The sequence below is a fragment of the Chryseobacterium sp. CG10_8 genome (assembly GCF_058117085.1).
On the sequence record NZ_JBYVEB010000012.1, the window covers coordinates 1 to 46,652 of the forward strand.

Sequence of the window (46,652 nt, forward strand, 5' to 3'; positions counted from 1 at the left end):
CGCCATGTTCGGTTTGACATCGAATATAGCTGGTAATTACCAATAATGTCCTCGCTTTAATTTGGATACCACCCTCGTTTTAGATCATCCACACTTTAGCTAAATCGAGTAGGAGTGTCAAAAAAATTTTCAATTAAACAAAATACACAACTATAAATAAATCAAAAAAATGAGCAATTTAAAAGAAACCACCGTTTTGGGAATTTTTAAAAAGCAGGCGCTTCCAGAAGGAACGATGCCGATTTCAGAATTTCAATTAGATAAATACCTCGGAAGATGGTACGAAATAGGAAGGATGGATTTTTTTTGGGAAAAACTACATCTTACAAATGTTTATGCAGAATACCGCTTGAACAAAGAATGAACCGTTAATGTAAAAAACACTGGCTATAACGAAAAAAAGGAAAAATGGTCGAGTTATGAAGGAGAAGCAAGATTTCGCGATGACCATCATGTTGCGGCTCTTGAAGTCTCCTTTTTTGCTGGAGCTTGGGCTGGCTATAATGTAATGAGTATTGATGAAGATTATCAGTATGCTCTTGTTTTCGGTAGAAATCTGGATTACTTATGGCTCTTGTCCAGAAATAGAGACATGCCAGAGGAAATTAGGGAAAAGTATCTCAAAATGGCAAAAGAGGTTGGCTACGAGGTAGAAAATATCCACTGGCCAGACCAAAACTTAGACATCGAACCCCTTAATAACAAATAATAAATCTACCCCATCAGTCAGTCAAAAAAATGAGCTCTCGAAAGATGACAAATCATTTTTTTCTGAAAAGTCTTAGTGGACGTAGAAAGAAGAGGTAGCCTTTTGGACTACCTCTTTATAATTTATTTAAGCATCTTCAATTCGTCAAAGTGCTTCTTGAATTTTTGAATTTTAGGACCAACCACTGCACTACAATAAGGCTGGTTAGGGTTAGCGTTGTAATATCCTTGATGATATTGTTCAGCAGGCCAAAACTTTTCGAAGGGAGACAGCTCTGTTACTACTTTGTTAGGATATTTTCCAGATAAATTAATCTTTTCAATGGCTTTTTCTGCAAGTTTTTTCTCTTCCTCGTTGTTATAATAGATTACCGAACGATATTGAGTACCCACATCATTTCCTTGTCTATTCAATTGTGTTGGGTCATGAAGAAAAAAAAACACCTCCAAAAGCTGACTGTATGAAATCACTTTCGGGTCATAACTAATCTGCACTACTTCTGCGTGTCCGGTTTCTCCTGTGCAAACTTCTTCATAAGTTGGATTATCTTTAGTTCCTCCAGAATACCCAGAAATAGCAGAATCAATACCTTTTAGCATGTTAAAACAAGACTCAACACACCAAAAACATCCTCCTCCAAAGGTTATTTTGTTTAAATTGTTATTTTCCATTTTTTTTGTTTCAGCTTTAGTTCCCTTCTTTTCCTTGCTCTGTCCGTTGCAGGAGAAAAGAAAAAGAGAACACAAAATTATTAAAATTCCTCTACTACGACTCAAAATAAAACCTTCCATTCTTATTAAATTGAAAATCTTTGCGGGTCAATATTCTCTGGGCGAAAAGGAAGCGTCTTGATATATTCTTTGGTAAGTACCATTGCGTTTTCATTCTTATAGCGATTCAATACTTCCAAGATGTCATCAGGTGGAGTCGTTGATTTCCTAAGCATCATATCAATCCAAACTCCCGTAGCCTCAGCGGTTGCACAATGAGTCCCATCTGGCAGGTAAAATTTGTGAGTGAATTGATAAATTCCTCCATCATCAGAACTTCCTGTGATTTCCAGACTCACCATCACATTTTGGTCTGCATAAATTTCTTTAAAAAACGAATAGCGCTCATGCAAAATGACTGGCCCAATTCCCCATCGATTAAGTTCTTTAACCCCCATCTTGTGTTGGGTCATAAAAGCCATTCGGGTTTGTGCGCAATATTCCACATAAGTAGAATTCGCAAGATGTCGATTGGCGTCAATATCGCTCCAACGAACTTCGAACTGATGATAATATACAGACATACTTTTCTAATTATTTCAAGTTTGATTAATAAGATTTCAAAATTAAGCAATAATGATGGTTCGGAAAAATCGTATTTTTGGAAAATTGATTCTTTTAATAATCCATGGATAGAAAAAAAGTTATCATTATTGGCGGTGGCGCGGCAGGTTTTTTCTGCGCCGCTAATATTGATGAAAAAAAATACGATATCACCATTCTCGAGCAAAACAAAGATGTTCTTCAGAAAGTGAAAATTTCTGGCGGCGGACGTTGCAATGTAACACACGCTTGTTTTGACCCAAAAGAACTGGTGCAATTCTATCCTCGTGGAAACCGCGAGCTATTAAGTGTTTTTACAAGATTTCAACCAGGAGACACCATCGACTGGTTTCTTCAACGAAACATTTCGTTGAAGACTGAAAACGACCTCAGAATGTTCCCAGAAAGCAATTCATCACAAACCATTATTGATTGTTTTATTTCTGAAATCAAAAATAAAAACATAGAAGTAGCAACACAATGCTCAGTGAAAAACATCGAAAAAAAGAGTGAAAATTACATTGTTGAAACCAATATAGGCACTTATGAAGCTGATTACATTGTATATACAACGGGAAGCTCTCCAAAATCATTGAAAATCATTGAAAATCTTGGCCATCGCATCGTTGAACCCGTTCCTTCTCTTTTTACTTTTAACATTAAAGATGATTTACTAGAAGGACTTGCTGGGACATCTTTCGAAAATGCCGAAATCAACATTCCAAAACTTAAGACTGACGAAAGTGGGCCTCTATTAATCACTCATTGGGGGCTTTCGGGACCAGCTGTTCTAAAACTGTCCGCTTGGGAAGCCAGAAATCTCGCCAACCTGCAATATCAATTCGAAATCGAAGTCAATTTTATTTCCCAAAATATTTCTGACGCTGAAGAAATTTTGGCAGATGCAAAAAGCAATCATCCCAAAAAGCAAATAGGTCAACTCAGAGCATTCAACATAACTCAAAGATTTTGGTATCGAATTTTAGAGGTATCGAAAATCAATCCCGAAAAGCAGGTTGCTAATCTTTCAAAAAACGAAATGCTTCTTCTACTTGAAAACCTTTGCAGAAAGAAACTCGCCGTAACGGGGAAATCGACCTTCAAAGAAGAATTTGTTACCGCAGGAGGTGTCGAACTCAAAGAAATTAATTTTAAAAACATGAGTTCCAAAATATTAGAAAACGTCTATTTTGCGGGAGAAGTTCTTAATATTGATGCAGTTACAGGCGGATTCAACTTTCAGGCTTGTTGGAGCGAGGCTTGGTTAATTGGGCAAGACCTCAACGAAAAATAATTCACTGTGTCCTTTTATTTTGCATAAAAAGTTTAACTTTATTCATCTTTTATGCATGGTCAACATCAAAAAAATATCAAATAGTACCCTGAAAGCCATTTTAGTTTTGGCTTTCGCTTACTTTTTTTGGTTGATGCTGAGATTGACTTTGGAATACATTCCTGCAAAGTCTGATGTAAGTTTTCTCATGATAAAGCAATCCGAAGTCGAATCCAGACCAGAATATTTGTGCTTCTTTTACATCCATGTCTACACCAGCATTTTTGTGCTGCTTTCTGGATTTTTTGCAATTCTCAGAAAGAACTTTGGAACAAAAAATTTGCATCAAATTTCTGGTAAAATTTATGTTTTTCTACTGTTAGTTTTTGCTGCTCCATCAGGAATTTATATGGGCGTTTTTGCAAATGGAGGACTGATTTCGATTGCGTCATTTCTCATTTTGGGATCCTTGTGGTGGTACTCGACTTACAAAGCATATCGATTGGTGAGACAAAAAAAATTTAAACTTCATCAGCAATGGATGTGGAGAAGTTTTGCATTAACTCTATCCGCCATTACGCTTAGACTTTGGAAATTAATTATCGTTTATTTCTTTCAACCTGCACCGATGGATGTTTACCAAATTGTTGCTTGGTTAGGTTGGGTTCCAAATATTTTACTCATCGAATTTTTAATATCAAAAAAACACATATGAAACTTTTAAAACCTTTAGCTTTAGCTCTCATTACTCTTCTTTTAATGCAATGCAAAAAAGACGAAAAGACTTCAACAACCAACGAAGACAATGACACTATTTCACTGAAAAAAGACACCATTATACAGCAAGAAATCCATGAAGACCTCTATGGAATCTATACTGGTGAATTTTTGGGTAAAGAAAAACACGTTTCTGATTATGATGGCTCAGAATATACAACAGGTGACTATAGAAGAATTTCCCTTAAAATTAATCGGATTACCGAAGACAGCGTCTATGGACAAAGTATCGTTGACGGAAACCAACGTCCTTTCCAAGGTGTTTTTAATAAAAATAAAAATTCATTCGTCCTGGATGAACCTGGTAGCGACAAATCTGATGGTCGCTTCGAAGTCAAAGTACAAGGAGATAGTATGACGGGAAGTTGGACTGTCTTTAATAAATCGGCGGTTAAAATTCCGCAAAAAACACTCAAACTTATCAAAAAAGAATTTGTCTATAGCCCTAATTTCATGTTGGACAAAAACAATGAGTTGGTCGATTGGAACAATCCAAAAGAGTTTGTAGAAAAATACATTGATGAGGAAACTGGAGAAAAAGCCTCCTATTCCGAAGAACGTTTTAGAAAAGCATCTGAAGCTGTTTTTACACTCAACGCCTCAAAACAAAAACTTTCTGAAAAAGATTTGAAGAACTTAAGAAAATTGGATTTACAGATTATTAAGAACTCTGTTTTTGCAAGACACGGATATTCCTTCAAAAAGCCAACCTATCGTAATTTCTTTGAAGCTACAGATTGGTATATTCCAGTTTATGATAATGTAGATAATCAGCTTTCGTCTTTGGAAAAAGAAAACGTTGCCTTGCTCAATCGTTTTATCAAATATGCAGAGGATAAGTACGACTACTTTGGTAGATAATGCGAGTGTATAACTTTTTCTTAAATGAAGTTTAAATATTATCTTTGCCAAAAAACACGTATGAAACAACTATTTTTTACAGCCGCTATTGTATTAGGCTTTTCTTTTTCTCATGCTCAAATCACATTAGATAAAGCTATTGGAAGTGCTTCTAAAGGCGCTAAAGCTTTTACTTTTTCTAATGAAGATGCCAAAAAACTGTCCAAAGAATCGGTAGATTACATGGATAAGAATAATAAAATTGCAGGAGCTAATGACCCTTATACAAAAAGATTGAATCGTCTTTTTGGAAAACACAAAAGCCAAGATGGACTTACGCTTAATTACAAAGTATATTTGGTAACTGACATTAATGCTTTTGCTTGTGCGGACGGAAGTGTAAGAGTTTTTGCTGGCTTAATGGATATTTTAACGGACGAAGAACTTCTTGCTGTAATTGGTCACGAAATTGGCCATGTTAAAAATCAGGACACCAAAGACGCTATCAAAGCTGCATATATGAAAGCTGCTGCTCTTGACGCAGCTTCTTCGGCTTCAGGAACTGTAAAGACTCTTAATGAAAGTCAGTTGGGAACGATGGCCAACTCATTTTTAGACGCAACTCATTCTAGAAAGCAAGAGACAGACGCAGATTTGTATTCCTACAACTTTATGAAAACTAATGGATACAATGTTGTAGGCGCATATACCGCTTTCAAAAAATTGGTCTTGCTTTCTCAACAAAAAGCATCCTCCTTTGACAAAATGATGAGCTCGCATCCAGATAGTCAAAAGCGTGCTGCTGCAGTAAAGAAGCAAGCTGAAAAAGATGGTCTTTGGAAAGATCCCGGAACTGTTGCCTTGCCCACAACTAAAATAAAACAACAATAAAATAAAAAAGAGCGAAATGATTTCGCTCTTTTTTTGGATTTTTCTGGACTTCTATCGTTCATTTGGTTTATGAATTTTTACAAATATCCAGGTTAGCAAACACCCTGCTGCATAACACCAAATATCAATCCAAGAGAAGGAATTACCTAACATAATGTAAGGAATGCTGCCTTCAGGAAAACCAAGAAATTCTGCTGCTTTGAAATATTGTAAGACTTCAATAAAAATTGAAAATACAAAAACACCAAGGATAAGAAGTGTTTTGTTTTCGACCTTTACAAAAGAAAGAATCATAGTGTACAAGACAATCACAGCAATGACGTCTCCTAAATAAGCACGAACAAAAAACCAATCTTTAAATACCGTTGCAATAAGTATTTCGATAATCAGTAGAGCTATTGTAACTAAGAAGTAAGTACGGTTAAATTTCATTTTTATCATAAAGTGTTTAATTGATATCCATAGCGTTGATTTGAACTTTGTATTCCGAGGGAAGCAAAATGGCTTTAACTAAGTCATCCATTTTCAAAATTTTGAGCAATTTATAAACAGGAGCTGTTGGTGTCAAAAAAGAATAGTCACTAAACTGCGTCAATTCTTTCACTCTTTTCGGGACAACCAATTTTTGAGCTTCAATTAGTAGTTTAAACCTTGTCAAACCTAAATGTTTTTTATATTGCTCAAACAGATCATCGGTGTAATGACTTTTTTCCATATCATGCTGTAGATGAGACGCTCTGGCAATTAACCAAGACGCATAATCATCCGGAATTTCTTTAACTCCCATCCTTCTCCCAACTTCAGAAAAGACTTTGTAAACCTCTGCTTTTTCTTCATTATTTAGTTTCCTTTCTAATAATTCATAAGCGGAAATTGAATAATACATCAACATAAAAAGCACATCTCGGTAGCCCCAATCCGGAATAGAATAGCCCCTCTTTTGCTCCACAGAAGAATGAATTTTATGAATGGTTTCAATGGTCTTATGAGCTTCTTCTTGTGAAGCAAAAACAATTTTTCGCGCGTATTCTACCGTTGAAAACATCCTTCCCAAAGGATCATTAGGTAATTTACCGGTAAAATAAAGCCAATCAACAGTTTTGTTAAGCGCAAATTCTGCCGCAGCTCCCGCAAAAATAAATAGAATCACATCACTTTTGCCCCAAATTTTCCGAACAATTGAGTCTTCAGAAACAAAAGGTATTTCAAATTGTCCGCTAAAGTCGTTGGTGAGACTTATTTTCCCTGAGGAAAATGGACACTTCATAGACTGATTATCATGTGTTTTCATGATTTTGAAATTAAATACACTGCAAATATAAAAATTTACTTTGAATTACAAAGTGCTTTGTAAGCAATTTTTAAATAGCCATGAAACACTCTATATTTGTAAGAAAAACATGAAGCAGATCATATTTATCCTCTGTTCTGTAATAAGTACTCTTTCGTTTGCTCAAACTCAAGAGGGCGTGAGACATCAAGCCCCACCACCTCCTCCAAGTGAAACTATTTACGATCAGGTTGAAAAAAAAGCTGAATTTCCCTTGGGTCTTAATACTTTCAGACAAATGATATCCGATAATGTGGATCTGGATAATCTCTACGAAATAGAATCTGATGTACAATGCAACCTCTTTTTCACAATCGAAAAAGATGGTACAATGACCGACATAAAAGCTGTCGGAAACAACGACGCATTCAACAAAGAAGCAGTAATTGCAATTAGTAAAATAAAAGAAAGATGGAATCCAGCTTATTTATATGGTTCTCCTGTTCGCTCAAGATGGAAAGTTCCAATTAGCTTGAATTTTGAAGAAGACGATCCTACTGCAACATTTCCATATGGTATAGATGATTTCAGAAATAGAATTAGAAAAAATCTCAATTTTTCAAAAATAAAAGGAGAAGATCAAAAGTGTGAAATATTCTTTGATGTTGAGTCCAATGGTACGATCTCAAAAATACAAATTCTTGGTGATAATAAATCACTGAATAAAGAGGTCAAAAAAGCAATTTCAAAAATTAAAATACGATGGAATCCGCCAATAAAAAATGGGATCGCGTCAAAATCAAGCCTCATGATTCCATTTGAAATCGAAAACTCAAAATGACATTGAGACAATGAGAAAACTCAGTCGATAAAATTATTTTTAGAAAAAAACTCGGACTAACTTTAAGAAAAAATATGAAAAACCTTATCATAAGTTCTGCGCTTTCGGTTTTGATGCTTAGTTCGTGTACAACTCGAGTTGTCTCTTCAGAAAAATCTTATTCTGACGACCTTATTAAAGTTGGAAAACAGTATTCATTTGTATCTGAAGATGGACAAAAACAAAGGTTCACGGTTTCTCAAATTGATGAAGATTACATCTATGGCAAAGATGTTAATAGCCAAGAAAAAAAAAGTCGAAAAATCCAAAATCAAAGAAGTTAAAAGCAAACACCTTAGGAACCATCGGAATTATTGCGGGTGTAGTAGTTCTCGCTGTTGTTGTGCCGGCCTACGTTTCCAACAAACCAGTGGGACAATAGCAATTATTTTCCAATCATTTTCTTTATCGCATTGAGCTTCATCAAGCCTTCAATTGGAGTTAGTGTGTCGATGTCGATTTTGGTTAGTTCTTCACGAATGTTTTCTAAAACAGGATCATCTAACTGAAAGAAAGACAATTGCATACTTTCTTCAGTCACTCTTTTTATTTTTTCCGAACTTCCGCTTTGTGAGCGAGAGTCTTCCAATGTTTTCAAGATTTCATTAGCTCGATTTACCACTTTGCTTGGCATCCCTGCCAATTTCGCCACATGAATTCCGAAACTATGTTCACTTCCACCAGAAACTAATTTTCTTAAGAAGATAATGTTGCCTTTGTTTTCTTGGATGGAAACATTATAGTTTTTAATTCGCTCGAAATTAATGGTCATTTCGTTGAGCTCGTGGTAATGCGTTGCAAACAATGTTTTAGGCTGAGTCGGGTGTTGATGGAGGTATTCCGCAATTGCCCAAGCAATGGAAACGCCGTCATAAGTTGAAGTTCCACGTCCGATTTCATCCAAAAGAATCAAACTTCTGTCCGAAATATTATTCAAAATATTCGCTGCTTCATTCATTTCCACCATAAAAGTCGATTCGCCGGCCGAAATATTATCAGTAGCTCCTACCCTTGTGAAAATTTTATCTAAAATTCCTATTTCAGCATGTTTCGCAGGAACAAAACTGCCAATCTGCGCTAACAAACATACCAAAGCCGTCTGTCTCAAAATCGCAGATTTACCCGCCATGTTTGGTCCTGTTACCATAATAATTTGCTGAGTATCTCTATCCAGAAAAATATCATTCGGAATGTATTTTTCTCCCAAAGGAAGGGCTTTTTCAATAATGGGATGTCGAGCTTCTTTCAAATCAATTCCGAAACTGTCATTAAGAACCGGTTTGGTGTAACTTTCGGAAATAGCTAATTCCGAAAGACCAACAGCAACGTCTATTTGCGCAATGATGTTTGAATTTTCCTGAATTTGGTCGATATACGTCATCACTTCTTCACAAACTTTGCGATACAGCTGATATTCCAAAACGGAAATTTTTTCTTCTGCGCCAAGAATTTGGTCTTCGTATTCCTTTAATTCATCTGTGATGTAGCGTTCTGCATTCACCAACGTTTGTTTCCTAATCCAATCTTCAGGAACTTTATCTTTATGGGTATTTCTAACTTCAATATAATACCCGAAAACATTATTAAAGCTAATCTTCAAACTCGAAATTCCAGTACGTTCGATTTCTCGTTCGCACATTTCATCCAGAAAATCTTTACCTTTTGTTTGAAGACCTCGCAATCTATCCAATTCGGCTTCAACTCCTTCTTTAATCACATTTCCTTTAGAAATATTCACAGGAAGTTCGTCATTCAAATGGTTCTCTAGGAATGAAATTAATTCTTCGAAGCTATTCAAAGGCTGTAACCAGGCCAAAACTTCGTGATGAGGATGGAGTTGTTCTTTAATTTTTTTAATTGAAATTAAACTTTGACGGAGATAACCTAATTCTTTTGGTGAAATTTTCTCAGAAGCCAATTTCCCCATCAAACGGTCGAGGTCGGAAATGGATTTTAAAAGTGATTGAACATCAAATTTCAGATCTTCTTGCTTATTAAAGAAATCCACCAAAGACAATCGGCGATTGATTTCGTTAACCGACTTAAGAGGCAAAATAATTCTACGCCTCAACAATCTTCCACCCATCGGTGTAGAAGTGCGGTCCACAATATCTAAAAGTGATTTCCCTTCTCTGCTTGAAGGATAAATAATTTCTAAATTCCTAAGTGTGAATTGGTCCATCATCAGGAAATCATCCGGTGGAATTCTTTGAATCTTAGTAATGTGACTGAGTAAATCGTGGTGGGTGTCTTCCACCAAATAAGCAAAAATAGCACCTGCCGCTGTTATTCCTAACTTCAAATCACTTACACCAAAACCTTTCAATGAGTTGGTTGAAAAGTGAGATTTCAGTTTTTCTTCAGCGTAAGAGTATTGGTAAGCCCAATCTTCAAGCTTAAAAGCGTTCTTATTTTTGAGTTGAGTTGGTAATTCTTTAGTCCTTTGAAAAAGAATTTCACTCGGGTCAAACGTATTGACAATATGTAACAAATGCTCCTGATTGCCTTCGGAAACTAAAAATTCACCCGTAGAAATATCGACCAAAGCTAACCCGTATTTCTCCTTTTCTTTATGAATAGAAAGTAGAAAATTATTTTGTTTTGAAGTGAGAACTTGGTCATTGAAGGTAACTCCGGGCGTAACTAATTCGGTAACACCCCTTTTTACAATTCCTTTCACCATTTTCGGATCTTCTAATTGGTCGCAAATAGCAACCCGAAGTCCAGCTCTTACTAATTTCGGTAAATAAGAATCAATGGAATGATGAGGAAATCCAGCCAATTCTATGTGCGAATCGCCATTGTTCCTTTTGGTCAGAACAATTCCTAAGATTTGGGAAGTTCTAATGGCATCTTGTCCGAAAGTTTCATAAAAATCCCCCACCCGAAACAACAAAACGGCATCTGGATATTTCGCCTTAATGCTGTTATATTGCGTCATCAACGGAGTTTCTTTCTTCTCTTTTGCCATAATTTTCCTTCAAAAATAAGGGGGTAAAAATACAAATAATTTTATCAATTTCTGAAAAAGAAAAAGCTTTCAAAAACCCTTGTCATGATAACTAACAACAATTAAGAAACCCTATTCTTAATAGCTTTGGAGCTTTTTTCGAAAGCCCATTTCTTTTTATAATCAATCCAAGATTTCTTGAAAATTTTACGCATCAACTTGTCCGTATATCTCATCGGAAATACCTGATAAAGCATGTTGAAAAATCTTCCCGGTTTATTAGGTAATGCTCTCAATGATAGAGAGAAACCAGGCCCAACATACCTGTTAAAATGCCACCACGCACCAGGAATGTAGAGCGCATCTCCATGCTCCATAAAGACCTCGTAACCTTTGGCATACTTCAACCCTGGATACTTCTCATAATCAGGATTTTCATAATCAATATCTTCAATGGTATGCACTGAAAGAGGAACTCTATATAAAAAATCGGATTGCGCTTGGTCAAACAGCAAAATTCTTTTCTTTCCTTCAAAATGAAAGTGCATAAAATCACCCAAATCCACATCATAATGCATCAACACATGCGCCTCACTCCCACCAAAAAACAAAGTCGGAATTTTTTTAAAAAAACGAATTCCCAAATCCGGATAAGTGAAATTATTAAGAAGTTCTGGGAGTCTTTCGGTAATGATATAGAAGAAAATCCTTAAGTCAGATGGACCTTTTCTAATGGCATCAATATAATCCTTCATCTTCATTTTAGTCACAGGTGCATCCGAACTTTTGTTAGCATCCGCTGGCTTATTATCGTAGATGGGGACAATTTGGTCGCCTGCTTTCTCAATGATGTAGTCAAAATTCCATTTGTCAAACTCCGCCCACTGTTTTGCAAAACCTTTAAGCAACAATGGTTTTTGAGGTTTGAAATACTTTTTTTGAAATTCATCTTTGCTGATAGAACCTTCTATCACATCCACTTGACCCAGTATCATCTTGTTGATTTTTAAAGAAAAACGAAATTATTTTTTGTAAAATTAATCAATTTTGAAGAAAAACCTTCTGAAATTTATGCTTTATCTTTGCCAAAATTTCTGAAAATTGACAAAGAAACTCAAACTCGAAGAACTCGGAAGAATCGACGTAGAAACTTTTAAAGAAACCACCAAAAAACCTTTGGTCATCGTATTAGACAACGTGCGAAGCATGCATAATGTGGGTGCTGTATTTCGTACAGCTGATGCTTTTCTGATAGAAAAAATAATCCTTTGTGGCATTACACCAACGCCGCCACATCGTGAAATTCACAAGGCTGCACTTGGCGCTACCGAAAGCGTCGAATGGCATTACGAAAAAGAAATTACCACTGCTTTGGAAAACCTGAAAAAGGAAAATTACAGCATTCTGGGAATCGAACAGACCTCAACGAGCCAGAAATTGCAGAATTTCCCTATTAATAAAGAAGAAAAATATGCTTTGGTTCTTGGAAACGAAGTAGAAGGTATTTCAGAAGAAGCACTTCCTCTTTTTGACCAATTTATTGAAATTCCTCAAGAAGGAACCAAACATTCTCTCAATGTCTCTGTCTGTGGAGGAATTGTAATGTGGGAGTTCTACAAAAACTTGTAATTAAGCCTCTATAAAGGCATAAACTGAATCATACAAAAACGATTTCGACCGAAGTCGTTTTTTCTTTGCCTACAAAATCGTGTCCGTTCTCCAAAATTGCTTAATTTAGCATCATGTTTATCAAAGATTACATTTCAAAAGATTTTCCTGCATTTAAGGAAAGTGATTCTATTGAAGAAGCTTCAGAAGTTGCAAAAGAATTTGGATACTCCCATATTTTCATCACCAAAAAAGGATTGTTTGTAGGTGCTTTGAGTCAAGCTTTTCTGGAAGAAAGTCCAGAAGGAAAGCTTTCTTCTCTACAGATGCATTATGAGCGTTTTGCTATTTTGGAGGACGGAAGTGTTATTGATACAGTAAAATTTTTTTATGTTTTCAATTCCAATGTCGTCCCTGTGATTAGCAAAGACGAAAAATATTTGGGATACATTTCTTGCGATGACATCTTTAATGAATTTTCAAAATATCCTTTGTTCAGCGAAACGGGAGCTGTTTTAACAGTCCAAACAAATAGCCAACATTACTCTTTTTCGCAAATTGCGCAGATTGTTGAGAGCAACAACGCCAAAATATACGGATGTTATGTCAGCGGTTTTGCTCCTGATGGGATCCAGATTACATTGAAAATGAGCAATGAAAACCTGAGTTCGATTCAGGAAACGTTTGAAAGATACAACTACGTCATCATCCAAAAGTTCTATATTGATGACAAAGATGAGTTATTGAAAGATAGATTTGGTTTTTTTCAAAAATATTTGGAATTTTAAACCCTAATGAAAGTCGCCATCTATACACAAAAATCGGATTTGGATACCTTTATGTATCTGGGACGATTTATTTCCGAACTCGACAAGAGAAATATTCAATCTGTCATCTTCTCCGAAATGGTCAGAAGTATGCAATTTCCAGATACTTTCGAAACTTTTTCGTCAAAACTGGATTTAATTGAAAAGAAGATTGACTATTTTTTCACTTTCGGTGGAGACGGAACGATAGTGACTTCCCTACTTTTTGTCGAAGACACGAGGATTCCCATTGTGGGAGTCAACGCTGGGAGACTTGGTTTCTTGTCCAGTTTTACTAAAGAAGAAGTCTTCAACGAGTTGGATGATATTTTATCCGGACGACTTCAGATTTCCGAACGTTCGGTCATCCAAATTACTTCTCCGAAAACCGGAATCTTTTTCCCTTACGCACTGAATGATGTTACCATTTCCCGAAAAGAAACGACATCCATGATTACCGTGGATTCCTATATTGACGGGGAATTTCTTAATGTCTTCTGGGGAGACGGCGTTATTATTGCTACCCCAACAGGAAGTACTGCTTATTCTTTAAGCTGTGGTGGACCGATTATTTCTCCTGAAAATAATAGTTTTGCCATCACTCCTATCGCACCTCACAACCTCAACGTGCGTCCTCTCATTGTGAATGACAATGTCGAAATTAGATTAAAAATCGAAAGTCGTGTCCCACAATACACCCTTTCTTTGGACTCAAGGCTGATTCATATCAGTACAGACATGGAGATTGTTCTTAAAAAAGCTAACTTCAAAATCCTTCTGATACAACCTGATAACATCAGTTTTTACGAAACAATTCGCCAAAAACTTCTTTGGGGAAAAGACAAACGAAATTAATATTTTTAGCATAAAAATACTTACCTTTACAAGATAAATTTTACATTTTTCAAAAAAACAAAATATCAAAATTATGAGCAGAATATTTCCGGCAGGAGTTGCCACAGGATCAATGGTTTCAGAGATTTTCCAATATGCCAAAGAGAATAGATTTGCAATTCCGGCAGTTAATGTAATTGGTTCAAGCAACATCAATGCAGCAATGGAAACTGCGGCGAAACTTAATGCTCCGATTATTATTCAGTTTTCCAATGGTGGAGCTATCTATAACGCGGGGAAAGGATTGAGCAATGACGGACAAAGAGCGGCTGTTTTAGGAGCTGTAGCAGGAGCAAAACATATTCATACTTTAGCAGAAGCTTACGGAGCAACTGTAATTATGCATACTGACCACTGTGCAAAAAAATTATTGCCGTGGATTGATGGATTATTGGACGCGAGCGAACATCACTACAAAATGCATGGAAAACCTTTGTATTCTTCCCACATGATTGACCTTTCTGAAGAGCCTTTGGAAGAAAACATGGATATTTCTACTGAGTATTTCGCAAGAATGGCAAAAATGGGAATGACTTTAGAAATCGAATTAGGAGTAACTGGTGGAGAAGAAGACGGAGTTGATAACAGCGATGTAGATTCTTCAAAACTATATACTCAGCCTTCTGAAGTTGCTTACGCATACGAAAGATTAAAGGCTATCTCTCCTAACTTTACGATTGCTGCTGCTTTCGGTAACGTTCATGGAGTTTACAAGCCAGGTAACGTGAAATTAACTCCGAAAATTTTGGATAATTCTCAAAAATATGTTCAAGAAAAATTCGGAACTGGGGACAAGCCTGTTAATTTCGTTTTCCACGGTGGTTCTGGATCAACTTTAGAAGAAATTAGAGAAGCTATTGATTACGGTGTAATCAAGATGAATATCGATACTGACTTGCAGTTTGCATATCTTGAAGGAATCAGAGACTATATGCTTCACAATATCGAGTACTTGAAGTGTCAAATTGGTAATCCAGAAGGAGACGACAAGCCAAATAAGAAATTCTACGATCCAAGAGTTTGGGTAAGAAAAGGAGAAGAAACTTTTGTTACCAGATTGGTTCAAGCTTTCGAAGATCTTAACAACGTGAACACCTTGAAATAATGTTCATTTTTAAACGAAATAGTTTCATCTGAGATTATTTCGTTTAAATTTGCAATCTTTTAATTTAAAATCTTAAATTTCCAAATTAAATTTTCAGAACATGGCATTCGACTGGTTTAAAAGAAAAGGTAAAAATATCACCACTTCCACAGATGAGAAGAAAGATGTTCCCAAAGGACTTTGGCATCAGACTCCATCTGGAAAAATCGTGGAACACGAAGAACTGAAACGTAACAATTATGTTTCTCCAGAAGATGGATTCCATGTAAGAATCGGAAGTGCAGAATATTACGAAATGCTTTTCGATGGTGGAAAATTCACCGAATTGGACGCAGATGTGGAAAGTGTGGACATGCTAAAATTTAAAGACACCAAAGCATATGTCGATAGACTAAAAGAAGTTAAAGCCAAAACCAAACTTAACGATTCGATCCGTAACGCTGTTGGAAAAGTTAATGGGACAGAAATGGTTATTTCTTGTATGGACTTTGCTTTCATTGGAGGTTCTTTAGGTTCTGTAATGGGCGAAAAAATCAGACGTGCAACTGATTATTGTATGAAGCACAAACTTCCTTACATGATTATTTGTCAATCTGGTGGAGCAAGAATGCAAGAAGCAACTTACTCTTTGATGCAGTTAGCAAAGGTACAGTCTAAGTTAGCACAGCTTTCAGAAGCTGGTCTTCCTTATGTTGCTTATCTTTGTGACCCAACATTCGGAGGAATCACCGCTTCTTTTGCAATGACCGCTGATATTATCATGGCTGAACCAGGAGCACTAATTGGATTTGCAGGACCAAGAGTTATTCGCGAAACAATTGGGCGTGACTTGCCAGAAGGCTTCCAAACTTCTGAATTTTTACAAGAAAAAGGATTCGTAGATTTTATCGTAAAAAGAACCGAAATCAAGGATAAAGTATCTAAAACAGTCAATCTATTGTACCAACATTAGAATTACTACAATATAATTATTAAGAATCTTGTCCTATTGTGGCAAGATTTCTTTTTATGAGCAGAGCAATAAAAGTTTTATTCAATTCCATAAGGCGATTGTCTTTCAAGAAAATCGTTAGACTACTGCGTCTTAACTTGAGTCACCCATTATTCTCGGTCTTAAGTCTATACGCAACGCTCAAAGCCTTTTCCATTGCGCATCAACAATTTCCAAAATCTCATGCTGGTGATGGTGTTGGCAACGCTTTTAGGCACTCGTTGTGGTGTTGTCTCATTATGATGTATTGTTGCAAAATTTCATCCCCTCAAAAAGCACTTCGTTGGTGCAAAAAATTCACTGACTTACACGAAGATTTGTTCCCTAACGAACCTTTGGAAACACAAATGGACCTCCACAACAATAGGGTTGGAATGGACACTTTTATAGAAATGTTGGAGGGAATCCATCGCCAATTTTTCGAAACTCAGTTCTTCATCGACAAACTTTTAATCAAAACAAAAACCGCAAAGAAATTAGAACATAAAGATGACTTATTCGAGAACGAATTAGTATATTTAAGTTGATTAAAATTTAACCTCAAAAAAACAGAAAAAAATGATTAAACAAGGCCTTCTTAACGAGTTCGAATACGAAGCAGAAAACACCAGAAAACTCCTCAAATCCATTCCCGATTCAGCTTTAGATTACAAACCTCAACCACATCTCTGGAGCATTGGGCAATTAGCATCACACATTGCAGAAGTGTACAACTGGTTCGAAGATACCTTCAATGTTGACAATTTTGATTTGTCGACATACAAATACGACAAAGGAGATATTACAAAAGCAGAAAATATTGTTGCTAAATTTGAAGAAAATGTTGCTAGAGCCAAAGTGATATTGGAAAATTCTAATGAGGAAACCTATTTCAACAATTGGTCTATGGGAATGAATGGGCAGCCTTTCATTGATCCTGCGCCAAGAATTGCAATGGTGAGAGGGTTTTTATTCAATCACTTATATCATCACAGAGGAGAATTGGTGGCCTATCTTAGAGCTTCAGGAAATAAAGTTCCAGGACTTTATGGTCCAAGCTATGAGGAAATGCATGGATAGGATAGTAAAAATCCCGCACGAAAATTTTGTGCGGGATTTTTGAATTTATAATCAAACTTGAAGAAATGGTCAAAAAAAGCTCTCTTCTTATGTTTATCATATTTCTATGACTCATGTCAGCAATTAAATGTTTATTGATAAAATAACTCAATGTCTGATTGCAAAATGTACTAATGAGATAATTGCTTTGCCTTTTGTCCTAACTCATATAATTACAAATTCTCAAAACTTGTTCATCCAAAACAATTGTTTTTTGTTAATGATTTTTGTCTTCAATATGCTCTTTTTTTCGAAGCATTACAAAAACAAATTACACCGCAAACTTTTAAAAGAATTTTCGTCGTATTAGGACTTTAATAACCATTCAACACACTAATTGACCAGATTTCAAAAGAGCTGAACAAATACATAAGAACATACAATGTTTCGATAGTAAAAAGATCAGCCTGCACTTGTTTTTGTGCAGACTGATAGGAGGCTAATTTAATTCTAGAATTTTCTGTCCTTCCGCTAAAAGAGATTTCGTTAATTTTTAATCACCTTTTGCATAAAACTTCCGCCTGCTGTATTGATTTTAAAGTAGAACACTCCCTGCGAATTGCTTCTTATAGTAACTTTTGTGTTTTTTGCATTAACTCCAATCTGTTTTTGTAGAAGTCTACCTTGCATGTCATATATTTCAACTGAAGAAATATTAGAGTCTGCTTCAACCGTTACCTCTCCCTTGGTTGGAATTGGATATAGTTTTATGGAGTTATCAACCTTTGTTTCGGCTGTTTGTAGCACCCCTTGTACACTGGTCTCTGCCTCGTTGGTTACAATTGGAAAGTTATAATCAAAGTAAATGTTAGCTTTATTGGAAACTATATCGCCTGCAGCCAGATTATTTCTACATATCATTTTCATGAGAACGTTACCGTGTCCTCCACTTTGTACATTGGCATTAGGCATCATAAATTCTATTTTGTTACCACTCACTTTTGTATAAACTATGTGTGATGCATTTTGCAACTGGACTGTAGAGACATCAAAATCAGCTGGGTTAATATCCATTTCTACGACGATATTCGTAGCAGGAGCTGTACCTGTATTTTCAAAATTTACAATATAATGAAGGTAACTTCCAACAGACTGTAAAGGAATTGAATTGCCTTCCATGCAAACAATGTCGTTGGGATCAAAAGAATTGATTACAGTTTGTCTATAATTGAATGTGTTATCTAATGGATTAATATCTCCAGAAGTAGGGCTTACTTTTGAGGTAAAGTTTAAAAAATCTCCTGAATTAACGGGGTTTGTTGGATGGGTTGGAGTATTAATAACAAATGAAATTTCTGTAGCTGTGTTAGCATAAGGCTTAAGGTTGGAGAAGCTAAATAATATTTGGTTCCCAGATATTGAAGCGTATGGAAGAGATGTTGAGACGAAACTCATTCTAGTATTGTCAAATGTCAACAAGACGTTTCCTGAAATAGTGGTGTTTCCTTTATTTCTCCACATAAGTTTGTATTTTGCATTAAAGCCTGGGACAGCATTGGTTTCTGGTGCAATTACGACTTCTAAATCATTAGCATCCGAATTTTTTGAAACGCAAATATCTTGTGTGAAAATATTGTTGTTATTATTTGGGAAGCTATAGTTAAAAGTGGATGGTGTAACGGTGAAAAGAGTGGGGTTTTCAGGCAGGGTTGTTACGATATAAGAACCTGTTGGTACATAAAAATCATATTTCCCATTGTTTTTTACAAAAGTCTCTCCAGTATTGGTCCCATCATTTATTTTCAGTTTCATATGTTCGAAAATTTCATCATTGGCGTCACAACCATTACCGTTTTCGTCAAATCGCACAATACCTGTTACTGTATTATAGCTTCCACCAGGAACAAAGGAACAGTAGGTGTTAATGTTAACATTGTTAAGACCTTGTGATGCTAGTGCGTTTTGAATATCAGCAACTTGAAAATCGTCTACACATACATATTGGAGAGTAGGAGAATTAAAGATATCAAGAATTTCATTTGTTCCATTTTTAAGAAAAACCTTATCCAGAACAGATGATTGTAATGCCACAGTACCTAAATTTGTACAATTATTAAGATTAACAGTTTTTAAAAATGTTGGAGGATTGAGTTGAAAACCAGGGATGTAGCTAGAAGTAGCTAGATATTCAAAATAGTTTAACTGATGATGGCCAGACAAATCTAGATCAGTGATTCGGTTTCCACTTAGATAAAAAATTTCTAAGCTAGGATATGTTAAAATGTCATTGAAAGTAGCAAAATTGTTGTTAGACAAAAACAAATTTTTGAGCAGCCCTTTTGAGCCCGTCAAATTAACGGATGTCAATAGATTATGTTCGGCGTACAATTCTTCCAATAAAGGGCAATTTAGAATACTCAAATGGGTAAGTTTAGCTCTAGAAACACTCACTTTATTTAGTAAGGCACAATTCTCTATTTGTACATTCTCAAGCAAATTATAGTTGGGATTATTAGATGCTGGTTCAAAGGTTAATAATTTGGGACAATTTTTAATAATTGCTGTTTTTACTCCTTTCTGATCTGCTAATGTAATGGTATTTAAAAGCGGGCAGTTTTGGATATTCAATGACTGTAAATAATCTGTAGAAAAATCTAATTGTTGATTGTTATAATTATAGTCTAATCCACATATAACAGATTCTAATTTGGGTAACCCGTCAATATTTAGTTGGGTTATGTATTTGTAATTATTAATGTACAATGTTTTTAGATTTATATTATTATTAATCAAAAGGGTTTGCAAACTTTCATTGAAGTATTGATAAGATGGAGAAAAAAAGTAAGCATATAAGTTTAAATTTTCAAGATTAATGTATGGTGAAGCATCAAAAGTATGGTATCTATAATCTATATTTAGCTTTTTAATATTAGGAGAATTTACAGCTTCTAGAGGAACCACTGTTGACTCATAACCAAGTATTAGGGTGCTGATTTTTTCTAGTACTGGGCAATTATTTGCGCTTAGATGTCTAATATGGCCTAAGTTTATTTCTTGAAGATTAGGACAATTATCCGCAATTACCTTTCCAAAATAACCGGAGACTAATTGTAAATTACTAGTACTATTAATCCCATTAATCGTACTTTTAGTATTATAACTAATATCCAATTCATTTACAGCATGATAAACCGATGAGATAGGTATTCCACTGGAAGATCCTGAAACGGATACCATATTAAGATTATTACAATAGCTCAAATCTACTTTATTTAGTGTTGGAGAAACATTTTCATCAAATACTTCAAACCATTCCAAACTATTATGATGACTCAGATTAAGAGAAAATGAGGCATCATATATAGCATAATAATCAACAATTCTCAATTTTTTCAAATTAATAAGGCCTTCTATTGAGATTAGCGCACTCTTAAACAAGGGAATATGAGAGGTGTCATAGACCGTCTTATAGATATCAATATCTTCCAATAGAGGGGTATTTGTAAAAACAGGAATATATAAATGTGACTTAAATCTTAATAAATTATTGCAATTACTAACATTAAATGCCACAGTTTCAGATCCATTTGGAAAAAGAAGATTAAATGACAATTCCAAATCTGTAAGTTCCTGTAAATTATTGATGGTTTGTGGCGTGTTTGAAGGATAAGCGTAATTAAGTTTTATTGTTCTCACATGGGTAAATGAAGATATTCCTTGAAAATTAGTATTCACGCATATAATACTATCACTCTCGGCAACTTCTAAATCGCCGACTTGGTCAGCTTCTGTTTGTTGGATTTGACCATCTCCATTAGCATCGATTGCAAAATAGTTTCCGTTGAGGTCTTTTGCAATAGTATTACTCGCTGAGGAGGATAGTAGCTTCGCTTTAAAGTTAGCATCAGGGAAATTGACAATTTGAGCTTTGATTACAAATGATAGTAATAAAAAAAGCAGAGGTATATTCTTTTTCATCATTGTGTTTTTTTTTATCAAATTTACCCAGAAATCTTGTATTATAAGATTGCGGAAAAGAATTTGATGTGTTTTATTTAGAATTTAGAGTTTACTAATTTGTTCTTGTAGTCTTTCCTTCTTTCTTTGAGATACCGAAAGTTTTGAACCGTCAGACATCACCACGAAACCACCGTCTTTTTTGATATAGGACTTTAGTTCGTTAAGATTAATGAGATGAGATTGATGTATACGCTCAAAACCGTGTTCGCTTAATAATTCTTCGTATTCCTTCAATGTTTTAGAAATGATGACTGTTTTATGATTTTTAATGTAAAATTTGGTATAATTATCTTCACTTTCACAACGGATAATATCTTTTATTTCAAATAAATGGATACCTTCTGATGTAGAAAGCGCAATTTTTTTGAAGCTCTCAGTCTTCATTTGAATGTTGTCCAAAAGAAGTTCGATGTGCTTGTAATTGTTATTTCTATTCTGTAATTGTTTGATTTTGAATACAACATTTTTTAATTCATCTGGATCCACCGGTTTCAGAAGAAAGTCCAAAGCGCTAAATCTAAATGCTTTTATCGCAAATTTTTCATGAGCTGTTATAAAGACAATATGTGGAGCAATATGTCCATGTTTTTGATTCAATTTTTCTAAAATATCAAAGCCTGTCCCGTCATTCATTAGAATGTCTAGAAAAGCAATGTCGGGCTGTAGTTTCTCTATGAGCTCAATACCCGATTGTACGGTATCTGCTTCGCCCAAGACTGTAATTTCTGGTGCATACAAATGAAGCATCGCTTTCATCCCTTCACGAAGGTTAGTATCGTCGTCAATTATTATTGCGTTAATCATTGTTTAATCTTTTATATATTCCAAAGGAAATTCTAGAACCACTTTCGTTCCTTGGACTTCTCCGTTATTGTTTTTCAATTCTCGAATATTTAAGGAAATTTTCTTCTTTTCTAGTTTTTGCAACGTTTCAAGTCTTTTCTTAGATATTTCCAAAGCCATTGATTTGTGTGCGCTCACAGAGTTTTCCTTCATTTTTTTTGAGGTTTCAATTCCGACTCCATTATCTTCAATCTCACAAATTAAGAATTCTGTGTTCTGATGGAAGTTAACTTTGATGATACCCTTTCCTTTTTTAGGAACTACACCGTGGATAACTGCATTTTCAACATAGGGCTGTAATAAAAGTGATGGTAAAGCAGTATCGTCTTCGATCAAGGGATCTTTATAAATCTGAAATTCAAACTTTTGATTAAACCGGAGTTGCTCCAATTCCAAGTAATTGGTTAGCGCTTCAATTTCTTTGTCAATCGTTACTAATGATTCCTTTGAAAAGTCTAGGGTTAGACGCATGAGTTTTGAGAATTTTGCCAAGTATTTTATTGCCTCCTCTTTCCCGTTTTGCATAATAAATGATGAAATTGCTGCTAAACAATTGAACATAAAATGAGGGTTCATCTGTAGATGCAATGCCTTATGCTGAAACTCAGCAAGTTGCTTTTGTAGCAAAATTGTTTTTTCACGTTCTCTATTTCGGTAGTAAAAAAAGAGACCAGCCAAGATAACAATGGCAATTATAAAGTAAAGAAAATACTTCGCTTTCTCCCAATCAGCCTTCTCCTTTTGGGCTAATTGTTTTTTCTCAAACTCGAAGTTGAGTTCTGTTTTCAACCTCTCTTTTTCGTTTGCTATCTTAGAAAGTTCCTCCTTAAGGACAGTATATTTTTTAAGATGGATGAAGGCTATTTCTCTATTTCCCATTTTTTCTAAAATATCAGAAAGCAGCTTTTCCGCACTCATCTTCCCTTCGGGTAGGTCTAGATCATTAGAAATAGAGAGGCTCTTATTAGCAAACAAAAGAGCTTGATCTAGTTTCTTTTCATCGAAGTAAATTTTTGATAAAAAAAGATACGTATTTGATAAGCAAAATTGATTTTCTATACTTTTGCTTATTTCTTCTGCCTTTAGTAAGTAGTCTTTTGCTGTCTTGGGGTCATTTTTTGCAATATAATACTGAGAAATATTATTATACAATTCTCCCATTTCTCTAGGGTTAGGATTTTTCTTAAATCCGGAAAGACTTTCATCAAAGTACTTTTTGGCTTTAGCTAGGTCTTTTTTTGACAGAAAAATCATTCCAATATTTGAGCAAGAAACCGCAAGAGATAATTCATTAATTTCTTTTTGGGTTTTGTGCGCTTTTAGGAAATAGACAAGTGCTTTATCTTGGTCCTTAATCGAAAGATATATGACTCCTATATTATTGTAAACTTTACAAAGCTGTTTTTTGTTATCATGTTTTTCATAGAGTTTCATGGCCTTGAAATCATATTCGAGAGCCTTGGCGTAATTATTCTTTTCCGAATATACAATGCCTTTACTTCCGAATACTTTTGCCAGGATTTCTTCAGTTATATTCTGTTTAGTATTTCGTTGTAACAAATACTTTTCTGCAAAATTAAAGTTCGAAAGTGCTTCATCATATTTTCCAAGAATGATATACGAAGTTCCCAAATTTTGATACGCTTTGGCTTGTTCAATAATATTTCCTTCTTTTTTGGCAAAAGCTAATGCCTTATTCGCATATTCCCGCATTGCATTAGGATCAGACGTTTTGTAAGAATCAGAAATATCATTAAGTAGCTCTAATCTCTGCGCTGTATCAGTTGTCTGATTTAGTATTTGTATCAGCGAATCTGATGCAGAATTCTGCGCAGAGATGAGAGTCGAAAAAAGTATAAAAAGGAGTGGATAAACTTTTTTCATCATTTGTGTTAAATCGTTTACAAATTTAGTGAATCTGGGAAACAAAAAAACTGCAAATGAGGAAACTCTCCATTTGAATTAGAATTTGATAATTCATCTGAAGTTTATTGATTAATACAAATTAAAGTGCTTTTTTAATCCTATAGAGAAAGAAATGCATTTCAAAGGTGGAACCAATGGCATTTCATGAGATACTACACAAAATTTTTAAGCAAATCAACACCGCTAAGATCAAAGAAAACAAAGTACAAGCAAACATTTTAACGGGCGAAATGTTGAAAAAAATAAAATATTTAAAGTATACACCCCGAATACAAAAAGGAAGTAGACAATACTTCTCCAAGTTTCTTGAAACAAACCAATGGGTTTCTGCAAAAGTTTTCCGCCTACCGTTAAAATCTCAATTCGAATTAAGTTTTTTTGTTGAGCAAAAAAATAAAAAAAAACGACTCTCAACTAAATTAATCACAGTAAATTAGCGTCGCTTAACAAATAAAAAAAACAGAAATGAGAAAACTATTTTTCGCAGCCGCTATTATTGGGCTTGCAACAGTAACTTCATGTGAAAAAAAAGAAAAAACAACTGATTCTGCATCAACAGAACAAAAAGCTGAAGAAACTGCATCTGCTGAAACTACAGCTGCCGCTGAAAGTACTTCAGATGTTCCTAAATTCAGCAATGCAGATGTTCAAAAGTTCGCTGATGAGTATGCTGCTTATTACAAAGAAGTAATTGCTGCAGCAAAAGCTGGCGACCAGGCAAAAATGCAAGAGTTAGCTACTAAAGCATCTGAGTGGGGAACAAAATCAGCTGAATGGGCCACAAAAATGACTCCTGAAGATGCAAAATTATTTGCAGAATGGAACCAAAAATTGGTGGCAGAATCAATGCCAGCAATGCCAACAAAATAATGTCAACCGATATTTAAAAACAAAAAAACTCTTCCCAAAAGGAAGAGTTTTATATTTAAATTATGTTCAGTTGAAACAAGTGCTCGTCAAAATCAAACTTCTTCCGCAACCGCATGTTTCTTCACCAAATCTTGCTGAACATTTCCAGGTACCAATTGGTATCCTGAAATTTTCATAGTGAATTTGGCTTTACCTCCTGTAATAGATCTTAACGTAGACCCATAATCATCTAATTCAGCCAAAGGAACCTCAGCAAGAATTTTTTGATAATGTCCATCAGTATCCATTCCAGAAATCATAGCTCGTCTTGTTTGTAAATCACCCATTACATCACCAGTCGCTTCATCTGGACATAAAATTTCTACATGATACATTGGTTCCAAAAGCTGAGGATTAGCCTTGTGGAAAGCTTCTTTAAAAGCACCTGACGCTGCTAACTGGAAAGAAATATCATTAGAATCTACACTGTGCATTTTTCCATCATAAACGGAAACTCTGATATTCTGACAAGGAGATTGTGTTAATGGTCCATTCTTCATCTGCGCCATTATCCCTTTCTTGATAGCGCCAATGTAACGGTTATCTATTGCTCCTCCAACAATACACCAATAGAATGCTAATTTTCCTCCCCAAGGAAGATCTTCAATTTCGTGTTGACGAATGTTAAGTCCTTTCGGTTCCTCCATTCCATCAAAATAGTTCTCAACTCTCATATGGATTTCTCCAAACTGCCCTGCTCCTCCAGATTGTTTTTTGTGTCGATAATCTGCTTCTGCTTTACCTGTAATCGTCTCACGGTAAGAAACTTTCGGATTACTCATGACCATCTTTACACCGTACACTTTTTCCAATCTATGTTTAACCAGATCCAAATGAAGTTGACCTTGTCCTCCCAATACTGCTTCGTGAGTGTCTTTATCAATTTCGATAACTAAAGTTGGGTCTTCTTCTTGAATTTTATGTAAAGCTCCAAAAAGTTTCTCTGTTTCTGATGAAGTTTCTGCAGTAACCGCCTTTCTAATTCGGCTCTCTGGGAATTCCATTGGCATTACTTTTCTATTAACCCCTTTTGTATTAAGAGTATTGTTGGTATGGCTGTCTTTTAGCTTTACCGTTACTCCTAAATCACCTGCATTGAGTTGATTAACATTAGTTCTGTCTTTGCCCTCAGCAACAAATAATTGGGAAACACGTTCTACTTCTCCATTCTCATAATTAACCAATTCGTCTCCTGGCTTCAATGTTCCTGTTAAAACTTTGAAATAAGAAACCATTCCGACTTGAGGTTCTGAAACTGTTTTATAGATAAAAACAGTTGTTTTATCATCGGAAGAAATTTGGATTTCGCCTCCTTCTTCTAATTGTTTTGCTGGCCGGTCGGCTGGAGATGGTGCAATATCATCCACAAATCCCATAATTCGACCGCTACCCATATCTTTGATACCTGATGCCACAAAAACAGGGAAAAACTGCTGATGAGCTAATGCTATGGTAATTCCTTTTGACAGTTCTTCTTCGGAAAGCGTACCCGCTTCAAAATATTTTTCCATTAATCCTTCTTCATTCTCTGCTGCAATTTCTACCAATGCATTATGTAACTCTTTAGCGCGATCCATTTCTGACGCTGGAATCTCTTTTTTCTCCGGTTTTCCTCCGTCTTTTGAAAACTCATACATCACCATTCTCAAAGCATCAATAATTGAGTTGAATCCTTCTCCTGAATTATAAGGAAACTGTATAGGAACAACTTTGCTTCCGAATCTTTGTTTAGCTTGTTCTAATGTTCTTTCGAAATCTGCTTTTGCGTGGTCCATTTGGTTGATGACAAAGAAAGCTGGAGTCTTATATTTTTCCACATATTCCCAAACCAACTCAGTCCCTACCTCGACACCATTGGCGGCGTTAAGAACAATTAAAGCCGTATCAGCAACCTTCAAAGAGGCAATTACTTCGCCAACAAAATCGTCAAATCCCGGTGTATCGATGACGTTAATTTTGTTGTTCTTCCAATTAACAAACATTTGATGAGAAAAAATGGTGTTCTCTCTGGCGTGCTCCAAATCAGTATTATCGGAAACGGTGTTGTGTGCTTCGACACTTCCACGCCTTTTGATGACTCCTCCTTCGTAAAGCATGGTCTCTATAAGCGTAGTCTTGCCACTTCCAGAATGGCCTAGCAAAACTACATTTCTAATGTCTTTGGTTAGTGCGCTCATGATATTTTGATTTAATATTAATTTCGAGAAAATTGGACTAAAAAGGAAATGAGCGTCATTTGATTTTTAGGAACCTAAAGTTACAAAAGTTTTCAATTGATATCGAAAGTTTTTGAATGGAATAACAATGATTTTTGACATTCTTTCGCTAAAAACCTTATTTTTATCCAAAATTTGAAAGAAATGGTTTTAAGCAGAATTTGGTCCGCATTTATCATCATCGCAATCGTGGTTGCGAGTTTTAAATATCTTTTTTCACCCAACTACAAAATGATTTATAATGACATGGTGGTAGGGAAAGGAGGAGACACAGTACAGATTGCTACACAAAAAATCACTGAAATCGCTCCAGAAATCTCACAAAAATTAACTGCTGATTCCAAATATCAATATTCTGACGGTAAAATCAATTTCAAAACAGATTCACTCAAACAAGAAGTTAAAGTATATCGAGTGCAAAAAACAGATGGTGTCATCAACACGTCAAAAACTGCTGTAGATATATGCTTTGGTTTGGTAGGGATCATGACACTTTTCATGGGCTTTATGTCCATCGCAGAAAAAGCAGGAGGAATTAATTTGCTCTCGCGAATGATTCAACCCTTTTTTTCCAAGCTGTTTCCGGAAATTCCCAAAAACCATCCATCTTTTGGACATATGATGCTTAATTTTTCTGCCAATCTTTTGGGTCTCGATAATGCAGCCACTCCTTTTGGCTTGAAGGCAATGGAAAGCTTGCAAACACTCAATCCATCAAAAGAAACTGCAAGTAATGCTCAGATTATGTTTCTCTGTCTTCATGCAAGCGGACTGACGTTGATTCCCGTTTCCATTATAGCGATTAGAGCGCAACAGCATGCGGAGAATCCAACAGACATCTTTTTGCCATGTATGATAGCCACATTTTGCGCTACTCTTGCCGCAATGACCATAGTGTCCATCAAACAAAAAATAAATCTTTTTCAGCCTATTATACTCGCCTACGTTGGCGGAATTTCTGGAGTAATCGCCCTCCTAGTCCTTTACCTAACGAAACTTAGCCAAGGGGAATTAGAAACCTTTAGTAAAGTATTAAGCAATGGACTGATTCTGTTTATATTTTTAGCTATTGTTCTGGGTGCTGTTTACAAAAAAATTGACATTTTTGGCTCTTTCATAGAAGGTGCAAAAGAGGGATTTTGGGTAAGTGTTAAAATCATCCCTTATCTTGTTGGGATGCTTATTGCAATTTCACTTTTAAGAACTTCTGGCGTTTTTGAAGTTATTATTGACGGAATGAAATCCCTTGCAATGTCTCTTCACATGGACACCCGATTTGTAGATGGGCTTCCAACGGCACTTATAAAGCCTCTATCTGGTTCGGGAGCAAGAGGAATGATGGTGGACACCATGACCACCTTTGGAGCCGATAGTTTTGCGGGGAAACTATCTGGAATATTGCAAGGAAGTTCTGACACCACCTTCTACGTCATTGCTGTTTATTTCGGTGCTATTGGAATTAAGAACACGAGATATACCGTTGGAGCAATGCTTCTCGCTGACCTTGTTGGTGTCATCACATCAATTATCTTAGCTTACTTGTTCTTTGGAGCGCAGTAAAAAAATTATATTTTTCTCAAAAAGCTAATCGTATTTTGAAAGTATCTATAAAAAACAAAAGCCTCGAAAATTCGAGGCTTTTTTTATATCAATTAATATGTCTTTATCTCAAAAGAGCATTAAAAGTGTCTCCTTGTCTGATATCTCCTGTGTTGTATCCTTTCATGAACCACTCCACTCTTTGCTTGGAGCTTCCATGAGTAAATCCTTCTTGATTAACATAACCTTGAGCTCTCTTTTGAATATTATCGTCTCCAACCGCTTGAGCCGCACTTACGGCTTGTTCAATATCACCAGGCTCTAAAATATTCTCTCTATTATTGGTTTGTCTTGCCCAAAGACCTGCATAAAAATCTGCTTGCAATTCAGTTGCAACAGAAACACGGTTAAGTTCGGATTCAGAATATCTTCCGCTTTGTCTTAACTGTTCTGTTTTTCCCAAAGTTCCCAATACATTTTGAATGTGATGTCCGTATTCATGAGCTAAAACATAAGCTACTGAAAATTGACCCACTTCTGCCCCAAATCTATCTTGAAGTTCTGCAAAAAAGCTCATATCCATATAGATTTTTTCGTCTGTAGGACAGTAAAAAGGCCCCATTGCCTGTTGTGCGACACCGCATCCTGATTGAGTAGTACCTTCAAAAATAACTACTTTCGCAGGGCGAAAAGTCATGCCATTTTGATGAAAAACTTTATTCCACGTTTGCTCATTTTCTACAGTAAGCATACTGATAAACTGCTCTATCTGCTTTTCTTGTTCGGTCAAATCTCTTTGTTCTGTTTGGTAAGATGAGCTACTACCAGCACCCGAACTCAAAATTGAAGAAGGGTCTCCTCCCAAAAAGAACACAATGGCAGCGATAATTAATGTTCCTAATCCACCGCCAACAACCATTCCTCCTCCGCCTCCACCAGAACCACGGCGGTCTTCTACATTTTCACTTCGGTCTTCTGTCCATTTCATAGCTTTAATTTTTAAAATTTAAATGTACAAAAATATTTAGTATTAAAATTTCAAGTTCAATTGGTTAATTGGAGATTTTCCCAAAACCTATATCGTTACTTTTCTTTGAAATTTTCTTTTTGAATTCAATCATTTGTAAAGCGGTCACCGCTGCTTCCACGCCTTTATTCCCGAGATCTCCTCCGCTTCTTGCAATGGACTGTTCTTTGGTGTCATCCGTCAATACGCAGAAAATTGTCGGCACATCGGAGAAAATATTGCAATCTTTGATTCCTTGAGCGACCGCGGAGCAAACGTAATCAAAATGAGGTGTTTCTCCTCGGATTACACAGCCAATGGAGATAATGGCGTCATATTTCTTCTCTTTGCACAATTGCATAGAAGCATAGTTCAATTCAAATGCTCCAGGAACTTCAAAAACCTCGATGTTACTTTCGAGAACACCTTCTTTTTTCAGAATCTCTAAAGCAGCATCTCTTAGATTATAGGTTACAAAGTCATTCCATTTAGAAACTACAATGCCGATGTTAAATTCATCGGCATTGGTTATATGAAGTGGCTTGTAATCTGAAAGATTTACTGTTGCCATATGTTAGTAGTATTTTACCATTTCAATGTAAGCGTCAGACATTCCGTTGTCGTATTCTTTATATTTTTCATCGATAGTAGAGAAATGTTTTTTCGCTACATCTTTTTTCTTCTGAGCTAAAGCTAAAATCCCTGCTTTTCTTGTAAAATAATAAGTTGTGTAAGGGTCATCAGAAGCTGAAATTGCCTTATCTAAAAGAGAAGCGGCGTCATCATTCTTATTAAGATTAGATTGAGCATCTGCCATTGCACCATACTTAAGAGCCATAAAAACTTTGTTGTCAGTATCAAACTTGTCTAACAAATCGTAAGCTTCTTGGTATTTACCTTCTTTGAATTTTAACAAACCTGCATTGTAAGCTGAGAATTCTCCAACAGCAGTTCCTGAATACTGATCGAAAGTTCCTAAAAACCCTGGATTTGCCGCTGATTTACCACCAAGTGCTTCCTTGTCTTTTTGTTCTTCCAAATTCTTTTGCGCTGCAAGGTATCCCTTCAATGCTTCATCGTTCTTAGGTGCTACAACAAATTGCTGATATGCAAAATATCCTAGTACTCCTAAAACCAACACAACAAAAGCCGTCATTAATGTTTTGGAATGTTTTTCAAGAAATTTCTCCGTCTTTAAGGCGTCTTTATCCAAATCCTGGAAAAACTCAACCGTTTCTTTACCTTCAGTCTCTTTGTTGTTATGATTATGCTTTTTACTCATTTCTATAAAAATTGGTTTGCAAATTTAATTGTTTATTAACGATTTACAAAATGTTAGAAAAGAAAATAATAAAATCCGTCTTATTACAGATTTTTTATCGATAGATAAATGTTTTTAAACTTACTATTTCTTCAGGCTTTCCAAATACAAAAAGGCGACAGTCTTTCTCTATCAATTCGTTTTCACTAGGATTAATATTATAGTCTCCAGAAGCGGTCTTACAGCCAATTAATTTGCATCCGCTTTTTGAAAAAATATGAAGGTCTCTCATTGGTTTTCCTAAGAACTCCGGATTAAGCTTATTGGTGTGAATCTCCAACAAATTGACCTGTTCTGTTCCTTCCAATACAATAAAATCCATAAACTCTACCAAATCTGGAGTGATTAATAGGGAAGCCATGTGCTCTCCTCCAATTTTATCAGGCATGATAACGTTATCGGCACCAGCAGAACGCAATTTTGCAACTGTTTTGGAGTTAGAGGCGCGGCTGATAATCTTTAAATCTTTATTCATCTGCTTTGCTGTTATTACGATGAATAAGTTATCCGCATCAGAAGGCAACGAAGCAATGATGCCGTAAGCGTTTTCTATCCCAGCCTTAATAAGGACCTCATCTTCTATTGCATTCCCCTGAATGAAAATAGCTTTATCCCCAAACTCATCATCACGATTCTCTAATCCCTTCTGGTCAATTACAACAAAAGGTTTATTGTGCAAAATCAATTTTCGTGCAGCTTGTCGACCGTTTCGCCCAAAACCGCAAATAATGATATGATTATTAAGTTTTCTCATTTTCTTTCTCAATTGATTCTTCTTGTATTCCTTCATGTAGCTGCCATTGAAGAAGTCAAAAGCAAGCGCGGTAAGCACATACAGCACCGTTCCTACACCAAAAAGCATCAAGAAAATACTAATTACTTTTCCAAATTCAGAAAACCCTTCAGGAACCTGATAACCGACCGTTGTAATGGTCATAACGCTATACCAAACAGCGTCCAGAAGCCCTAGATTTTCAGATTTCATAAACCCTACCGTTCCCAAAATAGTAAACAGTAAAATCGTCAAGACAAAGAAAACAAGTCTTTTTACAATTGGGTTGATGCTTCTTAACATTCTAAAGTCAATATTCCAAAATATGATAGGTTTCTGCGTTGAATTGTTTCAGCTTTTCATCCCCTCCTAATCCTTTCAATCCAATTAAAAAACTAAATTGAGAAACTTTCGCTCCTTGCTTTTCAACCAATTTGGCAGCGGCTTCCGTTGTTCCCCCAGTTGCTAAAAGGTCATCATGAATAAGTACTCTTTGTCCTGCATGTATCTGTCCTTCTCTCATTTCGATTTCTGCAGAACCGTATTCCAAATCATATTTTTCAGAAATAATAGGAGGTGGAAGTTTTCCTTTCTTTCTAATTAGGACAAATGGAATGTCTAGCGCCCTTGCAATAGAAATCCCAAATAGAAATCCACGACTCTCTATGCCACAAACAACATCAATTTTTCCTCTACTGAACTTGGCAAAGTCGTCTATCACTTTTTCGTACAATTTAGGATACAAAAAAACCGGAGTTATATCTTTGAATTGAATTCCTTCAATTGGAAAATCTGGAATATTTTCAATAGTGCGATTAAGTTCGTCGACAAGTTCGTGAGATGCCATTTTATTGGTGATTAATTAATTTTATAGCTGGATATTTTCCATTCTCCATTAACGTTTTTGAGCCCAAAGGTAACTTTAAGCGGAGTCACTTTTCCACTTTTGTCAGTAACATCATAAGTTGCATTAACTGTTGCGGCCTTATCGGTGGCTGAAGATGGAGAAATACTTTTTACACTTAGATTTTTAACACTTCCAAACCCAGAATTAGAATTAGAAAAATTCTCGTAAGAACCCCAACTTGGATTAGCAGAAGTTTCGTATGCTCCTCTAAAGTTCTGTGCACTTAGATTGCTCAAAAACTTTTGAACGGTAGCTTTAGGAGTAGATGACACTGTCGGCTTTGGTGCTGCGTCAGGATTTGTTGAAGGATTAGCTTGAGTTGGGTCAGCTGGACTAACAGCGGAAACGGAATCATTATCAATGCTAGAACTACCATCATCAACCACAGGAACTTTCAGCGCGTCTGGATTGACCAACAATCCCACTTTTGTCATTTTGAAAGTTTTCTTAGATGTTTTTACAGAAACTTTTACATCCACTTGGTCATCCACAATTTGACTTGGTGAGAAATTTTTGAACTTTAAACTAAACCCGCTAAAGTTGTTATTCATCATCAAATTTTTGGCAGTGTATATTCGGCTTCCTCCGCTATAAACTTCCATAGTAGTTTCTAAAGCAGCGCCTTCGAATCTAATTGGCTGGCCAGATTTATCAACTAATCGCGGAATAATTTGTAGTGCTTTAGGCCCAGAAGTACTGTCGCTTCCCACCGCTCTTGCAATAATATTAAGACTTTCTGCTGTAATGTCATTGGTATCAGTCTCTTTGGCTGAAACATCTTCAAAAATATTCATTTCTCCAAGAGAAGGAGGCCCTGTACTGGTCCAATCAACACTATTTTTAGCTGCCACTTGGTCAGCCATTGCGAAAATTTCAGGAACTTTCTTTCCGTCAAGCATTTGACGCAATGCCTTCATTTCGTTTTCTTCCCCTTCTGCCTCAACTCCAAAAGTTTTCAGAATATATAATGCTTCATTAAATTTAACTTGTTGAAGCGTAGTTAGGCTCGAAGCCATATCATTGATACTGGAACGAAAACTCTGTGTAGATTCCGAGTCAACCGAATCCTTTTTGCAGCCTACCACGAATAGTGAGATGGTTAACAAAAGGGCAAATAATTTTTTCATATAATTGATGCTTTACTACAAATTTAGAAAAATTTTGCTGAAGAAATGATTATTTAATCTTTTCTAGAAATTTTCAAGAGGTAAAACAGGGTATTCGGGTTTTGGGATTGCGCTTTTATTGCACTATAAAGCAAGTTTCTTTCCTCTTTTTATGTCATTATTTATTCAATTGAAGTGTAATTACAATTTCATAACTTTGCAAATCAAAATTTGGTATATGTCTTTAATAAAATCAATTTCTGGAATCCGAGGAACCATTGGTGGAAGAGTGGATGATAATTTGACCCCTTTAGATGTGGTAAAATTCACTTCTGCATTTGGAACTTGGCTTCAGAATAATAAAAATAAAAAGGATTTAACTTTAGTAATTGGTCGTGATGCCAGAATTTCCGGAGCAATGGTTTCGTCTTTGGCTTCTGCTACTTTGCAAGGTTTGGGAATTAATGTGATTGATCTTGGTCTTTCAACGACCCCTACAGTTGAGGTAATGGTTCCTGAATTGAAAGCAGATGGTGGAATTATTTTCACGGCTTCTCACAATCCAAAACAATGGAATGCGCTTAAACTTTTGAATGAAAAGGGAGAGTTCATTAATGCTGAAAATGGAGCTGATGTTTTAGCATTGGCTGAAAGTGAAGATTTCAATTATGCAGAAGTAGATCATTTAGGTAAGTATGAAACTTTAGAAAATAGCTTTGATGTTCATATTCAGAAAATTATGGACTTGCCAATGGTCGATGCTGAAGCTGTAAAAGCTAAACAATATACCGTGGTTTTGGATGCGGTTAATTCAACGGGAGGAATTTCTTTGCCACCGCTTTTGGAGCAATTAGGATGTAAAGTTATTAAACTATATTGCGAGCCGAACGGACAATTTCCTCACAATCCAGAACCTTTAAAAGAACATTTGACAGATATTTGTGAGTTGGTTAAAAAAGAATGTGCAGACCTTGGAATTGTTGTTGACCCCGATGTTGACCGTTTAGCTTTAATTGACGAAAACGGAGAAATGTTTGGCGAAGAATACACTTTGGTAGCGGTTGCCGACTATCTTTTGAAACATAAAAATGGTGTAGCAATTTCTAACTTGTCTTCCAGTAGAGCATTGCGAGATGTAGCTCACAAACATAATTCACAATATTTTGCAAGTGCAGTAGGAGAGGTTAATGTGGTTAATTTAATGAAAGAGAAAGATGCTGTTATCGGTGGAGAAGGCAATGGAGGAATCATTTACCCTGATTTGCATTACGGAAGAGATTCTTTGGTCGGCGCGGCATTATTTTTGACTCATTTAGCTAAAGAAGGGAAAACGGTTTCGGAATTGAGAGCTACTTATCCTGCTTATTTCATGGGTAAAAAGAAAATTGAATTAACTCCTGAGATCGATGTAGATGGACTTTTAAAGAAAATGGAATTGGAATATCAGAACGAAGAGATTTCAACTGTTGACGGGGTTAAAATAGATTTCCCTGAGAATTGGGTACACCTGAGAAAGTCTAATACAGAGCCTATTATCAGGATTTATACTGAAGCCAAATCACAAGATGAGGCAGATCAGTTAGCAGATGACATGATTGCGAAGATCAAGAGTTTCATCTAAAAAGTTATAAACAAAATCAAATATCATACGTTTTATTTTTCTAAATTTAACTTGCTAAAAGCATAGCTCTTAATAGAGCAGGTTATGTTTTGCGGAATAAAAACACATAGTATACCAACTGTTGGAAGATTTTTTTGAAAATGAACTTATTAAAAAGTTCGAACAAATGTTAGAGAATAATGAAGAATTCTACTTCGATACCGAAGAGTTAGAAGAGATTATTATTCACTATTTGGAAATCGGAGATATCTCTTTTGCAGAAAAGGCGGTTAAATTTGCCGAAAAACTCCATCCAGAATCCATCGAAATCAAAATCAAGAAGCTCGAAGTCCTTTTGGAACTCGAGCAATATCATGTTGCAAAGAAGATTATTGATGAGCTATTGCCTTCTTACGAACATCATCTTGACTTCTTGGTTTGTTGTGCTAAATATTACTCTAATCTTGGTCGCTCTCAGATGGCGATTGATTTCTGTAAAAGAGCCTTGGAGCAAAATGAAGAACAGAATTTTCTTCACAATTTCATTGCGGACGAGTATGTCAACCTGCAAGATCCTTTCAATGGTTTAAAACATTACAAAAAAGCCCTTTCCTTTGATCCTTCTGACGATTATGCGCTGGAAAATTGCATGTTGTGTTTCTACGACATGAAGCGAGGTCAGGAAGCATTAGATTTTCTGAATGATTATTTGGACAAATTCCCGTTTTCGGAAGTGGCTTGGTTTGAGTATGGACAGCACTTTTTTAATAAAAGAAACTACCAAGAGGCGGTAAGGGGATTCGATTATTTACTGGCAATTAATCCAACATCGGTTAATGTATATTCCAACAAGGCAGCCTGTTTTGAAGCCATGAAGAAATTTGAACAGGCTATTTCTACCTACGAAGAAATGCTGGAGTTGGAGTTCACCAAAAGTTATACTTTCTATAAAATCGGACTTTGTTATAAGGAGTTGGGACAATCGATTCCTGCTTTGATTTCATTTCAAAAATCACTGATAGAAGACCCTCAGTTTTTCTTGTCCATGATGGAACAATCATTGATTTATGAAGAAATGGGAGCCATGAAAGAAGCTTTACATTTTGCAAAAGAAGCGGTCTTCCTCAACGAAAGTAACCCCGAATATCTCAAAAGATTGGCTTTTCTTTATATTGATGCTGGAAAGTTAGAAGAAAGCATCTCTTGTCTAAGAAAAGTAGTCGACATTGAGCCAAAACAATTCTACAATTGGTACGCTTTTGCAGAGGTATTAATGCTTTTGGGAGAATTTCAGGATGCATTGGAGTTTTTACAGAAAGCTATCGAAGTTCACCAAAGAGCTGAATTATATTATCAAATCAGCAACTGTTATTTCCATTTAAAGAACGAACCTGAAGCAAAAACAGCTTTGGAAAAAGCATTGGAATTAGACGCCAATCTTCTTAAAGAAATGGAAATGAAGTATCCTTACATTAAGAACGAAGCAAAGAAAACAAGGGCAAAAACAAAGAAAAAATAATTTGTTTTTTCTGCTTTCCTTTTGAACAACTACAACATAAAGTAAAACAGTAAGATATTGTTGAAATAATATTTCTAACAACAGCTATTGATTTTGGGATTGTGTTTTTATCATTTTAAGCCTTTCCTATGCGAATCTTTACAGCTGCTTTTCATTTCCTTATCTATGCTAACAAATACTTTCAATTTGATAATAATTATTCCCAAATACTCGTAGGAATAGCCCAAAAAAACATGGTCGAAACTTTTTCCGACCATGTTAACTATGAGAAATATTTCATTTTTATTACAATTGACCTTTCTTTTTAAGAAATTGACCGTGCTTGTCTAACCAAACTTTTTCCTTCTTTCCTGTTTCTAGGTCTTTTAATTTGATTTCGGTTTTGCCATTATGTAGAGCCTTTACTTTCACACCTATAGGGTCTCCTTCAGGAGTCGTTGTATCACTCTCTGTAGTATTGCCATCAACTTCAACATCTTTGGCTACTGGAGTTAATGTAATGTCTCCATCAACATCCACTCCGCCTTGTACATTAGTAACCGTTACTGGCGTGTCAAAAGTGTATTCCTTTTTTTTGAAATATACAATTCCTTTAAACTTTCGTTTACTATGTGTCTTCCCTGGAACTACAGTAACGTCATCAGCCGTGTAGTGTAACTCTACAGTATCTTTCTCTTGTGTTACTGCTATTGCATAGCCGCCAACAACGTTGTTGTTAGAATCTACGAAAGTTTGCCCACCGTGCACAGTAGCTTCTACATTAGAAACTTTGTTGTCTTTTGTCTTTTTCTTTAAGTTTACCTTCGATTTTTGAGGCTCAATTGGAAGAGCTTTGGTTTCCTGCGGATACTCAGCGGTTACGTTAACTTGGGAACTGTCAACTGGTGTTGTTATCGAATCGTTATCCACAATTATGGAGTCTTCTTCGACGGTTACAATTTCTTGATCTGTTTTCGCTTCTTTTTCTTTGCAAGAACTGCCGAAACCAATGACCATAGCAATGGCCATCACGCTTGTAAGTTTTTTCATGGTAGTTAGTTTTTTTTGGTTATAATTCAATACAAATCTATAACAAGTTTATGATAATGCAAAATAAACCACAATAGATTTAAAAAATATTTATTCGGACTAGCAGTTTTATTTTATCATGAAATTGACAAAAGGTGAATAAAGTGGCATAAAATCCGCAAGCCTAACGCTTCCTAAAATCCAGACGGTGTTTTTTCAAAATCTTCCGATGAATGAGGCGGTGAAATTGGAGTCTACAATAAATCTATTAAAGAAGGTAAAAAATTCGTTTCTAAATGTTGATAGAATTATTAAGTGGCTTTTTTAGCTCGCAAGAAGATAAGTCCCGCAATGATGATTATACCTCCCAATATCTGAAAAATAGAAATTTTCTCTCCTGCTATCATCCCCCACATTATCGCTACAATTGGCATTAAGAAAGTTACGGTGGAAGCAAAAAGCGGAGTTGCAATCTTTAGTAATCTGTAGTATAAAAGCATTGCGATTCCCGTTCCGAAAATTGCCAATAGAGAAACATATCCTAAACCCACGAAATCAGATTCGGATCCAGAAAAATGTTTGAAGAAACCACTAAGAGCAAGTGTTATCAACGAAGGTAGCATTAATACAAATGTAAACACGAATCCAGATAAATCCTTTGCAGGAACATCATTTAATTTTGCTTTAATTGTTGTAACGTTAACCGCGTACAGAAAAGTTGCAAAGAGCAAAATTAAAATTGGAAAAATCTTAACATCCGACATTTTACCGCCTCCCAATAGTAGGACGCAGACACCCAAAAAACTTATGATGACGCCAGTAATTTGTCTTTTGGAGGTTTTAAAATTCCAAAATAAAGCTCCAACAATTATCACAAAAATAGGAACCATAGAATTAATTATTCCCGCAACGCTGCTGCTTACTTCCTGCTCCGCCAAAGGAAAAAGAAACATGGGAATAAAATTCCCCGTGATCGCACATAACACCAACCATTTCAAACGTTTTCGTGGAAATTTTTTAATGCTTGCAAAGGCAAAAGGAGACAAAATAAGTCCCGCAATCAAAACTCGTAGAGAACCTATTTCGTAGGGCGTAAAATGCTCAAGACCTTTTTTAATCAAGATAAAAGAAGAACCCCAAACGAGGGATAATATTACTAAGAGTAACCATTTTTCCTTGGTCGGATTCATATGTGCTTTTTTAAAATTTCAAGAAACTGCTTTTTAGGAATCATTCGAGCTCCTAAGCTTTCCAAATGGTCTGTATGGGTTTGGCAATCGATAAGCTCCCATGAGTGGCTTTTCACAAGATGAATAAAACCCGCTTTGGACGCATTACTAACTTTGGAAAACATACTTTCACCACAAAAAACTTTTCCAAATTGCATTCCGTAAAGACCTCCTACCAATTGCCCTTCTTGCCAAACTTCAACGCTTTTGGCAAAACCCAACCGATGCAGCTCTATAAAGGATTGCTCCAATTGATCAGATATCCATGTTCCATCTTGTCCGCTTCTTCCTATCTCTTTGCAATTTCTAATCACCTCTACAAAATCTTGATTCTCTGTGATTGTAAACACTTCACGATCTATCAATTTTTTCATCGACTTAGAAACTTTGAGCTCATTAGGGAAAAGTACAAATCTTGGATCAGGACACCACCACAAGATATCTTCATCGGGATTGTTCCAAGGGAAAATCCCATTCTGATAAGCCAAAAGCAGTCTTTCCACAGACAGATCTCCACCAATGGCCAAAACCCCTTCTTCCGGTTGGTAAAAAGCCGGATCTGGAAAAACTATTTGATCTTCAGGAAGTAGAAACATATTAATACAATAAATCCCGCTTCATAAAAAAGCAGGATTTTATTTTAATTTTTTACTAATTAAGATTAGAATGGCAAATCATCGTCTTCGTCATCAGCAAAAGGATTGCTTTGTGCTGGTGCAGTCTGTTGATTTGGTTGCGCTGGTGCAGCTTGAGTTGGCTCAGAAGAAGCGTTATCATAGATTTTCTCAATTCTCCAACCAGTAATACTGTTGAAGTACTTAGTGACCCCATCAGGAGAAGTCCATTCTCTTCCTCTAATATTAATCGCAACTTTTACCTGTTCTCCTTCTACGACTTGATCCAACAATTGAATTTTATCTTGCAAAAATTCTATACTAATAGGTTGCGGATATTGCTCTTGAGTAAGAATAATCATCTCTCTCTTCTGAAATCCGGAGCCAAACGTTTGAGTTTCAAAAAGTTTTTTAACTGTTCCTTGTAATTCCATTGTTATTTTTTAAAGTGTAAAAGTAGCAAAATGAAATAAAAAAAGGGAACACTCTCCTGATTTTTTTCTTAGAAATGCAAAAACGTGCATTTTTTTTGTTGTACAATCCAAAAAAGTTATATATTTGCAGTCACAAAAAAGAAGCGTTCTTTATTTCTGCGGATGTGGTGTAATTGGTAGCCACGCCAGACTTAGGATCTGGTGCCGTGAGGCGTGGGGGTTCGAGTCCCTTCATCCGCACTTTTTTAAAAATTTCAAAATTGATTTTGAAATTTTTTTTGCGAAAATAGCTCAGCTGGTAGAGCACAACCTTGCCAAGGTTGGGGTCGCGGGTTCGAGTCCCGTTTTTCGCTCATCCACTTTGCCCTGGTGGTGGAACTGGTAGACACGCAGGACTTAAAATCCTGTGTCCGCAAGGACGTACGGGTTCAAGTCCCGTCTGGGGTACAAAAAACGCTGTTAATCATTTGATTTTCAGCGTTTTTGTTTTTTAAGGGGGAACGAAAGGGGGATTAAAAAAAATTATCAATAACTGAAATTGATTAATGCAGTCGTTCTTCCAATTGCCCTTTCCAAATCGTGAAACCTTTATTGCTATCAGAATAATCGTGAACAATTCTTGAAAAGTTCTGTGGATTAGTTTCCAAATAAACCTGTCGCCCTTTTTCTTTTATGATATTCAGTTCTTTGTCTATTTGTTTTATGGTGTCTATTAGTACAGATTTGCTTTTTTCTAAATGCCAAATGTAAGTTGCTTCTTCGGTATCTAATGTCTCTAAAATTATGTGATAATTTTGTTCTCCTGCAATCAAAAAAACGAATGAAAATGGCTGTAAAGCAAATCGTAGTTTCATCACGTTTCGTTCGTGTTTGTCAGCTAAAAATTGAATGTGTTTGGAATGTTTATATTGTTTTACTTTTAGCAAATCTTCCAAAATACTTTCAGCATCGGAATAAATATTTTGATTTTTTGGAAGTTCATTCGTTGTCAGTATATTTTGTTTTGATGTCGGTATTTGACCGACAAAAGTTTTGTTCAAAAACTGAAATTTCACACTTTCAACGATTTCTTTATTGATGTTTTCAATATCGGAAGAAGTGGCTAATTGCGATAAAATCACTCCATTCTCTAACTCGGCATAAATATCAATCATTACTGATTTTGACTTTAAAACTTTGATGAAATAAGGTTTCAAAACTTCAAATTCTGGTCGGAATTCTTCGTTTTCAATTTCAAAATTAAATCGCTGGTTGCTTCTTTTATCAACATATTCAAAGCCTACATTGCCGTATCCGAAGTCTAAATCTTCAATGGCGATTTTGATTTGTTTTTCAATGAATAAATTTTGTTTTTCGGGGATAAATTCGGTTGGCTCGTCAAACAAACTTGCTTGTTTGGCTATTTTACGATAATAGGTGTTTCGTTTTAAAAAAAGTTTGTTTAAATAGTCAATTTTGATGTCTCGATAATCATAAATTGTTGGATTGATTTCCGAGCGCTGTACACGACCAATGTATTGAATCAACTTGCCTTTGAAAGAAAAAGGATACGCCAAAAATAAAGAACTAATATTCGATAAATCCGAACCTTCGCCAAAATATTGTCCAGTGGTAATTAATATTTGAAAATTGCCTTGTTGCAGAGTTTGCCATTTTGATTTCCTATTGTTTTCAGAATCATCTCCGCTTAAAGTAACGACTTCATAAGATTGCTTCAGGAAAAGATAAAGCGTGTTAATATGTTCCCTTCTTTCCGTGATAATGGCAATTCGTTTTCCTTTTTGGATTTCATTTTTAATGTCATTCAGAATCAATTTATTCCTTTCGGAATCGTGAACCAGAATCTTTGAAAGTGTTTCAAAATTGTCTGTTTTGGAATTGAATGGTACATCTAAATTCGTAGTTCTGACAATGATTTGTGCGTGCTGGAAGTTTTCTATTTCGTTAGATGTAATTTCTGAAATGATTTCCCCAAGAAATGCAAAAATCAGTTTATCATCATTGTATTTTCGGAATGGAGTTGCCGTCAATCCGTAAAGATAAAATGTGTTTAATTTTTCAATGCTATTGCGAAAAGTTTCAGCAGGAATATGGTGGCATTCATCCACCAAAATAGTTCCGAATTGATTTTGAATTTGCTCAATTTGTTTTTGTAAACTTTGAATAGTTGCGATGGTAATTTGTTTTCCAATTTTTGTTTTGCCTTGTCCAATAATCCCAATTTCTTGTTTAGGAATTCCAAGAAAAGCCTGAACTCTTTCCTGCCATTGTTCTAACAATTGTTTGCGATGGACAACAATTAAAGCTGGTTGTCTTTTGTCTGCAATAATCTTCAAACCCATAATCGTTTTGCCAGAAGCTGGTGGAGCAACGATAACACCGAAATCCTTTTTCGAAACAGATTCAATAGATTTTTCTTGATGATTTCTCAATGTTGCATTGAACGTATACGAGATTTCGTTTCTCAATTTTCGATTGTCCTGAAAGTCAAATTCCAAATTTTGCTCTTTGCAAAACCGAAGCAATTTTCCTATAAAACCTCTTGGAATAATGATTTTACTTTCGGTTTCTTCCACCAGCTTAAAATACCTTTCTGTACCAAAAGTATTTTTTCCTGATTTCTTCTTGATGAAATATTGCGAGTTAGTAAAATTCAATTCTTCTTTGAGAAAATTGATGAGCGGAGTTGTCAATCCATTTCTCTGAACACTTATATTTTGTTGAAGCAAAATCGTCAATTTCCCATTGTTATTTTTGGGAATTGGGAGATTTTGATAGGTGGAAATTTCTTGATATAATTTGTCTAAAATTTCTATCGAAACTCGTCCTATTTCATTTAAAAATTGCCATTGATTTGGATAAGGTTCAAAATTTTCTGGATTGATAAAACAGCTATTCCCCTCTTCCATTGCATGTTTGAAAAATGGCAAAGCAATCAAATTCCCCAAACCTTTTCCCGAAAGAAAATCCTGATTTGGAAACAATCTATCGAAACTGGAACTTTTATCAAACATTGAAAACGTTCCCGATTGTTCTAAAATCAAAATGAAAATTTTTCTACTTCGAATTGCAGGGTAAGCCCTATCAAAAAAGATCCAAACGTGTCCTCCGTTTCCAGAACGGGAACGCTCCAAATAGGCAGGAATGCTTTGCTCTTTGCAAGCGTTTAAGAAATTGATGGCTTCTACTTTCCAATTTTGCTTATCAAAATCAGCCACCAAAAACCAAGATGTATTATCCTGCAACAATGGATAAACTCCAATTTGTTGAACTCCGTTTAAATGTTTTTGAATTTCTTTATCTGTAAGTGGTAAATAATTTTTGTGGGGATAATTTTGAAATGTTCCGCCATTCATTTTATGAATGCGATATTGATATGGATCATAATGATAAGCAGGCATATATCCAGACTTTCCCGTTTTCTCCCAACGAACAGCAAATACATCCTCTCTTCCTCGAAATAAGGAGAGTAAAGTGTTTATATTCTTGGAATTAAATTCATTCATCAAAACTCAATAAATGTTAGGTAATAATTTCTACTTCCTCTTCGTTAAACCACCCATTACTAACGACATTTTTCTTTAGTTCTTCTGGTAGATCCGTGTAAGCAACTATAGCCAAACTTTCTTTAGCTCTACTACAAGCTACATAAAACAGTCGCATCGTTCTATCTATTCCTGTTTCTTTACCTTCATCTATGTTTTTCTTGTCAGTGGGAGTAAGTGGCTTTAATCCAAATAATTTATCGTAGCTAAACATAAATCCTTTTGACTCTTCATCGTCAATAATAACCATTACACGCTCAAATTCGAGTCCTTTAACGCCTTGATGCGTTCCAAATTTCGACTCTTCATTGATATATTCATTATACTTTACTATCTCGGTAAAATTGGCTTTTAATGCTTCTTCCCAGGCTATGAAAACTTCATCTTCTTCATCTATTTCATCATTGTCAACACTATTTTCGGTATCAATGCCTCCTCTCTGTAAAACAACTTTTAGCAAGGGCGGAATTTTAAACAAATTAGTTTCTTGTATTTTCTTTAATATATCATTTAGTGTAGGATTGTTACCTTCATTCCACAAAGACAGTAATTCAATGACCTTATCATTTGTAGTATGCAATAATTCTAATTTATTGGCGTCATTTTCTAATGTCTGTTTATCTATTAAATGTGAGTGCTGCTTTATGATATTAGCAATCTCAAATTTGTTCTTCTTAATATGAGCTTTATATAAGGGTAAAACTATTTTCGCAAATAAATTAATTGAAGATGAAGTGCCGTCTAATAAACCCGTTTTTAGCTTGTCAATAGTATAAAGAGGATTAAAGAAAGTGGAAAATCCCATTCTTGTTGCGGCCATGTGATGCTCTAATGTTAAAGTCATGATTTCAGCATTATCTCCAGTCCATTTATCATCTTTTGCTGCTTCCTGCATTTTCTGACGAATTTGTTCTTCTGTCTCAGATTTATTTTTTGTTCGGGAAACAGCAAAGAACCTGACAATTCCACCTTTATTTTCAATACGTGGAAATTGTTCCTGACCATCTATATCTTCTCTAATTTTATTTATTAGGTCAATTATTCTTGATTTTGAACGATGATTCATTTTTTTCGCAGGCTTAACCCATTTCTCTGGTAATCCGATTCCCAGATTTTCTTTTCCATCTGAATAAATTCTTTGTATTGTATCTCCAAACAACCCCAACGAAAGTCTTTCTTCATATTGATTTTGTAGGTCAAATAATGCATCAATTAACTCCTTTTTAGTATCCTGACTCTCATCTATAAGGATAACAGGGTATTTGTTTATCAGGATTTGTTTGAATAAGTCTTTTGATTTAATAAAATCAGCAGTAATGGAAATTACCTCAGTATGACTTAAGGAGTCTTTTGTTAGATTATCCCCATTGGGGTTGTAAATAAACTTTTGAATCGTTTCAAGCGATGTGAGTCTTTTATTTTTAGACTCTATTTTTTTTGCTCTACCAATAGAAGTCTTATTATTTAGATCTCTACTTTTAGATTGTTCTACTTCTAATTCTGCTATTTCAACAATTAAATTACTCTTTATCCAGGCTTTGATGTCGGGCGTAAAGCTCTTTATTAATTCCCAGCAGAAACTATGAATTGTGCTAACATTAAATATTGAACTATATTCTAGCCTATGAGTAATTTCATTGGCAGCCGCGTTAGTATAGGTAATAATTGCAATTTTTTTATTTCTTAATTTATATTCCTGTCCAAATTCCTCTTTAAAGCGCGCCAACACATTTACAAGTGTTCTTGTTTTTCCTGAACCAGCTCCTGCAAAAAGGAAAAAGCTTTGAGGTGATGAGGGTTTAATACTTTCATAAATCACATCATCAACTGGAGCATCTATTTCATTAGTATATTCAGCCATTAGATTTATGTTTAGTTGATTAATCCTTGTTTGTTACTTTTTAATTGTTCTTCAATCCAGTTTAAACCTTCTTTTATATAAGAAGGAGTTTTTATCTTTTTCGGGGCTTCAAAATATAAAATATCTAAGGCAAATTCTGCTTTTTTGGCTTGTTTGTCGTTAATGATTGTATATGTTTCTTGCACTAACTCTTTTAAATCCTCTTTTTTAGAAGCTTCTACCATCTTTTTCAAAAGACCTGTAGCATCAGCAATAGCTTTAAAGTTATCCTTGTTTTCAATGACCAATGCGTCTTCAAATGTGTAGGGATAAACAATGGTTTTGTCACCACCATTGTCAAATTCGATTGCTTTTTGATAGGCTACCCTAATTGGCAAATCTTTTTTTATTTTATCATCTGAGTTTAAATTCAATAATTCATCTAAGAGTTCTTTTTGCGGATGCCAGGTTTTGAGGGTGTCATTATTTGTTTTATAATTCTTCCCTAATTCTGGCTGACATTTCTTCCCATTATCATTTGGGTTGATAGAATCAACATCGGTAATAACCAAACAAATCAAACCTAATTTTTCAATGAGGGGCTTTAATCTGTGGGCATGACTCCCACCAATTTCTAAAATTGTTACATAGCAGCTATCTAACAAACAATTTTCATTCTTTATAAAATGTGGTAGTAGAATTCTTTCGGCAGGGCCTTCTACTAAAATAACTGCGTCGGCAAAAAACAAATCATTATGAGTAGTATTTAGGTATCGAATCACAAATTTTTCGGTCTCTCTTTCTTCTATGCCAAAAACTGATTTCAGACTAATCACCTCTGATGTAGGAAGGGCTAAAGAATTATTTCTTTTAAAATACCGTAAACTTTCAAATTTTTGGTGAGCGATGTAGCTGGAATGTGTACTAATGACTAATTGTGTTGTAAAATCTTT

At 35.4% G+C, this 46,652-nt stretch carries 41 protein-coding genes, 3 tRNA genes and 1 pseudogene; 22 read left to right on the forward strand and 23 right to left on the reverse strand.

All coding sequences use genetic code 11. The features are described 5' to 3' along the window. The first annotated feature begins 235 nt into the window (after positions 1-235). Positions 236-709 (forward strand): annotated as a pseudogene (locus AC4AGG_RS03785) (lipocalin family protein). A 122-nt stretch (positions 710-831) separates the two neighbouring features. Here AC4AGG_RS03785 and msrA read toward each other — a convergent pair. Both msrA and AC4AGG_RS03795 read right to left on the reverse strand, forming a co-directional pair. Next, complete coding sequence (msrA, locus tag AC4AGG_RS03790; protein ID WP_489770653.1) at positions 832-1,500, reverse strand: peptide-methionine (S)-S-oxide reductase MsrA; 669 nt, start codon at positions 1,498-1,500, stop codon at positions 832-834. A 5-nt stretch (positions 1,501-1,505) separates the two neighbouring features. Beyond that, positions 1,506-2,003: an acyl-CoA thioesterase gene (locus tag AC4AGG_RS03795; RefSeq protein WP_489770654.1), complete on the reverse strand. Its 498-nt coding sequence runs from the start codon at positions 2,001-2,003 to the stop codon at positions 1,506-1,508. Between the two features lie 104 nt (positions 2,004-2,107). On the opposite strand from AC4AGG_RS03795, the gene AC4AGG_RS03800 reads away from it, so the two are divergent. The 4 genes from AC4AGG_RS03800 to AC4AGG_RS03815 are packed head-to-tail and all read left to right on the forward strand — an operon-like array spanning position 2,108 to position 5,803. After that, positions 2,108-3,316: a BaiN/RdsA family NAD(P)/FAD-dependent oxidoreductase gene (locus tag AC4AGG_RS03800; RefSeq protein WP_489770655.1), complete on the forward strand. Its 1,209-nt coding sequence runs from the start codon at positions 2,108-2,110 to the stop codon at positions 3,314-3,316. A gap of 55 nt (positions 3,317-3,371) precedes the next feature. Continuing rightward, positions 3,372-4,010, forward strand: a complete 639-nt coding sequence (locus AC4AGG_RS03805; protein WP_489770656.1) for a DUF2306 domain-containing protein — start codon at positions 3,372-3,374, stop codon at positions 4,008-4,010. Continuing rightward, positions 4,007-4,933, forward strand: coding sequence for a YARHG domain-containing protein (locus AC4AGG_RS03810; protein WP_489770657.1), 927 nt, complete (start codon positions 4,007-4,009; stop codon positions 4,931-4,933). The genes AC4AGG_RS03805 and AC4AGG_RS03810 overlap by 4 nt, the downstream gene beginning before the upstream one ends. 60 nt (positions 4,934-4,993) lie before the next feature. After that, complete coding sequence (locus AC4AGG_RS03815) at positions 4,994-5,803, forward strand: M48 family metallopeptidase (protein ID WP_489770658.1); 810 nt, start codon at positions 4,994-4,996, stop codon at positions 5,801-5,803. Positions 5,804-5,854: 51 nt separating this feature from the next. Here AC4AGG_RS03815 and AC4AGG_RS03820 read toward each other — a convergent pair whose 3' ends face one another. Both AC4AGG_RS03820 and AC4AGG_RS03825 read right to left on the reverse strand, forming a co-directional pair. Next, positions 5,855-6,235 (reverse strand): ribosomal maturation YjgA family protein, encoded by a 381-nt coding sequence (locus AC4AGG_RS03820; RefSeq protein ID WP_489770659.1) that lies wholly within the window; start codon positions 6,233-6,235, stop codon positions 5,855-5,857. Between the two features lie 16 nt (positions 6,236-6,251). Then, entirely contained in the window at positions 6,252-7,094 is an 843-nt protein-coding gene (locus AC4AGG_RS03825) for an oxygenase MpaB family protein (protein ID WP_489770660.1), read from the reverse strand. Positions 7,095-7,203: 109 nt separating this feature from the next. Between AC4AGG_RS03825 and AC4AGG_RS03830 the strand changes: the two genes are divergently transcribed. Beyond that, on the forward strand, positions 7,204-7,914 hold the full coding sequence (locus AC4AGG_RS03830; protein WP_489770661.1) for an energy transducer TonB: 711 nt from the start codon (positions 7,204-7,206) through the stop codon (positions 7,912-7,914). 74 nt (positions 7,915-7,988) lie between these two features. Further along, entirely contained in the window at positions 7,989-8,237 is a 249-nt protein-coding gene (locus AC4AGG_RS03835) for a hypothetical protein (protein WP_489770662.1), read from the forward strand. A 101-nt stretch (positions 8,238-8,338) separates the two neighbouring features. Here AC4AGG_RS03835 and mutS read toward each other — a convergent pair whose 3' ends face one another. Together mutS and AC4AGG_RS03845 are read right to left on the reverse strand one after the other, a co-directional pair. Further along, positions 8,339-10,924: a DNA mismatch repair protein MutS gene (mutS, locus tag AC4AGG_RS03840; protein ID WP_489770663.1), complete on the reverse strand. Its 2,586-nt coding sequence runs from the start codon at positions 10,922-10,924 to the stop codon at positions 8,339-8,341. Between the two features lie 101 nt (positions 10,925-11,025). Beyond that, positions 11,026-11,898 carry a cupin-like domain-containing protein gene (locus tag AC4AGG_RS03845; RefSeq protein WP_489770664.1) on the reverse strand — a complete coding sequence of 291 codons (873 nt, stop codon included), beginning with the start codon at positions 11,896-11,898 and terminating at the stop codon, positions 11,026-11,028. Positions 11,899-12,004: 106 nt separating this feature from the next. Here AC4AGG_RS03845 and AC4AGG_RS03850 point away from each other — a divergent pair, with 106 nt between their 5' ends. The 7 genes from AC4AGG_RS03850 to AC4AGG_RS03880 all read left to right on the forward strand — a co-directional run bounded on the left by AC4AGG_RS03850 (position 12,005) and on the right by AC4AGG_RS03880 (position 17,366). Continuing rightward, positions 12,005-12,532: an RNA methyltransferase gene (locus AC4AGG_RS03850; RefSeq protein WP_489770665.1), complete on the forward strand. Its 528-nt coding sequence runs from the start codon at positions 12,005-12,007 to the stop codon at positions 12,530-12,532. 113 nt (positions 12,533-12,645) lie between these two features. Next, entirely contained in the window at positions 12,646-13,299 is a 654-nt protein-coding gene (locus AC4AGG_RS03855) for a CBS domain-containing protein (RefSeq protein ID WP_489770666.1), read from the forward strand. A 6-nt stretch (positions 13,300-13,305) separates the two neighbouring features. Beyond that, positions 13,306-14,172 carry an NAD kinase gene (locus AC4AGG_RS03860; protein ID WP_489770667.1) on the forward strand — a complete coding sequence of 289 codons (867 nt, stop codon included), beginning with the start codon at positions 13,306-13,308 and terminating at the stop codon, positions 14,170-14,172. A 73-nt stretch (positions 14,173-14,245) separates the two neighbouring features. After that, positions 14,246-15,316 carry a class II fructose-bisphosphate aldolase gene (fbaA, locus tag AC4AGG_RS03865; RefSeq protein ID WP_489770668.1) on the forward strand — a complete coding sequence of 357 codons (1,071 nt, stop codon included), beginning with the start codon at positions 14,246-14,248 and terminating at the stop codon, positions 15,314-15,316. A 100-nt stretch (positions 15,317-15,416) separates the two neighbouring features. Continuing rightward, on the forward strand, positions 15,417-16,268 hold the full coding sequence (accD, locus tag AC4AGG_RS03870) for an acetyl-CoA carboxylase, carboxyltransferase subunit beta (RefSeq protein ID WP_489770669.1): 852 nt from the start codon (positions 15,417-15,419) through the stop codon (positions 16,266-16,268). Between the two features lie 56 nt (positions 16,269-16,324). Continuing rightward, positions 16,325-16,834 carry a DUF6973 domain-containing protein gene (locus tag AC4AGG_RS03875; protein WP_489770670.1) on the forward strand — a complete coding sequence of 170 codons (510 nt, stop codon included), beginning with the start codon at positions 16,325-16,327 and terminating at the stop codon, positions 16,832-16,834. Positions 16,835-16,865: 31 nt separating this feature from the next. Beyond that, a complete protein-coding gene (locus tag AC4AGG_RS03880; protein WP_489770671.1) occupies positions 16,866-17,366 on the forward strand; it encodes a DinB family protein in 501 nt (166 codons plus the stop codon). A gap of 525 nt (positions 17,367-17,891) precedes the next feature. Here the strand turns inward: AC4AGG_RS03880 and AC4AGG_RS03885 are convergent. The 3 genes from AC4AGG_RS03885 to AC4AGG_RS03895 form a co-directional block, all read right to left on the reverse strand. After that, positions 17,892-21,326, reverse strand: a complete 3,435-nt coding sequence (locus AC4AGG_RS03885) for a DUF7619 domain-containing protein (RefSeq protein WP_489770672.1) — start codon at positions 21,324-21,326, stop codon at positions 17,892-17,894. 81 nt (positions 21,327-21,407) lie between these two features. Beyond that, positions 21,408-22,169 (reverse strand): LytR/AlgR family response regulator transcription factor, encoded by a 762-nt coding sequence (locus tag AC4AGG_RS03890; protein WP_489770673.1) that lies wholly within the window; start codon positions 22,167-22,169, stop codon positions 21,408-21,410. 3 nt (positions 22,170-22,172) lie between these two features. After that, a complete protein-coding gene (locus tag AC4AGG_RS03895; protein WP_489770674.1) occupies positions 22,173-24,095 on the reverse strand; it encodes a histidine kinase in 1,923 nt (640 codons plus the stop codon). A gap of 173 nt (positions 24,096-24,268) precedes the next feature. On the opposite strand from AC4AGG_RS03895, the gene AC4AGG_RS03900 reads away from it, so the two are divergent. Together AC4AGG_RS03900 and AC4AGG_RS03905 are read left to right on the forward strand one after the other, a co-directional pair. Further along, complete coding sequence (locus AC4AGG_RS03900; protein ID WP_489770675.1) at positions 24,269-24,571, forward strand: hypothetical protein; 303 nt, start codon at positions 24,269-24,271, stop codon at positions 24,569-24,571. Between the two features lie 28 nt (positions 24,572-24,599). Next, positions 24,600-25,004 (forward strand): hypothetical protein, encoded by a 405-nt coding sequence (locus AC4AGG_RS03905; protein ID WP_489770676.1) that lies wholly within the window; start codon positions 24,600-24,602, stop codon positions 25,002-25,004. 92 nt (positions 25,005-25,096) lie between these two features. On the opposite strand, the gene AC4AGG_RS03910 is transcribed toward AC4AGG_RS03905, so the two are convergent. Further along, positions 25,097-27,220 carry an elongation factor G gene (locus tag AC4AGG_RS03910; protein WP_489770677.1) on the reverse strand — a complete coding sequence of 708 codons (2,124 nt, stop codon included), beginning with the start codon at positions 27,218-27,220 and terminating at the stop codon, positions 25,097-25,099. A gap of 183 nt (positions 27,221-27,403) precedes the next feature. On the opposite strand from AC4AGG_RS03910, the gene AC4AGG_RS03915 reads away from it, so the two are divergent. Further along, on the forward strand, positions 27,404-28,819 hold the full coding sequence (locus AC4AGG_RS03915) for a nucleoside recognition domain-containing protein (RefSeq protein ID WP_489770678.1): 1,416 nt from the start codon (positions 27,404-27,406) through the stop codon (positions 28,817-28,819). Between the two features lie 103 nt (positions 28,820-28,922). Here AC4AGG_RS03915 and ypfJ read toward each other — a convergent pair whose 3' ends face one another. The 6 genes from ypfJ to AC4AGG_RS03945 form a co-directional block, all read right to left on the reverse strand. Next, entirely contained in the window at positions 28,923-29,786 is an 864-nt protein-coding gene (gene ypfJ, locus AC4AGG_RS03920) for a KPN_02809 family neutral zinc metallopeptidase (protein ID WP_489770679.1), read from the reverse strand. 64 nt (positions 29,787-29,850) lie between these two features. Beyond that, a complete protein-coding gene (ribH, locus tag AC4AGG_RS03925) occupies positions 29,851-30,375 on the reverse strand; it encodes a 6,7-dimethyl-8-ribityllumazine synthase (RefSeq protein ID WP_489770680.1) in 525 nt (174 codons plus the stop codon). A gap of 3 nt (positions 30,376-30,378) precedes the next feature. Then, positions 30,379-31,086: a YfgM family protein gene (locus AC4AGG_RS03930; RefSeq protein ID WP_489770681.1), complete on the reverse strand. Its 708-nt coding sequence runs from the start codon at positions 31,084-31,086 to the stop codon at positions 30,379-30,381. A gap of 94 nt (positions 31,087-31,180) precedes the next feature. Beyond that, positions 31,181-32,200 (reverse strand): potassium channel family protein, encoded by a 1,020-nt coding sequence (locus AC4AGG_RS03935; protein WP_489770682.1) that lies wholly within the window; start codon positions 32,198-32,200, stop codon positions 31,181-31,183. A gap of 7 nt (positions 32,201-32,207) precedes the next feature. Continuing rightward, positions 32,208-32,744: an adenine phosphoribosyltransferase gene (locus AC4AGG_RS03940; RefSeq protein WP_489770683.1), complete on the reverse strand. Its 537-nt coding sequence runs from the start codon at positions 32,742-32,744 to the stop codon at positions 32,208-32,210. Positions 32,745-32,755: 11 nt separating this feature from the next. Beyond that, positions 32,756-33,931 (reverse strand): hypothetical protein, encoded by a 1,176-nt coding sequence (locus AC4AGG_RS03945; RefSeq protein ID WP_489770684.1) that lies wholly within the window; start codon positions 33,929-33,931, stop codon positions 32,756-32,758. Positions 33,932-34,148: 217 nt separating this feature from the next. Here AC4AGG_RS03945 and glmM point away from each other — a divergent pair, with 217 nt between their 5' ends. Beyond that, positions 34,149-35,531, forward strand: a complete 1,383-nt coding sequence (glmM, locus tag AC4AGG_RS03950; protein ID WP_489770685.1) for a phosphoglucosamine mutase — start codon at positions 34,149-34,151, stop codon at positions 35,529-35,531. 121 nt (positions 35,532-35,652) lie between these two features. Beyond that, positions 35,653-37,029 carry a tetratricopeptide repeat protein gene (locus AC4AGG_RS03955; RefSeq protein ID WP_489770686.1) on the forward strand — a complete coding sequence of 459 codons (1,377 nt, stop codon included), beginning with the start codon at positions 35,653-35,655 and terminating at the stop codon, positions 37,027-37,029. A gap of 285 nt (positions 37,030-37,314) precedes the next feature. Here AC4AGG_RS03955 and AC4AGG_RS03960 read toward each other — a convergent pair whose 3' ends face one another. The 4 genes from AC4AGG_RS03960 to AC4AGG_RS03975 form a co-directional block, all read right to left on the reverse strand. Beyond that, positions 37,315-38,058: a hypothetical protein gene (locus AC4AGG_RS03960; RefSeq protein WP_489770687.1), complete on the reverse strand. Its 744-nt coding sequence runs from the start codon at positions 38,056-38,058 to the stop codon at positions 37,315-37,317. A 290-nt stretch (positions 38,059-38,348) separates the two neighbouring features. Next, entirely contained in the window at positions 38,349-39,227 is an 879-nt protein-coding gene (locus AC4AGG_RS03965; protein ID WP_489770688.1) for a DMT family transporter, read from the reverse strand. Beyond that, positions 39,224-39,862, reverse strand: a complete 639-nt coding sequence (gene aat / locus AC4AGG_RS03970; protein ID WP_489770689.1) for a leucyl/phenylalanyl-tRNA--protein transferase — start codon at positions 39,860-39,862, stop codon at positions 39,224-39,226. Before aat ends, AC4AGG_RS03965 begins: the two co-directional genes overlap by 4 nt. 65 nt (positions 39,863-39,927) lie before the next feature. Beyond that, the gene (locus AC4AGG_RS03975; RefSeq protein WP_489770690.1) at positions 39,928-40,314 is read right to left on the reverse strand and encodes a DUF3127 domain-containing protein; all 387 of its coding nucleotides are present in this window, start codon (positions 40,312-40,314) and stop codon (positions 39,928-39,930) included. A 158-nt stretch (positions 40,315-40,472) separates the two neighbouring features. On the opposite strand from AC4AGG_RS03975, the gene AC4AGG_RS03980 reads away from it, so the two are divergent. From AC4AGG_RS03980 to AC4AGG_RS03990, 3 genes are all read left to right on the forward strand, one after another. After that, positions 40,473-40,554: transfer RNA gene (locus AC4AGG_RS03980), tRNA-Leu, on the forward strand. Positions 40,555-40,594: 40 nt separating this feature from the next. Next, positions 40,595-40,667: transfer RNA gene (locus AC4AGG_RS03985), tRNA-Gly, on the forward strand. 10 nt (positions 40,668-40,677) lie between these two features. After that, positions 40,678-40,761, forward strand: a tRNA-Leu gene (locus AC4AGG_RS03990). A gap of 95 nt (positions 40,762-40,856) precedes the next feature. On the opposite strand, the gene AC4AGG_RS03995 is transcribed toward AC4AGG_RS03990, so the two are convergent. From AC4AGG_RS03995 to AC4AGG_RS04005, 3 genes are all read right to left on the reverse strand, one after another. Next, on the reverse strand, positions 40,857-43,820 hold the full coding sequence (locus AC4AGG_RS03995; protein ID WP_489770691.1) for a TOTE conflict system archaeo-eukaryotic primase domain-containing protein: 2,964 nt from the start codon (positions 43,818-43,820) through the stop codon (positions 40,857-40,859). A 16-nt stretch (positions 43,821-43,836) separates the two neighbouring features. After that, positions 43,837-45,720 (reverse strand): UvrD-helicase domain-containing protein, encoded by a 1,884-nt coding sequence (locus AC4AGG_RS04000; RefSeq protein WP_489770692.1) that lies wholly within the window; start codon positions 45,718-45,720, stop codon positions 43,837-43,839. A gap of 11 nt (positions 45,721-45,731) precedes the next feature. Then, positions 45,732-46,652, reverse strand: a 921-nt coding sequence (locus tag AC4AGG_RS04005; protein WP_489770693.1) for a TOPRIM nucleotidyl transferase/hydrolase domain-containing protein, incomplete at its 5' end; no start/stop codon positions are given.

What these genes read in the sequence shown, in the direction of transcription:
- AC4AGG_RS03815 (WP_489770658.1), top strand. Translation starts at nt 4,994, where the DNA reads ATGAAACAACTATTTTTTACAGCCGCTATTGTATTAGGCTTTTCTTTT.
- AC4AGG_RS03795 (WP_489770654.1), bottom strand. Translation starts at nt 2,003, where the DNA reads ATGTCTGTATATTATCATCAGTTCGAAGTTCGTTGGAGCGATATTGAC.
- AC4AGG_RS03960 (WP_489770687.1), bottom strand. Translation starts at nt 38,058, where the DNA reads ATGAAAAAACTTACAAGCGTGATGGCCATTGCTATGGTCATTGGTTTC.
- AC4AGG_RS03830 (WP_489770661.1), top strand. Translation starts at nt 7,204, where the DNA reads ATGAAGCAGATCATATTTATCCTCTGTTCTGTAATAAGTACTCTTTCG.
- AC4AGG_RS03930 (WP_489770681.1), bottom strand. Translation starts at nt 31,086, where the DNA reads ATGAGTAAAAAGCATAATCATAACAACAAAGAGACTGAAGGTAAAGAA.
- AC4AGG_RS04000 (WP_489770692.1), bottom strand. Translation starts at nt 45,720, where the DNA reads ATGGCTGAATATACTAATGAAATAGATGCTCCAGTTGATGATGTGATT.
- AC4AGG_RS03880 (WP_489770671.1), top strand. Translation starts at nt 16,866, where the DNA reads ATGATTAAACAAGGCCTTCTTAACGAGTTCGAATACGAAGCAGAAAAC.
- AC4AGG_RS03820 (WP_489770659.1), bottom strand. Translation starts at nt 6,235, where the DNA reads ATGAAATTTAACCGTACTTACTTCTTAGTTACAATAGCTCTACTGATT.
- AC4AGG_RS03890 (WP_489770673.1), bottom strand. Translation starts at nt 22,169, where the DNA reads ATGATTAACGCAATAATAATTGACGACGATACTAACCTTCGTGAAGGG.
- AC4AGG_RS03855 (WP_489770666.1), top strand. Translation starts at nt 12,646, where the DNA reads ATGTTTATCAAAGATTACATTTCAAAAGATTTTCCTGCATTTAAGGAA.
- AC4AGG_RS03895 (WP_489770674.1), bottom strand. Translation starts at nt 24,095, where the DNA reads ATGATGAAAAAAGTTTATCCACTCCTTTTTATACTTTTTTCGACTCTC.
- AC4AGG_RS03975 (WP_489770690.1), bottom strand. Translation starts at nt 40,314, where the DNA reads ATGGAATTACAAGGAACAGTTAAAAAACTTTTTGAAACTCAAACGTTT.
- AC4AGG_RS03945 (WP_489770684.1), bottom strand. Translation starts at nt 33,931, where the DNA reads ATGAAAAAATTATTTGCCCTTTTGTTAACCATCTCACTATTCGTGGTA.
- mutS (WP_489770663.1), bottom strand. Translation starts at nt 10,924, where the DNA reads ATGGCAAAAGAGAAGAAAGAAACTCCGTTGATGACGCAATATAACAGC.
- AC4AGG_RS03935 (WP_489770682.1), bottom strand. Translation starts at nt 32,200, where the DNA reads ATGTTAAGAAGCATCAACCCAATTGTAAAAAGACTTGTTTTCTTTGTC.
- AC4AGG_RS03805 (WP_489770656.1), top strand. Translation starts at nt 3,372, where the DNA reads ATGGTCAACATCAAAAAAATATCAAATAGTACCCTGAAAGCCATTTTA.
- AC4AGG_RS03810 (WP_489770657.1), top strand. Translation starts at nt 4,007, where the DNA reads ATGAAACTTTTAAAACCTTTAGCTTTAGCTCTCATTACTCTTCTTTTA.
- AC4AGG_RS03875 (WP_489770670.1), top strand. Translation starts at nt 16,325, where the DNA reads ATGAGCAGAGCAATAAAAGTTTTATTCAATTCCATAAGGCGATTGTCT.
- AC4AGG_RS03885 (WP_489770672.1), bottom strand. Translation starts at nt 21,326, where the DNA reads ATGATGAAAAAGAATATACCTCTGCTTTTTTTATTACTATCATTTGTA.
- AC4AGG_RS03915 (WP_489770678.1), top strand. Translation starts at nt 27,404, where the DNA reads ATGGTTTTAAGCAGAATTTGGTCCGCATTTATCATCATCGCAATCGTG.
- AC4AGG_RS03910 (WP_489770677.1), bottom strand. Translation starts at nt 27,220, where the DNA reads ATGAGCGCACTAACCAAAGACATTAGAAATGTAGTTTTGCTAGGCCAT.
- AC4AGG_RS03845 (WP_489770664.1), bottom strand. Translation starts at nt 11,898, where the DNA reads ATGATACTGGGTCAAGTGGATGTGATAGAAGGTTCTATCAGCAAAGAT.
- AC4AGG_RS03905 (WP_489770676.1), top strand. Translation starts at nt 24,600, where the DNA reads ATGAGAAAACTATTTTTCGCAGCCGCTATTATTGGGCTTGCAACAGTA.
- fbaA (WP_489770668.1), top strand. Translation starts at nt 14,246, where the DNA reads ATGAGCAGAATATTTCCGGCAGGAGTTGCCACAGGATCAATGGTTTCA.
- AC4AGG_RS03835 (WP_489770662.1), top strand. Translation starts at nt 7,989, where the DNA reads ATGAAAAACCTTATCATAAGTTCTGCGCTTTCGGTTTTGATGCTTAGT.
- AC4AGG_RS03995 (WP_489770691.1), bottom strand. Translation starts at nt 43,820, where the DNA reads ATGAATGAATTTAATTCCAAGAATATAAACACTTTACTCTCCTTATTT.
- ypfJ (WP_489770679.1), bottom strand. Translation starts at nt 29,786, where the DNA reads ATGAAATGGACAGAAGACCGAAGTGAAAATGTAGAAGACCGCCGTGGT.
- accD (WP_489770669.1), top strand. Translation starts at nt 15,417, where the DNA reads ATGGCATTCGACTGGTTTAAAAGAAAAGGTAAAAATATCACCACTTCC.
- aat (WP_489770689.1), bottom strand. Translation starts at nt 39,862, where the DNA reads ATGTTTCTACTTCCTGAAGATCAAATAGTTTTTCCAGATCCGGCTTTT.
- AC4AGG_RS03860 (WP_489770667.1), top strand. Translation starts at nt 13,306, where the DNA reads ATGAAAGTCGCCATCTATACACAAAAATCGGATTTGGATACCTTTATG.
- ribH (WP_489770680.1), bottom strand. Translation starts at nt 30,375, where the DNA reads ATGGCAACAGTAAATCTTTCAGATTACAAGCCACTTCATATAACCAAT.
- AC4AGG_RS03940 (WP_489770683.1), bottom strand. Translation starts at nt 32,744, where the DNA reads ATGGCATCTCACGAACTTGTCGACGAACTTAATCGCACTATTGAAAAT.
- AC4AGG_RS03825 (WP_489770660.1), bottom strand. Translation starts at nt 7,094, where the DNA reads ATGAAAACACATGATAATCAGTCTATGAAGTGTCCATTTTCCTCAGGG.
- glmM (WP_489770685.1), top strand. Translation starts at nt 34,149, where the DNA reads ATGTCTTTAATAAAATCAATTTCTGGAATCCGAGGAACCATTGGTGGA.
- AC4AGG_RS03800 (WP_489770655.1), top strand. Translation starts at nt 2,108, where the DNA reads ATGGATAGAAAAAAAGTTATCATTATTGGCGGTGGCGCGGCAGGTTTT.
- msrA (WP_489770653.1), bottom strand. Translation starts at nt 1,500, where the DNA reads ATGGAAGGTTTTATTTTGAGTCGTAGTAGAGGAATTTTAATAATTTTG.
- AC4AGG_RS03965 (WP_489770688.1), bottom strand. Translation starts at nt 39,227, where the DNA reads ATGAATCCGACCAAGGAAAAATGGTTACTCTTAGTAATATTATCCCTC.
- AC4AGG_RS03900 (WP_489770675.1), top strand. Translation starts at nt 24,269, where the DNA reads ATGGCATTTCATGAGATACTACACAAAATTTTTAAGCAAATCAACACC.